Here is a 57671-nt window from a genome sequence, read left to right on the forward strand (position 1 = left end):
CCGCCGCACTCTGGGTGATGTCGGAGCCGATCGTACGGCTGGTCTATGAGCGCGGCGCGTTCGCCGCCAACGGCTCGACGCCGACGGTGGCGGCGATCCTGGCGATCTTCGGCCTCGGCCTCCCGGCCTTCGTGCTGATCAAGGCATTCACGCCGGGCTATTTCGCCCGAGAGGACACGCGTACTCCGATGATCTTTGCCGCCATCTCGGTGGCGGTGAACGTCACCACGGCGCTGACGCTGTTTCCACGGATGGGCGCGCCCGGCATCGCGGTGGCCTCGGCCGTCGCCGGCTGGGTCAACGCGGTGATGCTGCTCGGCGTCCTGATCCGGCGCGGCCACTGGGGCCGCGACGTGCCGCTGATGAAGCGCATTCCACGTCTGGTGCTGTCGGCTATCGTGATGGGGGCAGCGCTCTATTTTGCCGAGCATTGGTTCGCCGTCAGGCTCGGGCCCGGCTCGCCGCTGGTGGTCAAGGCGACGACGCTGCTGTCGCTGGTCGCGGGTGGGGCGCTGCTGTACTTCATCACGGCGTTTGCCACCGGGGGCGCCGATTTCGGCATGATCCGTCGCAACGTCAAGCGGGGATCTGGCAAGTCGGCGCCACCGATCGCAAAGACCGAACTTGACGAGTAGCGCACGACACGCTCGCAGCGCCGTCTTGATCGCAGCGCCGTCTTCGTCCATAAGCGCGCCCGTCGCAAGACTTTCGCCGCGCGCGGTTTCCAGCCGCGTGATTGGCTCCGAAAAGTCTGCAACTTTTCGGAATCACGCTTATACGGCCCTCCACAAGCCATGAGGACAATCATGACCGCCTTCAAGCCACTCGTCTTTTCCGGTGTCCAGCCGACCGGCAATCTGCACCTCGGCAATTATCTCGGCGCCATCAAGAAATTCGTTGCCCTGCAGGACACCTCCGATTGCATCTATTGCGTCGTCGACCTGCATTCGCTGACAGCCCAACTCGTCTATGAAGACCTGGCCGACCAGACGCGGTCTATCACCGCTGCGTTCCTGGCCTCGGGCATCGATCCGAAGAAGCACATCGTCTTCAACCAGTCGCGGGTCATGCAGCACGCGGAGCTTGCCTGGATCTTCAATTGCGTGGCGCGCATCGGCTGGATGAACCGCATGACGCAGTTCAAGGACAAGGCCGGCAAGGACCGCGAGAATGCCTCGCTCGGCCTGCTCGCCTATCCCTCGCTGATGGCTGCCGACATCCTGCTCTACCGTGCCACCCACGTCCCTGTCGGTGAGGACCAGAAACAGCATCTGGAGCTCACCCGCGACATCGCGCAGAAATTCAACAACGACTTCTCCGACCGTATCGCAGCGCTCGGCGTCGGCGTCGAGATGCAGGTCGGCGAAGAGACCGTGAACGGCTATTTCCCGCTGACCGAGCCGGTCATCGGCGGGCCGGCGGCGCGCATCATGTCGCTGCGCGACGGCTCCAAGAAGATGTCCAAATCGGACCCGTCTGATCTGTCGCGCATCAACCTGACCGACGACGCCGATGACATCTCGAAGAAGATCCGCAAGGCCAAGACCGATCCGGAAGCGTTGCCGAGCGAGCTGGATGGCCTGGCCGGCCGGCCCGAGGCAGAAAACCTGGTCGGCATCTATGCGGGTCTCGCCGAGATGTCGAAGGCGGATGTGCTCAAGCAATTCGCCGGCCAGCAGTTTTCCGTGTTCAAGCCGGCCTTGGCCGATCTTGCTGTGGAAAAACTGGCGCCGATCGCCAGCGAGATGCGCCGCATTTCGGATGACCGCGCCTATGTCGACGCGGTGCTTAAGGACGGCGGCGAGCGCGCCGGCGTGCTGGCCGAAGCGACGATGAAGACGGTGCGCGACATTATCGGCCTGCTGCAGGGCTGATCGCGACATCGGGTGCACTGGCACAAGGCCGGCGGCTTGCCGCCGGTCCGCCGCAGTGGCAGATTGCGCCGCAAGACACCGAGTAGATAGACATGGTCTCCAAACGCCTCAGCCGCGAAGCCGGCCATCGCAGGAAATTCCTGACGATCATCGACGACACGCCGGAATGCGAGCGTGCCGTCGCCTATGCCTCGAAACGGGCGCAGAGCACCAGCGGCACGCTGGTGCTGCTCTATGTCATCGTGCCGGACGACTTCCAGCATTGGCTGGGTGTCGAGAAGATCATGCGCGAGGAAGCCAACGCCACGGCGCGCGCCGCACTCGACAGCTATGCCAACAAGGTGCGCCAGAAGCTCGGCATCGAGCCCGAGATGGTGGTCCGCGAAGGCAAGCCGACGGAAGAGATTCACAAATTGATCGAGGAAGACCAGGACATCGCCATCCTGGTGCTGGCCGCCGGTGCGGGCAAGGAAGGCCCGGGACCGCTGGTCGGCGCCGTGGCCGGCAAGGGTGCCGCCTTCCCGATCCCGGTGACTGTCGTGCCGCAGAACCTTTCGGACGAGGAAATAGACAGCCTGGCCTGAGGTGTGCTGATTTTCAGGTGATGCCGGCCTGACCTGAAAATCTCAACACACCGTCGGGCGCGTCCCAGGGGCGCGCAAAAAACATTCCGCCAGCCAGCCATTCCGGCGATGCGTTTCGCTTGAATGTCCAGCCAATTGAGCCTATTTAGAATTGTTCCAAACTAGATGCCCAAACGGGCACGGAGACGGCCATGTTCATCCAGACCGAATCGACGCCAAACCCGGCGACGCTGAAATTCCTGCCCGGCAAGGAAGTGCTTGTGGAAGGCACCGCCGATTTCCGCGATGCCGACAGCGCCGCCGTCGCCTCGCCGCTGGCCGGCCGGCTGTTCGAAATTCCTGGCGTCACCGGCGTTTTCTTCGGCTATGACTTCATCACCGTGACCAAGGATGGCCCCGACTGGCAGCATTTGAAGCCGGCGATCCTCGGCGCCATCATGGAGCATTTCATGTCCGGCGCGCCCGTCATGGCCAAGGCCGGCCCGGCCGCCGAGACCAGCCAGACCGGTGAGTTCTACGACAAGGCCGACGAGGAGCTGGTCATCACCATCAAGGAGCTGCTCGACACGCGGGTGCGCCCGGCGGTCGCCCAGGATGGCGGCGACATCACCTTCCGCGGCTTCGAGAATGGCACGGTGTTCCTGCACATGAAGGGTGCCTGCGCCGGCTGCCCGTCATCGACGGCGACGCTGAAGCACGGCATCCAGAACCTTCTGCGCCATTTCGTGCCGGAAGTGCAGCAGGTCGAGCAGGTCTCCTGACGCCCGTTTTGACAATTCTACCCTGCTGACCGTCTGGTCCGATTTCTTCGCTTCCGGCGCATCGGTCAGAAGGAATTCCAAAATGATCTACGAACTTCGGGTTTACCGGGCTTTGCCGGGACGCTTGCCGGCGCTTCTTGATCGCTTCGACAAGATCACGCTCAAATTATGGGAAAAGCACGGTATCCGCCAAGCGGGTTTCTTTACCACGCTGATCGGAGCTTCGAACAACGAACTGACCTACATGCTGGCATGGGAATCGCTGGCCGAACGCGAAGAGCGTTGGACGGCGTTCGTGAAGGACCCTGCCTGGACGCAGGCGCGGGAAGATTCCGAGCGTGATGGCCAGATCACCGAGACAATCATCAACCAAATTTTGGTTCCCACCGCGTTCTCGGCGGTGTCCTGACCGCCGAGCAGGCGTCGCATCGCGCAAACAACAAAAAACCGGGCCGAATTGCCCGGTTTTCTGCTTGGGACGTCCGTTGTTGCCTAGACGGTCCGCGTACGAAAACTGCCTCTAGAGAACGATGACCTTGGCGCCGACCGAGGCGCGGTCATAGAGGTCGATGATATCCTGATTCATCAGCCGGATGCAGCCAGACGACATCGCCTTGCCGATCGAATTCCATTCCGGGCTGCCATGCAGGCGATAGCCTGAATCACCGCCCTTGTTGAACAGGTACATGGCGCGCGCGCCGAGCGGGTTCTTCAGGCCCGGCTCCATGCCGCCGGCAAACTTTTCCAATTCCGGCTGGCGCTGGATCATCTGCCTCGGCGGCGTCCAGGTCGGCCATTCGCGCTTGAGCGCAATGTGGGCGGTGCCATGCCACTCGAAGCCCTCGCGGCCGACGCCGATGCCGTAGCGAATGGCCCTTCCGTCGCCCTCGATGAAATAAAGGAACTTGTTCTGCGTATCGACGATGATCGTGCCCGGCTTTTCCGGGCTATCGTAGTTCACTTCCTGCCGATGGTACTTCATCGGCACTTTCTCGATCGGGATGCGCGGCAGCTGATAACCGGCGTCGGTGACCGCGCCGTAGTCGTTGGAGAATATCTGCGAGCCGATGGTGCTGCAACCGGCGATAGCAGTGGAGAGCGCCAGTGCGGCGATGATTGCAAACGACTTCATGCGCATCAGGTGATCCGGTGCCCCGCCCAAACTCGGCGGCACGAGTCGGCCGCTCTCTCATCATCATTCATGCTGGCATTTGCTTTGCTTGCCAAGCGCGCGATGCCTATATGCCTGCCTTGACGTACCGGTAAGCGTATCACTATGGCATTTTGGCAACAGGACTCACAGGATTGTGAAGCAAATTCAAGGGGCCTGCTCCATGGGTTCCTGGAAATCGAGGAGAACCGTCATGAATGTCGGTGACGCCGCCCACCGCTCCGGCCTGCCGGCCAAGACCATCCGTTACTATGAAGAGATCGGCCTGATCGCCCCGGCACGCGCCGCCAATGGCTACCGCGATTATTCCGGAGACGACATCCATCGGCTGGCCTTCCTGCGCCGCGCGCGCAATCTCGGCTTTTCCATCGACGATTGCCGCCAGCTGATGGCGCTTTACCAGGATCGCAGCCGCGCCAGCCAAAACGTGCGCGAAATCGCCGCCGCCCATGTCACGGCGATCGAGGAGAAAGTGCGCGAGTTGCAGTCGATGCGCTCGACGCTGCAGAAACTGATTCATGCCTGTCACGGCGACGAAAGGCCGGATTGTCCGATCCTTGATGACATGGCGGGCGCGGCATTGCCCAGCGACAAGGGCGCCTCTGCGCCTGCATAATGACCGTATGTCGACGACGCCCGAAGCCTGGTCGACTCCTGCCGGGAGGACATCCGCAATGGTCTCGATGACCGTCGAACTGCGCAATGTGGAGGACACGCGAGCCGCCATGGGCTGGGCCGGCGGCCACACGATCATCGTCGACCGGCCCGAAGGCAAGGCCGGCGGCATGGGCCTGGGCTTCAATGGCGGCCAGTTGCTTGCCCTGGCGATCGGCGGCTGCTTCTGCAACGATCTTCGCTACGTCGCCGAGGAAATGGGCGTAACGCTCGACAAGATCGCCGTGACCGTGACGCTGAACCTCGAAGGCAAGCCTTTGCTCGCGACCTCGTCAACCATGGCGGTTTCATGCACGACGCTGGACGGCTCCGACCCGGCGGAGATCATCACAAGGGCCGCGGCGATTTCCACGGTCAGCAACTCCCTGCGCCAGGGCGTGCCGGTGAGCATTGAAACGGCCGCAACGACGGCCGGCTTGTCGGAGGAATGATCCCCGGGAACAGGCGCATTGGCCGCGTGGATTGTCAGAGATCGCCAAAAAAGGCCCGCCGCCGGCACGGCAGAGCGATTGACCCAATTTTCTTCGGCATCTGGGCGCGTCAATCAGCCGCTCTATGTCTTCCCTTGTCGCAATGATCAACGATGGAGGTTGGCATGGATCGGCGATTGTTTCTGACTGGAATGCTTGGGCTGGCAGGGGCTGCGACCGTCGTCGCAATCGCGCGTCCTGCCACCGCCTTGGCCGGCATCCCGAATACGGGGCCCGGCATTCTCGACGAGCTCGACAAACCGTCCGACGATATTCTCGACCCGGATGGTCCCAGTGTCCAGGATGGCGTCGAGTTGGTGCGGCACCGCAGATGGCACCGCCGCCGTCGCCGACGCGGGTGGAGGCGGGTCTGCCGTCGCTATTGGCGCAATGGCTATTGGCGCCGCAGATGTTTCCGCAGATCCTTCTGGATCCACTTCTGACGAGACCAGCAACGCGAAGGTCCCGGCGCCCGCCGGGGCCTTCGCTATCGCTGCGGGGAATCCAATCGGCAAAAAAGGCCCGCCGCCCCTCGGCAGCGGGCAGGTCCTGGAGTGCCGGGGGATCAACCCGGCATGGGATCAACGAGCGGGGCACCGGTTGGTTGCAGGGATCGGCCCGGTAGCCTTCCTTTGGGTGGACCGCCACCGGGCCTGACCGGAGCGGGGTGTATTGGGGGAGCCCCGGCTGCTTCCAAAATATCACTTTTCTCTTATATTCGCTTTAGCTAATTTACATAAAGCCATGCATCACCCGCAGATGGGGTGCGCACTTCACGAAAGTGTCGAAGTGACGTCTCCCTGCTTATGCCATTCGGCATTCGCGGAACTAAAGCGGTTGCATCTGACTTTGGTTGGTGACGCGCAAAGATTTTTTCGCTGCTATCTTAAAGTTACCAAATGGAAATTGACCGGCGCAGCATATCAAGTCGATTTGCGCTGACGATCTCTTTGTTTTTCCAGGAACTGCTTGGCGTGCTCCGCCCAATCAGCCGTGGTGACTTTATGCTCCTGAACGGACTTTCTGAAAGCCTTGCGCAGAGCATCAAGGTCAAAGGCCCACAGTTGTTCACCATCAGTGCTGTTCAATTTTGTGCCGCCCGTCCCCATGAGAACGATGGTGTGCACCACAAGCTCAATCTTTCAAGGATCAATGCCTGACTTCTTTTGGGTATATCCGGGTATATCGAATATACAATCGCCTGCATAAAACAGGTTCAAACCGTGAACAGAATCTGGCATGGTGCCTGGCATGCCGATCATCTCGCCCATCCCCATCAACCCTCTCATCGACGGTCGCCAGTCCGAACGCGCCATGCTGGTGCGACGCGGTGTGCAGCGGCTGCTCATGGATATGGGCGCGCATGTCTTGCCCGAACTGTCGCTGGCCACCGGCCGCCGTGCCGACCTCGTCGCTTTGACCCGGCAGGGCGATATCTGGATCATCGAGATCAAATCCTCGATCGAGGATTTCAGGGTCGACCGCAAATGGCCCGACTACCGGCTGCATTCCGACCGCTTCTTCTTCGCCACCCATCCCGGCGTCCCCTCGGAGATCTTCCCGCAGGAATGCGGCTTCATCCTTTCCGACGGCTATGGCGCCGAGATCCTGCGCGATGCGCCCGAGCACCGCATGGCAGCGGCAACGCGCAAGGCGCTGATGCTGCGGATCGCGCGGGCCGGCGCTTCGCGGCTGCTGGCGGCGGAGCTTGCCGGCGTGTCGGTGCCGGCGCTGGAGGGTGAGAGCGAGTAGCGGCGTCCTTCACTCTATGACCGGCTCTCCTCTTCGCCGTCCTCCACGCCACCCCTAGCGGACGCCATGAGCAGCACGGCAGCGCCCAGGATGGCGGCGATGAAGGAGCCGGCGAGGATGCCGACCTTGACCGCGTCCTGCAGCGCCACGTCGCCGGCGAAGGCGAGCAGGCCGATGAACAGGCTCATGGTGAAGCCGATGCCGCACAGCAGCGATATGCCGATCATGTGCGTCCAGCCGGCATTGGCGGGCAGGTCGGCAAGACCGAGCCTGATGGCAAGTGCCGAGGAGCCGAACACGCCGACCAGCTTGCCGACAACCAGGCCGGCGGCGACACCCAGCGTCAACGGCTCGATCAGCGCGCCAAAGGTCAGGCCGGCGAGCGAAACGCCGGCATTGGCAAAGCCGAAGATCGGGATGACGACGAAAGCCACAATCTTGTGCAGGCCGTGCTCGAGCCGGTGCAGCGGCGAATGGTCCAGATCGTGACCGATCCCGGCGGAGCGCTCAAGCGGGATGGTCAGCGCCAGCGCCACGCCGGCAAGCGTTGCATGGACGCCAGATTTCAGCACCAGAACCCACAGGACGACGCCCAGAACGAGATAGGGCACAAGCGTCATCACCCGCATGCGGTTGAGCACGACAAGCGCGGCAATGATTGCGAAGGCGGCACCCAGATAAGCCAGCGACAAGCCGCTGGTGTAGAAGATGGCGATGATGATGACGGCACCGAGGTCGTCGATGATGGCCAATGCTGTGAGGAACACCTTCAGCGAAGCCGGCACGCGGCTGCCGAGCAGCGACAGCACGCCGAGCGCAAAAGCTATGTCGGTGGCGGTCGGGATCGCCCAGCCGGACAGGGCGGCCGCATTGTTGCGGTTGACGGCGACATAGACGAGTGCCGGAACCAGCATGCCGCCGGCGGCGGCGATGCCGGGCAGCACGCGCCGAGGCCAGGTGGAGAGCTGGCCGTCCAGCATCTCGCGCTTGATCTCCAGCCCGACGAGCAGGAAGAACACCGCCATCAGCCCGTCATTGACCCAGTGCGAGACGCTGAGCGGGCCGAGATAGGCGTGGAGCACGGAGAAATAGGTTTCGGCGAGCGGCGAGTTGGCGACGATCAACGCAAGTGCCGCCGCCGCCATCAGGATGATGCCGCCGGCCGCTTCGCTATCGAGAAATTCGCGGAAGACGGAAATCGGCCGCTGCTTCAGATTCTGCATGTCGCCTCCGTCATGCCGCCTGTTTCGGCGGGTTTCAATCGGCAAGATGGCAAACGGTGGCCTTAACGCGGCGCGCGCTTTGCCAGTATGCGCTGCAAGGTGCGACGGTGCATGTTGAGCCGGCGCGCTGTCTCGGAGACGTTGCGCTCGCACATCTCATAGACGCGCTGGATATGCTCCCATCGGACGCGGTCGGCCGACATCGGGTTTTCCGGCGGCGCCGCGCGCTCGCCGGCGGTGCGGGTGAGTGCGGCGAAGATATCATCGGCGTCGGCGGGCTTGGAGAGATAATCGACCGCACCGAGCTTCACCGCGGTCACCGCGGTGGCGATGTTGCCATAGCCGGTCAGGATGATGGTGCGGGAATCCTCGCGCTTTTCGCGGATGGCCGCGACCACGTCGAGGCCGTTGCCGTCGCCGAGCCGCATGTCGACCACGGCGTAGGCGGGTGGATTGGCGCGCGCCTTGGCAACCGCCTCCTCGACGCTCTCGGCCGTCTCGACCACGAAGCCCCTGGCTTCCATAGCGCGGGCCAGACGCGTAAGGAACGGCTTGTCGTCATCGACGACAAGCAGCGAGGTGTCCTCGCCTTCAACCATTGCGCCAATATTCTCGTCGCCTGTCATAGTCTCAAAATTCCTGCTGCCTTAATTTTACGCAAATATAGTTCCTGAGCCTCCTTGTCCAATTTTTAGAGGTCCTTCAAGGCTCTCAGGCAGTGTCGAACATGCTGGCCGAAGTGATTTCCGGATTGAGGAACACACCACGCGGCCACGATATCTGGACCATGGCGCCCTCGCCCAGGCCACTCGAATTGCGGAAATCGAGCACGGCACCAGAGCGTTCGAGCAGGGTCTTGGCGATGAACAGGCCGAGGCCCAGACCACCGCCGGTTTCATTGCCCTGACGCGTCGACATATAGGGCTCGCCGATGCGGTCGATGATCTCGGCCGGAAAACCGGGGCCGTCATCGACGATCGAGAAGGTGACGGTGGCCTCGTCCCAGCTCCAGCGCACGGTGACGCTTTTGCGGGCGAAATCGACCGCGTTCTCGACCAGGTTGCCGAGGCCGTAGATGACGCCCGGATTGCGCTGCCCGACCGGCTCGGGGCCGATGCGTTCGCCGGGCCGAAGCTTGATCGAGATGCCGAAGTCCCGGTGCGGCGCGGTGACCTCCTCGACCAGCGATGTCAATGGCAGCCGCGAAAGATGCGCCTCACCCTCCGAGGACAGGCTGGTCAGCCGCTTGAGAATCTCGCGGCAACGCTCGCTCTGCGAACGCAACAGCGTCACGTCTTCCCCATATTTCGGATCCTTGCCGAGCGCCTTTTCCATCTCCTTGGCGACAAGCGCGATGGTGGCGAGCGGCGTGCCGAGCTCGTGCGCGGCCGCGGCGGCCAGCCCGTCGAGCGCCGAAAGGTGTTGCTCGCGCTGCAGCACCAGCTCTGTTGCGGCGAGCGCATTGGCCAGAAGCCGGGCTTCGGCTGCCACCCGGAAAGCATATATGGCGGTGAAGGCGATCGAGGACAGCACCGCCATCCACATGCCGGCGACATAGAGAAAAGGCATCGCCAGCGGCGCATCCTCATGCCAGGGCAGCGGCAGATGGACAAAGACCAGAAAGGTCGCCGCCGACATGACCAGCCCGCCGAGGATGGCGGTCAGGCGCAGGGGCAGCGATGTCGCCGAAATGACGACAGGCACGGTCATCAGCAGCGAGAACGGATTGGTGAGGCCGCCGGTCATGTAGAGCAGGCCGGCAAGCTGCAGGCTGTCGAAGATGAGGATGCCGAAGGCCGCAAGCGGCGTGAGCCGGTGCGCCGCCGGAAAGCGAAAGGCGAGAAACAGATTCATCCAGGCCGAACAGGCGATCAGGGCAAAGCAGAGGCTGACCGGCAGCGGAAACTTCAGCCCATAGGCGACGACGAGCACCGCCAGGCTCTGACCGACAATGGCAAGCCATCGCAACCGGATTAGCGTGTTGAGGCGCAGTCTCTGGCTCTGCTGGAAATCGGGCGAACGCAAAACGTTGATCATGGCCATGAATTACAGCCGCGAAGCTCCAAAGGCTAGGTCCCGCGCGGCTTGGCCCTGGCGGTGGCGGCGGCGAGCAGCGGGTTTTCCGGCCAGACATGCTTGGGATAGCGGCCGCGCATGTCGGCGCGCACGTCGGCCCAGGAGCCGCGCCAGAAGCCGGGCAGGTCGCGCGTCGTCTGGATCGGCCGGTGCGCCGGCGACAGGAGTTCGAGCGTCAGCGGCACAGTGCCATTGGCGATGGCGGGATGCCGGTCGAGCCCGAACAGTTCCTGCACGCGAACCGCCAGCACCGGCCATTCGCTGTCATAGCGGATAGGCACATGGCTGCCGGACGGAGCGTCGAAATGGGTTGGCGCCAGCATATCGATCCTGCGCTGCAGATCATGCGGCACGAGGCTGGCCAGTCCGGCCGAGACAACACCTGCATCGATGGCGGCAAACGATGCCGCGCCGGCGAGGTAAGGCAGCAGCCAGTCGTCGAGGCGCTCGACGAGGGCGTCATCCGCCATATCGGGCCATGGCGCGCCCAGGCCGCGATGCAGCCAGCCAAGCCGCTGGCGCAGCGTTTGCGCCTCCTTGCTCCAGGTCAGCAGCGACAGCCCGTGCTGGCGCACGGCATCGAGGACGGCGCGGTCGGCGTCGGCCCCCGTTGGCGGCGGCAGCATGCGCTCGGCGAGCGTGATGGCGCCAAGGCGCACGGTTTCACGCACACGCACGGCGCGCTTGTCCCGATCGAAGCTCGTTTCACGGCGCGCCTCGATCCTGTCCGCCAACGCGACACGGACATCGTCCTCGCCGATCGCCGCTGCCGCCGTGATGCGCGCATTCTGTGCCTTGCCCTGCAGGTCGGCGACGACCAGAAACGGCTCGCCCGCCAGCGGGTCGGCGGCGTCGAGCATGGCGCCGGAGCCGTTGGCCAGCACGAAACGGCCGCGCTCGCCGCGCGCCTTCGCCACCCGATCCGGCCAGGCGTGCACGAGCAGGAGACCGGCGGCCGCAGCTTCGCTGCCCTTCGCCCCGCCAGCCTGCCTTGCCAGCCTTTCGGCGAGCTGCTTGGCGACGATAGCGCGCGGAGATCTTTCCCCGCGAAAGCGCATCAGCCGCCGCTCCAGATCGGCGCCGTCGCCGCCGAGGCCGCGTTCGGTAAGCAGCACGGCAAGCATCGCCGCCTCGAAGGCATGACCGCTCCGGGATGCCTCGGCAACCATATGCGCCAACCGCACCGGCAGAGCGAGCTTGCGCATCGCTGCACCCGCCTCCGTCAGGCGCCCCGTGTGGTCGATGGCATCCAGCGCGCGCAGTAGCCCCCTTGCCTCATTGAGGGCCGGAACAGGCGGCGGATCGAGAAAAGCGAGCGCTGACGGATCGGCAACGCCGAAGGCAGCACAATCGAGCAGCAGTCCGGACAGATCGGCCTCAAGGATTTCCGGCGGCGTGAAAGCAGGAAGTGCAGCCGTTTGCTCGGCCCGCCACAGCCGGATGGCGACGCCTGGCTGCGTGCGCCCGGCACGGCCGGCGCGCTGGTCGGCGGAAGCCTTGCTGACACGCACGGTCTCCAGTCGGGTCAAGCCACTGGCCGGCTCATAGCGCGGCAGCCGCGACAGGCCGGAATCGATGACGACGCGCACGCTGTCGATGGTGATCGAGGTTTCGGCTATCGAGGTGGCCAGCACCACCTTGCGGCGGCCCGATGTTGCCGGCTTGATCGCCGCGTCCTGCGCCTTGCCGTCCAGCATGCCGTAGAGCGGGACGATGTCGGTATCGGTGCCGACCTTGCCGGCCAGCCGTTCGGCGGTGCGCTCGATCTCGCGCTGGCCGGGCAGGAAGGCAAGGACGCTGCCGCTCTCGTCGGCAAGGGCGGCGCGGATCGCCTTGGCCATCGCGTCCTCGATGGCGATGCCGGCCGGCCGTTCGTCATAACGGATATCGACGGGAAAGGCGCGACCCTCGCTTTCGACGACCGGCGCGCCCGACATGAGTTTGGCGACGCGCGCGCCGTCGAGCGTCGCCGACATCACAGTCAAGCGCAGATCCGGCCTGAGCGCCCCCTGCACGTCGAGCGCCAGAGCGAGACCGAAATCGCCGTCGAGCGAACGCTCGTGGAATTCGTCGAAAATGACAGCCGAAACACCGGGCAGTTCGGGATCGTCGAGGATCATGCGCGCCAGCACGCCTTCGGTGACGACCACGATCCTGGTCTTTGCCGAAATGCGGTTTTCCATGCGCATGGCGTAGCCGACGGTGGCGCCGGGTTCCTCACCAAGCAACTCAGCCATCCGGCGAGCGGCGGCGCGAGCGGCGAGGCGGCGCGGTTCAAGCAGGATGATCTTGCCGGCGCCGAGCCAAGGCGCGTCAAGCAGCGCCAGCGGCACCAGCGTGGTCTTGCCAGCGCCGGGCGGCGCCACCAGCACGGCGCTGTTGCCATCGCCAAGCGCTTCCCTCAGCGCCGGCAGCACGACGGACACAGGAAGCTCCGGCAGGGGTTTTGTGGTCATGGCGCCCGCATATCAGCGGTTACGGCCAGGGCGCAACCAGAGTCGGTTCAAAGCCGGGTACGCGAAAACGGGTTCCAGCGCACGGTCCCCAGCCGCGCTTCCTCACGCACCATGGTCAACAGGCCGGCGCCGCCAACGACCGCCAGGCCAACCAGCGACAGCCCGTCCGGATATTCCTGGAAAAACAACGCGCCGAGGATCACCGCCCAGGCGATCTGCGAATAATGCGTCGGCGCGACCCGGTTGGCAGGCGCGTATTTCATGGCCAGCAGTTGAAGGAATTGTCCACCTGCTGTGAAGGCACCGGCCGCCACCAACCACAGCAACTGCTTGCCGTCGGGAACGGTGAACGAGGTGGCGGCGGCACCGATGCCGTTGAACAGCAGGCCGTAGCCGACCAGCACGCCGAGCATGGTGGTGCGCTTTTCCTGCTGCGCCAGCGAGCGCATCAGGATGACGCTGGTGGCGGCGAGGAAAGCAACACCGAAGGCGGCAAGGTGGCCGAGATTGAGCTCGCGAAAGCCCGGCCGCACCACCAGCATGACACCGGCGAAACCGGCGACCACCGCCAGCCAGCGCCAGGGGCCGACCTTCTCCTTGAGGATCACCGTGGAGAGAATGGTGACGCAGAGCGGCGCCAGGAATATCAACGCATAGGACTCGGCCAGCGGAATGGTGGTGAAGGCGTAGACACTGAGCACGCCGGAAGCGATGCCCGCCCAGGCACGCGCCTGCACCGCCCATGGCCTTCTGGTGCGCCAGAAATCGCGCCAGCGTTCGCCCGCGGGCCGCGTGAAGAACAGGAAGAAGCCCGCGAACAAGGTTATGAAAAAGCCGATCTCGAAGATCGTGAGCTGACCGCCCAGGCTTTTGACAACGGCATCGCTACCCGAATAGCTTGCGTAGGCGATCAGGGCGAGCAGGATTCCGTTCGTCACGTTGTTCCAATTCCGGGGAGAGAGTCGTTTGAAAATCCTGGCGCTCGGTGCGCATCCGGACGACATCGAGATCTTCATGTTCGGTACGATGGCCGCCTATGCCGCGCAAGGCGCAGAACTCACTTTTGCCATGGCCACGGATGGTGCCAGGGGCGGCTCGAGCGATCCCGCTGTTCTCGCTCGTGTCCGTCGCGACGAAGCAACGGCCGCGGCCGCGCTGGTAGGCGCAGTGCCACGCTTCCTCGACTTCCCGGACGGCGAGCTGGTGGCCGATGCAGCGCTGATTGGAGCTCTGAAAGCACTGATCGGTCAAATCGGCCCGGATCTGGTGATCACGCATGCGCCCAACGATTATCATGCAGACCATCGCGCGCTGTCGGACGGCGTTCGTATCGCGGCGTCTTTCGCCGTCCCAGTGCTGCATGCCGACACGATGGGCGGCACCGGTTTTTCGCCGACGCACTATGTCGACATTTCCGCCCATGCCGACGTCAAGGCCGAGGCGATCCGCATGCATCAATCGCAGGATCCCGACCGCTTCGTCGACATTGCGCGGACACAGAACGCCTTTCGCGCCGGCCAGTGCAACGGCGCGCAAGGCTCATCGGCCGAAGCCTTCCGTTTCGAACCGTCGTTCCCGTTCGCCGATATCCGCGCGCTGCTGCCGCCGGCGCCGGCGATCCGCAAGGTGATGGTGAGCACCAGAAGGGTCGATTGAAGCCGAGGTTGCCCCACGTCCCGGTCAGAATCGGCCTGAACAGCTTCGGTAAGCCGGCCAGCGACCCGCGCTTTTCCCAACGTTTTCAGCCATCGCCATAAGCATGCTGCGGCGCAGCAACGAATTCGCTTGCCTTGTTTAGTAAAAATTGCATCACTAAACAAATTACTAAACATCTGCAGTGTAACCGCGCAGCCATGTTTGGGCCCCTGAGGAGAGGGGTTGAGGGCTTTTTGAAACCGTCATCCGGGCGCGTTTCGCAAATGGGAGGAAGTCATGAAATCGAGCTTGAAACTGGCGTTGGGACTGACCTCGGCAATCACAGCGTCGACAGCCGTCGCGAACGTCGCGCACGCTGAAGACCTGACCCTGTGCTGGGCCGCCTGGGACCCGGCCAACGCGCTTGTCGAACTGTCCAAGGATTTTACCAAGGAAACCGGTATCGGCATGAAATTCGAGTTCGTGCCGTGGAGCAACTATGCCGACCGTTTCCTCAACGAGCTCAACTCGCACGGCAAATTGTGCGACCTGATCATCGGCGACAGCCAGTGGATCGGCGGCGCTGCCGAGAACGGCCATTACGTCAAGCTGAACGACTTCTTCGACAAGGAGAAGATCAGCATGGACGATTTCGTGCCGGCAACCGTCGTCGGCTATTCGGAATGGCCGAAGAACACGCCGAACTACTGGGCGCTGCCGGCCATGGGCGACGTCGTCGGCTGGACCTACCGCAAGGACTGGTTCTCCAAGCCGGAGCTGCAGAAGGAATTCAAGGAGAAGTACGGTTGGGACCTCGGCCCGCCAACCACTTTCGACCAGTTGAAGCAGGTCGCCGAGTTCTTCCAGAAGCGCGAGATCGACGGCAAGACCGTCTATGGCGCCTCGATCTACACCGAGCGCGGCTCCGAAGGCATCACCATGGGCGCCATGGACGTGCTCTACAGCTATGGCTTCCAATACGAAAACCCCAAGAAGCCCTACGAGATGGAAGGCTTCGTCAACTCCGACAAGTCGGTGAAGGGGCTGGAATTCTACAAGGCGCTCTATGATTGCTGCACGCCGCCCGGTGCCTCGAACAGCTACATGGGCGAAGGCGTCGATGCCTTCAAATCCGGCCAGGTGGCGATGCACATGAACTTCGCCTTCACATGGCCGGGCCTGCAGAAGGACGAGAATGTCGGCGGCGACAAGATCGGTTACTTCGTCAACCCGAAGGGTCCCGACGGCGAGCAGTTCGCCCAGCTCGGCGGCCAGGGTATCTCCGTGGTGTCCTATTCCGACAAGCAGGAGGCGGCGCTGAAATACATCAAGTGGTTCGCCAACAAGGACGTGCAGGCCAAATGGTGGTCGCTCGGCGGCTATTCCTGCCTCAACGCGGTGGTCAAGGATCCGAAATTCCCGGCCAGCCAGCCCTACGCGCAGACCTTCCTCGACTCGATGGCCATCGTGAAGGACTTCTGGGCCGAGCCGAGCTACGCCCCGCTGCTGCAGGCCTCGCAGAAGCGCTTCCACGACTATGTCGTCGCCGGCCAGGGTTCGGCCAAGGATGCGCTCGACGGCCTGGTCAAGGACTGGACCCAGGTCTTCCAGGACGATGGCAAGATGTAACCAGCTCCTCCCGAGCTAAGCCAAGCATCCCGTGCCGCCCCTTGGCACGGGATGCAGTTCAGATAAATTCCATGACAGAGACGACCAAGTGACCGAAGCAGGACTCACCATGCTCAATCGGACCGCGGAGAACGTTGCCCGGGCGACCCCGGAACCGTTGGCCCGCAAGGTCCGGGGCATCAGCGACAAGGGCCTCGCCTGGCTGTTCATCTCGCCGACGATCCTGTTGCTGCTGGCCATCAACATCTTCCCGCTGTTCTGGGCGATCTATCTGTCGTTCACCAACTACCGGGCCAACCGCCCGAACGAGGTGGTGAAAAATCTCGGCCTTGCCAACTACCAGCGCATCCTCGGCGACAAGGATATCTGGATCGCCATGCAGACGACCGCGCATTTCGTGTTCTGGACAATCCTTTTGCAGACGCTGATCGGCTTCACGCTGGCCTGGCTGATCGACAGGAAGTTCCGAGGCCACGCCTTCTGGACGACGCTGATCCTGGTGCCGATGATGCTGTCGCCGGCGGTGGTCGGCAATTTCTGGCGCTTCCTCTATGAGCCGCAGATCGGCCTGTTCGCCTATGCGATCTCCTTCGTCACGAGGATTCCGCCGACCGATATCCAGATGCTCTCCAACGTGTCGCTGGCGCCCTGGTCGATCATCATCGTCGATACCTGGATGTGGACGCCCTACGTGATGCTGATCTGCCTCGCGGGCCTCCGCTCCATCCCCGAATACATCTACGAGGCGGCCGAGGTCGACCGCGCCTCGAACTGGCGGCAGTTCTGGTCGATCACGCTGCCGATGGCGCTGCCCTTCATCATGCTGGCGGTGCTGTTTCGCGGCATCGAGAACTTCAAGATGTTCGACATGGTCAATCTGTTGACCGGCGGCGGGCCGGGCTCGACGACCGAGGTCGCCTCGATAACGCTGAAGCGGCAGGCTTTCGAAAGCTGGCGCACCGGTTATTCCTCGGCCTTCGCCATCATCCTTTTCGTGGCGGTGTTCGGCCTGGCCAACATCTACGTCAAGGCGCTCAACAAGGTGAAGCAGAGATGAGCCTGACCACAGCCCATTCGGTCGTCGCACCGAGCAGCAACTCGAAACGGATCGCCGGCACGATCATCGTGCTTTACGCACTGATCTCGATCGTGCCGCTGCTGTGGATCTTCGCCACCAGCTTCAAGACGCCGCCGGATTCGATTGCCTATCCGCCCAAGATCCTGTTCCAGCCCAGTCTTGAGGGCTACTGCAATTTGTTCACGACGCGGACCCGGCAGACGCCGGAATACATCAACTCGCTGGGTCCGGCGACGGGCTTCTGCGACGAGACCACGCGCAAGCGCAACATGGTGATCGCCGGTCCGTCCAACTTCCTGCCGCGCTTCGTCAATTCGCTGATCATCGCCTTCGGTTCGACCTTCTGCGCCGTGTTCTTAGGCACGCTGTCGGCCTACGGCTTCTCACGCTTCAAGGTGCCGCTCGCCGACGACCTCCTGTTCTTCATCCTGTCGACGCGCTTCATGCCGCCGATCGCCGTCGCCATTCCGATCTATCTGATGTACCGCGAGCTTGGCCTGTCGGACACCGCGCTCGGCATGATCCTGCTCTACACGGCGGTCAATGTGTCGCTGGCTGTCTGGCTGCTGAAGGGCTTCATCGACGAGATCCCGCGCGAATATGAAGAAGCGGCAATGATCGACGGCTACACGCGGCTGCAGGCCTTCTGGCGCACCGTGCTGCCGCAGGCGACGACCGGCATAGCCGCGACCGCCATCTTCTGCCTGATCTTCGCCTGGAACGAGTATGCGTTCGCAGCTCTCCTGACCTCCGGCACGGCGCAGACCGCGCCGCCCTTCATCCCGACCATCATCGGCGAAGGCGGCCAGGACTGGCCGGCGGTCGCGGCCGGCACGACGATCTTCCTGGTGCCGATCCTGGTTTTCACCATCCTGCTTCGCAAGCAATTGCTGCGCGGCATCACCTTCGGCGCGGTGCGCAAATGAGCTTGACCAAGCCTGGGAACCGCAAATCGCGCTGGCCGGCCTGGGCACGGCGCGGGCTGATGGAAAACATCGCGACAGCGCTGATCGCCATCGGCTTCCTGATGCTGTTCCAGCCCTTCGCGCTGTCGCTCTACACCTACTCCTTCATCACCATGCTCGCTGGCACCGTGATGTTCATCATCGTCTCCAAGTTCCCGGAATAATCATGGCCGAAATCCGTGTCCAGCACCTGAGAAAGGCTTTCGGCGATTTCGTCGCCGTGCAGGATTCCAACTTCGTCGTCGAGGATGGCGAGTTCTTCGTCATGCTCGGCCCGTCCGGCTGCGGCAAGACGACGACCTTGCGCATGATCGCGGGGCTTGAGCTGCCGACCGGCGGCCAGATCCTGCTCGGCGGCGACAACGTTACCATGCTGCGGGCCCGCGAGCGCGACATCGCCTTCGTCTTCCAGCTGTTCGCGCTCTACCCGCACATGAATGTGCGCAAGAACATCGGCTTCCCGCTGCTGGCGCAAGGCATGCCTTCGGCCGAAATCCGCACGCGGGTCGAGGAAACGGCGAAGCTGCTGCGCATCGACCATCTGCTCAACAAATCCGTCTCCGGACTTGCCGGCGGCGACCGCCAGCGCGTCGCGCTCGGCCGCGCCATCGTGCGGCGGCCAAAATGCTTCCTGATGGATGAGCCGCTGGGAACCCTTGACACCGAATTCCGCGATTTGATGGTCCACGAGCTGCGCGAACTGCACAACCGCATCCATGCCACGACGGTCTATGTCACGCACGACCAGATGGAAGCGATGTCGATGGCCGACAAGATCGCGGTGATGAACCATGGCGTCATCGAGCAGTTCGGAAGCCCGCGCGAAATCTATGACCGCCCGGCGACCATGTTCGTCGCCGACTTCATCGGCTCGCCACCGATGAACTTTTTGGGATTTGGCGGCGGGCTCGCCAAGGGCGCCAGGGAGATCATCGTGCAAGGCGCGAAGGTCGCGGTGCCGGAGGTGCGCGAGGACATCGCACCTGGCGACATGGCGCTCGGCATCCGCCCTGAACACATCCGCTTCGACGACGCCTCAAAATTGCGCGGCGCCATCTACGGCACCGAATATCTCGGCACCACGCAGATCGTCGCGGTGGAGACGGCGGATGGCATCATCAAGGCACGCGTACCGGCCGAAATCAGGCTCGCCACCGGCGACCATGTCGGCCTGACGCTGAGCAGCGCGCGGCTGTCGCTGTTCGAGAAGGGATCGGGCCGCGCGGTGAGAACCGCGATCCACGATGTCGCCTCGGAACGGAGGGCCCAGCATGGCTGAGGTGCACATCAAGAACGTGACCAAGAGTTTCGGCGACCATGTCGCCGTCGACGGCCTCGACCTGCACATAGCAGATGGTGAATTCGTCGTGCTGCTCGGGCCAACCGGGGCCGGCAAGACGACGACGCTGCGGCTCATCGCCGGGTTGGAACGGCCGGACAGCGGCACGATCGAGATCGGTGGACACAATGCCACGACGCTGTCGCCGGCCGAGCGCGACACCGCCTTCGTCTTCCAGCAATATTCGCTCTATCCGCATCTGTCGGTGTTCGACAATCTCGCCTTTCCGCTGCGCTCGCCGGCGCGGAAAATGCCGGAAGACCAGATCCGCCGCCGGGTCGAGGAGGTGGCGAAGATGGTACGCATCCATCACAAGCTCGCCAACCGCTCGACCAAGCTTTCGGGCGGCGAAATGCAGCGCGTCGCCATCGGCCGCGCGCTGGTGCGCAAGCCTTCGATCTATCTGATGGACGAGCCGCTGTCATCGCTCGACGCCAAGCTGCGGGCGGATCTGCGGCTCGAGCTGAAGCGCATCCAGACCGAGCTCGGCGCCACCATGCTCTACGTCACCCACGACCAGATCGAGGCGATGACGATGGCAGACCGCATCGGCATCCTCACCGAGGGCGTGCTGGTGCAGATCGGCTCGCCGCGCACCATCTATTCAGAGCCGGCAAACCTGCATGTCGCGGCGAGGCTCGGCCAGCCGGCGATCAATCTTCTGCCGACCGAGCTGCTGCCTGACGGCGGCGCACCGGCCGGCACCAAGACGATCGGCGCGCGCACCGAGCATCTGACGATCGCGAAGGCCGCGAATGGCCATGCTGACGGCGTTGTCGACTGGGTCGAGCATCTCGGTGACCAGAACCATTTGCATGTGACGGTAGGCACCAAGAAACTGGTGACGCTGACCGATCCCGACACGGATCTGGCGCAGGGCGACAAAGTGGTGATCCGCTACCGGGCGCCGCTGTATTTCGGCGCCGATGGACAGCGATTGATGTGAGCGGTTTTCGGTGATTCAGCACCGGTTTTGATTTTTCGAGTACGGGACGAATTCGATGAAGCACTTTTTCAACCGCAGGGAAACGATCGTCACCGAGGCGCTCGACGGCCTGTTAAGGACCACCGGATCAATCGATCTCGCGCGCCTCGACGGCTATCCCGAGATCAAGGTCGTCCTGCGCGCCGACTGGCACAAGACGAAAGTCAGTGTCGTCTCCGGCGGCGGGGCCGGGCACGAGCCTTCACATGCCGGCTTCGTCGGCAGGGGCATGCTGACGGCGGCGGTTTCGGGCGAGATCTTTGCCTCGCCAAGCGTCGAAGCGGTGCTGGCGGCCATTCGCGCGGTCACCGGCCCGGCCGGCTGCCTGCTGATCGTCAAGAACTACACCGGCGACCGTCTCAATTTCGGCCTGGCGGCAGAGAAGGCGCGCGCCGAAGGGTTTCGTGTCGAGATGGTCATTGTCGCCGACGATATCGCTTTGCCTGACATCACCCAGCCGCGCGGCGTTGCCGGCACCTTGTTCGTGCACAAGATATCAGGCCACCTGTCGGAAGCCGGCCACGATCTGGCTGAAATCGCGGCAGCGGCGCGGGCGGCGGCCAAGGACATCGTTTCGCTCGGCATGTCGCTGTCGTCCTGCTCGATCCCGGGCCAGCCGCACGAAGACAGATTTGGCGAGAACGATGGCGAACTCGGCCTTGGCATTCACGGCGAGCCGGGCGTCGAGCGGATTGCGGTGCAGAGCGCCGACAGGCTGGTTGCGATCATGGCGGAGCGCCTCGCGGCACGGCTTGATCCCAAGGCCACCTACGCCTTGCTGATCAACAATCTCGGTTCGGTGCCGCCGCTCGAAATGTCCGTTATCGCCAATGCGGTGCTTGCCTCGCCGTTGGCCAAAACCATCAAGCTGACGGTCGGCCCCGGTCCGCTGATGACGGCGCTCAACATGAACGGCTTCTCGCTGTCGCTGATCCGGCTGGATGCGGCGCGCGAAACCGCCTTGCAGGCGCCGGTCGGCGCGCATGCTTGGATACCGGCAAAGCCCGTTGTGCCGCCTGCCGTCGTGCCTATGGCGAAAGCAGCCGGACAGAGCGTGGCACGCAAGCCCAGCCAGAATGCGCGGACCCGGTCTCTTCTCGTTACCACCTGCGAAAGGCTGATCGCGCTCGAAGCGACTTTGAACGGACTGGACGCCAAAACAGGCGACGGCGACACCGGTTCGACGGTGGCGACCGGCGCGCGCAGTGTTCTCGAGCGGCTCGACACGCTGCCGCTTGCCGAGCCTGCAGCCACCCTTGGCGCGATAGGCGACATTCTGAGCGCGTCGATGGGCGGCTCCAGCGGCGTGCTCCTGTCGATCTTCTTCACGGCGGCGGCGCAGGCTCTGGGCGGCGGCGCGAGCCTGCCCAGAGCGCTGCTTGCCGGCCTTGAACGGATGACCTTTTACGGCGGCGCCAGAATTGGCGATAGAACCATGGTCGATGCGCTTGAGCCGGCGCTCAAAGCGCTCGACGCGAACGGCCTTGAGGAGGCGGCAACAGCAGCCCGCCATGGTGCCGAGGCCACGGCCGCCATGGACAAGGCAAAAGCCGGGCGGTCGGCCTATGTCGGCAGCAAGCTGCGAGGTGTGGTCGACCCCGGCGCTCACGCGGTGGCCGAAGTCTTCGCGGCGGCCGCGGCATTGCATGAAGCGGCCTGACGTATGCTCCAGTTGTCGAATGACCGTTCTTTCGATACTGCCGGCAAGATGGAAACCGGGAATGCGGGTGACATGGCGGCGTTGAACCTTGCCCGGCTGATCGCGGCCGCCGCGGATACGATCGCCGCGAACGCCGAGGAATTGACGGCGCTCGACCAGGCGATCGGCGACGGCGACCACGGGCTGAACATGAAGCGCGGCTTCGAGGCCGTGCGCGCCGAAGTCGAAGCATTTTCGGCCAAACCGCTGCCCGATGCCCTGAAGGCGATCGGCACCAAGCTGGTGATGACGGTCGGCGGCGCCTCCGGCCCGCTGTTCGGCACCCTGTTCCTGGCACTCGGCAAGGAGATTTCGGCGAAACCCGATCGCGCCAATCTGACGGCGGCGTTCGGCAAGGCGATCGAAGCTGTGGCAGCACGCGGCAAATCGCAGATCGGACAAAAAACCATGCTCGACGTGCTGCAGCCGGTGCATGACGCGCTGCTGCAGGGAAAGACAGCTCTTGAAATCGCCGATATCGCCGACGCCGCGGCCGACGCGACCGTGCCTATGAAAGCCTTGCGTGGCCGCGCCTCGTTCCTGGGCGACCGATCGATCGGTCATATGGACGCCGGCGCGCGCTCAACCGCGCTGCTGGTGCGCACAGTGGCGCACAGCCTCGGGGAAAGCGCATGAGCAATGTCGGCATCGTCATCGTCTCGCATTCGCCGCTGGTTGCCGAGGGCACGGCCGACATGGTGCGGCAGATGGTGGGCGACGAAGTGCCGCTTGCATGGTGCGGCGGAAACGGCCATGGCGGGCTCGGCACCAATGTCGAGGCGATCATGGGCGCCATCGACAAGGCCTGGTCGGAAGCCGGTGTCGCCATCCTGGTCGATCTCGGCGGCGCCGAGACCAACTCGGAAATGGCGGTGGAGATGATCGGCGAGCCACGGTCGCACAAGATCATCGTCTGCAACGCGCCGATCGTCGAAGGCGCGGTGATGGCAGCGACCGAGGCCTCCGGCGGCGCCTCGCTGCGGGAAGTGGTGGCGACGGCACATGAATTGTCGCCGTCGTGAACGAACGGGAATTTTGAAAGACATGTCCGCATCCGCCGAAGCGACCGTTGTGATCACCCACGAGGTGGGTCTGCACGCGCGTCCTTCGGTGAAGTTCACCAAGCTGGCCAAGAGTTTTGCCGCCGAGGTGGAGATCGCGCTCGCCGCCAACGGGCCATGGTTCGACGCCAAGAGCATCGTCAAGGTGATGGCGGCCAAGGCGCCGAAGGGCACCGTGCTGCACATCAGGGCCAGCGGTGACGGCGCCAATGATGCCGTCGACGCGTTGGTCGAACTGGTGCGGCGCGATTTCGACGAAGGCGCGGACCATGTCCGAACCGCTTAGACTGCAAGGCATTTCGGCCTCGGCCGGCTATGCCGAGGGGCCACTGTTCGACCTCGACCAGACTGTCGTATCCTATGTCGGCAAAGAAACAGCCGACGACGAGAAGGCCGCGCTCGAAGCCGCAATCGCCGTCGCGACAAGCCGTCTCACGGCATTGAGCGAGATGGCCGAGGGCGATGCCGCCGACATTCTCGAGTTTCAGATCGCCATGCTGCAAGACGATGCGCTGAGCAGCCCGGCCTTTGCCGCGATCCGCACCGGCCTGCCAGCCGACAAAGCCTGGCGGCAAGCGCTTGATACCGAGATTGCCGGCTACGACGCTTCAGACCAGGATTATTTCCGCGCACGGGCCGCCGACATACGCGATATCAGGGACCAGGTGCTGCGGGCGCTGTCCGAGGATGGCGACGTCCAGGCGCCAACCGGCGCCATCCTCTACGGCTGGGATATCGCGCCGACGCGTTTTCTCGAAACCGACTGGAGCAGCGGCGGCGGCATCGCACTGAAGGCGGGCAGCACCGCCAGCCACGTCGCCATGCTGGCGCGTTCACGCGGCGTGCCGATGGTTGTCGGGTTGGGCACTTCGCTGGCTCGTCTAACCGGCACAGCGCTGCTCGACGCCGAACATGGCGGCATTGTGTTGTCACCCTCCAAGACTGAAATCGCTGCTTTTCGCCAATCGTCCTCATCATTCCGGGCGCGCAGCGACCGGGCCGGGACGTTCCTGGCGCGACCGGCGGTGACCAAGGCCGGCACGGCGGTGCGCGTGCAGGTCAACATCGCCGACCCGTCCGATGTCGACCTCATCGACATTACGACCTGCGACGGAGTCGGGTTGATGCGCACCGAATTCCTGTTCGGCAAGACGCTGCCGGATGAGGAGACGCAGTATCGCGCCTATCGCAAGGTGCTGGAGTGGGCCGGTGAAAAACCGGTGACGATCCGCACCGTTGACGCCGGCGGCGACAAGCCGGTGCCCGGCTTTACGATCGAGGAGAGCAATCCGTTTCTCGGCCTGCGCGGGATCAGGCTGTCGCTGGCAAGACCCGAGGTGTTTCGTGTACAGATCCGGGCGCTGCTGCGCGCCGCTGTCCATGGCAGCCTGAAAGTGATGTTCCCTATGATCGCCATTGTGGAGGAATACCGACAGGCAGCGGCGATGTTCGCCGAAGAGCAGACTGCACTTGCCGCACGCGGCGTCGCACACAACATGCCGCCGCTCGGCATCATGGTCGAAGTGCCGTCGGTGGCGATCGTACCGGAAGCCTTTACCGATGCCGCCTTCTTCTCGATCGGCTCCAATGATCTCACCCAGTATGTCATGGCGGCCGCCCGCGACAACGCTGCCGTGGCGCATCTCAATTCGGTCCGTCATCCGGCCGTGCTGCGGCTGATCGCTGCCGTGACCGCGTTTGGCCAGCGGGAAGAGATCCCGGTCAGCCTGTGCGGCGATGCAGCCGGCGATCCAGCCTCGATCCCGTCACTGATCGAGGCCGGCCTGCGCGATCTTTCCGTCGCGCCGGCGCAACTCGCCATGGCCAAGGCGGCCATCGCGGACGTTTCTGTCTAGGCGCGGCCGGCATGGTCGACAGGACACCCGAACCCGGTTCCGAAGAGGCGATCCGCGCCTACAAGACGATCCTGTCGCAGGTTATCGACCAGCGCCCGTCCGGTATGCGCCAGCGCCTGGCCGATGCGCTCGGCAAGCACCGCAGCTTCGTCACGCAGATTTCCAGTCCTGCCTATTCGATCCCGATTCCGTCAAAACATTTGCCGGCTATATTTTCCGTCTGCCATTTCAGCCCGGCCGAGCGCGACCAGTTTCTCGCCGCCTATCACCAGGCGCATCCAGGCAAGATGTCGATCGCATCAGGCATGCGCAAGACGCGGCATGTCTCGCTGATCGTGCCGGATTTCGGCGACGACAAGCAGAACGCCGCGCTCGATAAGGCGGTGAACGATTTTATCCAAAAGATCACCAGCATCACCGGCAAGAGTGGCTGATCACTTGCTATCTGGCCTATTTCGGGAGGAGACGGCCGTGAAGAAGTTTATCAATTCGGTGGACACGGTGCTGACCGAAAGCCTCGACGGCTTCGTCGCCGCCCATGCCGACATCCTCGTGCTCGGCGACGAGCACAAATTCATCCGCCGAAAGACCTTGCGGCCGGGCAAGGTGGCGCTGATCTCCGGCGGCGGTTCCGGTCACGAGCCGCTGCATAGCGGCTTTGTCGGTCACGGCATGCTGGACGCCGCCTGCCCCGGCCAGGTATTCACCTCGCCGACACCGGACCAGATGCTGGCGGCGGCAGAGGCCGTCGACACCGGCGCCGGCTGCCTGTTCATCGTCAAGAACTATGAGGGCGACGTCATGAATTTCGAGATGGCGGCCGAAATGTCGGAAGGCGTCCAGCAGATCGTGACCAATGACGATGTCGCGGTCGAGAATTCTTCCTATACGACGGGCCGGCGTGGCGTCGCCGGCACGCTGGTGGTGGAGAAGATCGTCGGCGCGGCGGCCGAACACGGCCTGGCTCTGGCGTCGCTGAAGGCGCTTGGCGACCGCGTCAACGCTGCTACCCGCTCGATGGGCGTGGCGCTGACCAGTTGCACCGTGCCGGCGGCGGGCAAGCCGACTTTCGATATCGGCGACGGCGAGATGGAGTTCGGCGTCGGCATCCATGGCGAGCCCGGCCGCCGGCGCGATGCGCTGAAAAGCGCCGATGCGATCGCGCAGGAGATTTGCGCCGCGATCCTCGGCGATCTCGGCGACAAAGCGAAAGGCCCGGCGCTGCTGTTCGTCAACGGCTTCGGCGGCACGCCGCTGATGGAACTCTATCTGATGTACAACAGCGCACGGCTAATCTTCGAGAAGCATGGCGTGACGGTGACCCGTTCGCTGGTCGGCTCCTACGTCACCTCGCTCGATATGGCCGGCTGCTCGATCACGCTGACCATGCTCGACGACGAGACGACCGCATTCTGGGACGCGCCGGTACACACTGCGGCGCTGCGCTGGGGCATGTAAAAGCTGGCTTACATTAGGCTTTTCTGCAACCATTCCTGACTTGCTCGCAATGCTAGCTGGGTTGATGCTGCCACCGCTTACTTCCGCCGAAGAAAGACTCTTGCTGCGCTTCGCTGACCCCGAGGCGGCGGCAGGCGGCGAAGATTTGTCGGCAAAGACGCTGACGGCGCTGCTCGACAATGCCGAGTTTCACGGCGTGCTGCCGATCATGTTGCGCAAGCTCAGCGGGGACGCGCGGCTGCCAGCGGATGCCGACCTGCACGGCAAGCTGGAGGATCTGCGCCAGAAGGCAACGATCGCCACCGGCCAGTCGATGCTGTTGAAGTATCATGGGGACCGCATCATGAAGGGACTGGCGGCGGACAATATTCCGGCGCGGATCGTCAAGGGACCCGTCTTCGCGCGAAAGCTCTACCGCAACGTCGCCGACAGGCCCTTCACCGACATCGACATCCTGGTCGAACCCGCCAATCTGGCCAGGGCAAACCAGGTGATCGCGGCATGCGGCTTCGAGCTTGGCAGCAACGAGGCCGAATCCTACGAATTGCAGGAATTCAAATGGCTGGAAAAAGAGAATTCCAGCCTGCTGGTCGAACTGCATGGCGACCTCGTGCATGACACCGGCATGCGGCGGCGCCTGTCGCTGGGTTTCCCTGAATTGCGCGCCATCGACGGCGAAGCCACGGACACGCCGGCGGCTCTTCTAACGATCGCCATCGTGCACGCCGCGGGCGGCCACAAATTCCACCGATTGCAGCTTTGCGTGGACGTGCTGCAAGGGGTGCGGGCGCTGCAATCACCCGAAGCGGAAGCACGCCTGTTCGACGCTGCCCGTATGACCGGCATCGAACTGGAGTTGGCAATCGTGCTCAATGTGACCGGCCAGCTGTTCGACGAGAGCCGCGCGCTCGAACTCGCCGGCCGCATCAAGCCCGATCTCTCCATACGGCTGGCCAGGCGGCTGATCACAACGAATACGCTGCTTGGCGTCAATTCCAGGGACAGACTGGGCTCGCGCCTGCGCCGCGACGCCTTCCGGTGGATCCAGAGATTGGCCAAGGCCAGGCCGCAAGTAGCCTGACTTGACGTCAATCCAGGGTGCCGCGGATCAGCGCCGCCGCGTCAGCGGGGCGCGCGCCTACTTCGAGCTGGAAGGTCGGCACCGCATTGACCAGCCCGGCGATGGTCGCCAACCTGCGCTTCTGCATCGGCAGCAGCCCGGTCATGCCGGTGCGGACATTGTCGACTGCCAGTGTCACCATCGCGTCGGTCCTGGCCATGGCGACGAGCCGGGTCTGGCCGTCGGCGGAACGCGCCAGGTGCAGAAGCGCCGCCACCGGCCGGGCGGATGCGTTTTCCACCCGGATGATAGCCCCCAACCGTTCTAACGAGACCGGCTGTTCGCCGTTGCGATCCCAGGTCTGGCCAAGGCATGGCGCCACCTGCGGGATCATTTCGGCAGTCTTCTGGTGGATTTTGACGGCGCGCGGCAAGCCCCATGCCACGACCTTGCCCGAAGCGACATTCAGGATCATGGCGTCGTCGGAGCAGAGGCCAAAGCCCTGTGTTGCCAGCGCCAGCGACGTCGTGGTCTTGCCGGTGCCGCTCGGGGCGTGGATCAGCACCACCGCATCGCGGTCAGGCAAGGTCAGCCCGGCCGTATGCAGCATATGCTGGCCACCGGCGTCGAGCGCGGCATCCAGAACCAACATCGACGGCGTCCAGGCGGCTTTCGTACCGGTGCTAATCCGGAGTTCGGCCCAACCTTCCCCACCATTGATCGCAACGATTTGGCGCCCGGGAAAGATCAGATGGACAATGCCGCCATCCTCGATCATCCGGCAGGGACCATCCTCCGGCACCTCGCCATCGAAGACCAGGGATCCATTGGGTGTCTCGTCCAGCGTGTCTGTTTCGGTGATCTCAAGACGAAAGTCCGGCGCGACGGGTTCCCCTATGCGCAGGCTGCCCAGCATCCGGTCGAAATCCTGCCACAGCTCGGAGCGCTCGGCCGATATGCCAAGGATCAGGCCGTTGAGGCCATAGCAGGCTGAAGGTCTGGTCAAGCGGGACGCGCCTTTACGGCATCGGCATGATGACGATAGATCTCGACCATGCCGGGAAGCTTGTCGCTGACCACCGGCTTGCCGTCGAGGCAGACCCAGCAATGCGCCGATAGACGCTGCGCTTGCATCGACTGCGGTTCGACGCCGAAGCGCAGGTCCGGATCGAAGCCGGCTAGTCGCAGGAAACGATGACCGAGCAGACCTTCCCTCAAGCACCTGCGGTCACGCATCAGCCAGGGATGGCGGACCGTGCGGTTGACGCTCGCGACGATGTAGGCGGACGGCAGACCGCGATAGGGCGTCGACGAGGCGAGCGGCGCCCATCTGAGCACCTCCTCGAAGCTCCGGTTGGTGACAAGGACCGGCATCAGCCGCGCGCTCGCCCAGAGATGGCAGCGAAAAAGAGCGCGCAGGAGCGGGCCGTCAGCCATCAAGCACCTGGCGCGGCGAGGATACCTTCCGAGATCAGATCCGTGGCCAGTGCCGCCATGTCCTGATCGAGCGTCCCCTTGTCGACCTCGAACTCCTCGCAAAGCAGGTCGACGATCTGGTCGAGGTTGCGCGCGCCGTCCACCTTGTCGAGAAAGGCTTCGGTCGTGCCGTTGCATGTATAGAGCTGGCCGCTGCGCGCCAAAAGCACGACTGCGCCATCGCCCACATGCTGCACCGAGGCATCCTCGGCCAGCCGCAGAACGGTTCCAGAGACTATTTCCACCACGCCCCCTCCAAGCCATGCTCATCCCGGAAATCAGATAGCGCGGAGGTGGAGCGCTGTCTATCAGCCGATCACGGGAGCCCGGTGCACGGACCAACGGCCTTGCTGACAGATTTTCCGCGCCAGTCGCGTTAGAACCTGCTCGGTTGCGTCTTCCCGGCCGCATTCGGCCCAGAAATAGTCATCGATGAAACGTGACAAACAGCGGGCTGCCGGCAGCGGACGTTGCATTTCTTCCCCTAAGTAAGGTAAAACCTGCCTGGGTATTGGGGAGATAGCGTATGCGTTACAATTGGGAGCGAGCTCCGACGAGCTTCGAACGTCACAGAAAAGCGCTGGCGACAGCCATTTTGATCGCTGGCGGCATTGGCCTCATGCTTGTGGCCCTGCCGATCTAGAAACAACCTTGAGACAGAGCGGCTGCCGGCGCTTGGGCGTGACCTCTCAGCGTGGCTGCCCGGTCACTGCGAGGAAGCGGCGATCGCGCCCCTCGAAACCCTGGCTGAAACGCTGCACCAGCACAACGATCACCGCCGGCTTGCCGGCCGGGGTAAGTTCGTAGGATTCCGACAGGCTGTAGGAGGTCGGGCAGTTTCTTGAGCCCGGCACGGTCTTGTCCTCGTGCAGGATCTTGAACGGCTTGCCGTCCTGCCCTTGCAGCGTCAGCCGGAAGCCGAGTGCCTTGCCAGATGTGTCGCGCTGCTCCGTCGTTGCGAAACTCGCCGAACAATCGCTCGTGCTGGCTGCCAGGATCTCGTCGAGCTGGATGGTCGAAACGCCCGTTTCGCCATGGAGCGGCGACAGCCATTTCTGCGACACCTGTTCGAGGCGGGAGATGTCGTTGTAGGCAACCATTTCACCCGGAAAGGTGAATTTGTCGGACGCTGTCTGCTCGGCTGGGGATGTGATTGCATAATGGGCGAGAATGGGCGCCGCCTGAGCGGCGGCCTGCGCCCTCGCCTGCTCCAGCGTCAGTGTCGCCTCCTCCGTCTCATCGACGACGAGGATCGGCTTACCGCCAACGAACTGATCCGTACGGGTATCGATGATGTCGATCTCAGACCAGCCGGAGTCCGAGGCGCCGGCGTCGAGCGTTCCATATTGCTCGAAGGCGAAATAAGCGCCATCCGGCGAAAAGCCGATGATGTGCCGTGCCGCGGCATCGCCGGCTTCAGCGGTTCCGGTGGACATAGCAAGTACGGCGCCCATGACCGACGATAGCGAAAAGCGCCCGATGATCCGAACAGCAGCAGACATCACCACCCCAGTCCCGTCTCGCAGTTCATAGCTGCTTGCCCCCAAGCGCCAGGTCGATGCCGTCGTCACAATGGCGTGGATTTGCGGCCAAGGGTAGAGCGCGCTATCTGGAAGGAAGAAAAACATTTCCCGGGGAGGTATGGATGGCTTCACGCTATCACGAGGTCTATGAAGGCTGGAAACGCGATCCGGAACAATTCTGGGCGGATGCGGCCGGCGCCATCGACTGGTATTCGCCCTGGGACAAGGTGTTCGACGCCAATGCCGGTGTCTATGGCCGCTGGTTCACCGGCGCCACCTGCAACACCTGCTACAATGCCATCGACCGCCACGTCGCCGGCGGCCGCGCCGACCAGATCGCGCTGATCCATGACAGTGCGATTGCCGGAACCGTGAAAAAGTTCACTTATGCCGAGCTGAAGCGCGAGGTCGTCGCGCTGACCTCGGTGCTGAAGAACCGCGGCATCGGCAAGGGTGACCGCGTCATCATCTACATGCCGATGGTGGCCGAGGCGGCCATCGCCATGCTCGCCTGCGCCCGCATCGGCGCGGTGCATTCGGTGGTCTTCGGTGGCTTCGCCTCGCATGAGCTTGCCACCCGCATCGACGATGCCAGGCCGAAGCTGATCATTTCGGCATCCTGTGGCCTGGAGCCAGGCCGCGTCGTTGCCTACAAGCCGTTGCTCGACAAGGCGATCGAGATCTCCCGCCACAAGCCGGACGCCTGCCTGATCCTGCAGCGCGACCAGTTGCGATGCGAGTTGAAGGAGCATTTCGACATCGACTACGCCGATGCGGTCGCCCGCGAACGGGCAGCGGGCGCCAATGTCGACTGCGTGCCGGTGCTTGCCACCGATCCGCTCTACATCATCTACACATCGGGCACGACCGGGCAGCCCAAGGGCATCGTGCGCGACAATGGCGGCCATATGGTCGCACTGAAATGGACGATGGAAAACGAGTTCGGCGTCAAGCCGGGCGAGGTGTTCTGGGCGGCATCCGATGTCGGCTGGGTGGTCGGCCATTCCTACATCGTCTACGGACCGCTGCTGCATGGCTGCACCAGCATCCTGTTCGAGGGCAAGCCTGTCGGCACGCCCGATGCCGGCACCTACTGGCGGGTGATAGCGGAGCATGGCGTGGTCGCGCTGTTCACCGCGCCGACCGCATTCCGCGCCATCAAGGGGCAGGACCCGAAGGGCGAGTTCATTGCCAAACACGACCTCTCGAAGTTCCGCACGCTGTTTCTTGCCGGCGAGCGCGCCGACCCGGAAACCATCAAATGGGCGGAGCAGAAGCTGAATGTGCCTGTGGTCGACCATTGGTGGCAGACAGAGACCGGCTCGCCGATGACGATCAATCCCGCCGGCCTTGGCCTGCTGCCGGTGAAATACGGCTCGCCCGGCGTGCCGATGCCCGGCTACGACATCCGCGTTCTCGACGATGCTGGCCATGAGGTGCAGCGCGGCACGCTGGGCAATGTGGTGATCAAACTGCCGCTGCCGGCCGGCTGCCTGCCAACGCTGTGGAATGCCGATCAACGGTTCCGCCAGGCCTATCTCGACCAGTTCCCCGGCTTCTACAAGACGGCGGATGCCGGCATGGTCGACGAGGACGGCTATCTCTACGTCATGGCCCGCACCGATGACATCATCAATGTCGCCGGCCACCGGCTGTCGACCGGCGCCATGGAAGAGGTGCTTTCGGCCCATCCCGATGTCGCCGAATGCGCGGTCATCGGCATTGCCGACGCCATGAAGGGCCAGGTTCCGCTGGGCTTCGTGGTGCTGAATGCGGGTGTGACCCGCGATATCGGCTCCATCGAGAACGAGGTGGTCGGCCTGGTGCGCGAACGCATCGGCCCGGTCGCCGCCTTCAAGACGGTGGTGACGATCAAGCGCCTGCCCAAGACGCGATCGGGCAAGATCCTGCGCGGCACCATGCAGAAGATCGCCGACAAGGAGGAATGGGCCATGCCGGCAACCATCGACGATCCGGTCATCCTCGACGAGATCACTGCGGCGCTGAAGGAACGTGGGATCGGCCTTTGAGCCACTGAAGGTGGGCCGCGGACGACCTTTTCGATCGGCAAGCAATACTTTTATTGTGCGACGCAGCAATGCACCCTAAAGTCGTTCGCGGGGGGCCATCGACAAAGGTCGCATGGCTCAGCAGAAGATTACATTTGGCGGCGTCGACATCCTGCGCTTTCTCGCCGCCGTCATGGTCATGGTCTACCACTATGGCTTCTGGGTGTGGGCGTATCCTGACGGTGTTTCGGCGCGCGCCACGGGCGGCGTTCCCCCGCAGCCGGCAATAGGCGCCTGGGTCGAATCCGGCTGGGTCGGCGTCCAGATCTTCTTCGTCATCAGCGGCTTCGTCATCGCCTTCAGCGCCGAAAGGTCGACACCCCTGCGGTTTTTCGAAGCCAGGGTGAAACGGCTGGCGCCGGCCGTGTGGATCTGTGCGCCGGTCACTGCGGCGGTGCTTTTGATCGTCGGCCTCAGCTGGCCGACCGATGCCGTCGTCAGGCTCGTCCGCACCGGCCTGTTCGCCCCTTACGCGCCATGGGTGGACAGCGTCTACTGGACGCTCGGCATCGAGATCGCCTTCTATGCCGTCGTCTGGACCTTGCTGCGGCTCGGCCGCTTCCATCTAATGGAAATTGTGGCGCTCGCCATCGGCCTGGTCAGCGCGCTGTTCTGGTGCCTCTACTACCCGCTCGACTGGGCCGACCTTGCCGAAACACGCACGCTCGACCTGCTTCTGGTGCATCACGGCGTGTTCTTCGCCACCGGCGTCATGCTGTGGCTGATGCGCTTCAAGGCGGTGACAGCCGCCCGCCTAGCCTTCTGCGCCCTGTTCCTGGCCGGTGGTGTGCTGCAGATCGCCAGTTCGGTCGACGTTCATATCCTGAAGGTCGGGCGTGATATGCCCTTCGCCCCGCCGATCCTCATCTTCCTCATAGGCATCGCGCTGATGGCGTGGTCGCTGCGGCTCGACCTCTCCTGGAGCGGCTGGCGCCGGATCGGGCTGATGACCTATCCGCTCTACCTGCTGCACGATGTCGTCGGCGCGGCCCTGCTCGGCATCCTGGTCCGCGCCGGTCTGCCGCATCTGTTCTCGATGGCGGTCGTCGGCGCGACGATGATCGCGGCAAGCTGGCTAGTGGCGACCGAGGCCGAACCACGCATCCGGCTGCTGCTCGACCATACCGTTTTCCGTTATCGGCTCAAGGCAGCCTGACGACGGTCCGGCAGACCGGCCCGGCCGCCGACCTAAAGCATGTCGCGCTTGAGCGGATTCAGGCCCACTCCAGGCCTTTGTTCCACGGATCGCTCTCCCAAAACGGAGCTCACTTCCGAGCGACATGCATTGGCGGTGCCGACCCGGCGCAGCTACATTTTCCACGATTGCGGAATTCTTCGTTTCGGGCATGATAACAGGCACTTATGCCTTCGGCATGAGAGCTTGCCTCGAGACGCCCGGCACGTGACCCTGTTCCAGCGAAAACCCCGCATCGCGGCGCGTCCGCGCCTCGATATCGACATGCAGGACGCCGTCGTCTATGCGATCGGCGACGTGCATGGCTGCTACAAGGAACTCCGCGCGCTGGAGCAGAAGATCCTGCTCGATTCGCTGCGCTTCCAGAGCCGCAAGATCATCGTCATGCTTGGCGACTACATCGACCGGGGGTTTCAGTCGGCGCGGGTGCTCGATCACCTCCTGGCGCCGCCGCCGAAAGGATTTCAGCGCATTTGTCTTGCGGGCAACCACGAAGTGGCAATGCTGAACTATCTCGACGGAAATCTGTCCCGCGAACCCTGGCTGGCGACGGGCGGCCTGCAAACCCTGTTTTCCTATGGCATCGATCCGGCGCGCCTCACCAGCCTCTACGGGAGCAGCGCGCAGATCGACCGGCGCATAAGGGAGATCATTCCGGACGATCACGTCAGCTTCCTGCGCGGGCTGCCGATCATGGTCCGTTCGCGGAAGTTCGTGTTTGTACACGCCGGCATCAGGCCCGGCGTCGACCTTGCGGCGCAAACCGACCATGACCTGATCAACATCCGTTCGGACTTCTTCGAGGCAACGCACCTGCTCGACCGCTGGGTGGTGCACGGGCATACGCCGGTGGATGTCCCGAAGCTCGAAGGGCGCCGGCTCGGCATCGACACGGCCGCCTTCCAGAGCGGACGCCTGACCGCCGTCAGGATCGCCGACAAGCAAGGCAGGCTGATCTTCTCCTGACGCGCAACGATATTCAGGTGTGCTGGCCTGAAGATCGATACACTTCAGAGTGGACCCACTCGCGCAACGGTCGACGTCAGACCGGCGCCTTGCCGCGCACTTCCGACTTTTCCAGATAGTAGCTCGAATATTTATCGAAGAATTTTTCCGAACCGCCGAACGAGCCGTATTTGGCCAGTTTCTTCAAATCGACCTTGTTCAGCACCGCGCCGACGATCTTGTTGGCGACATAGGGTTCGGATTCCAGCATCGACCTGACCATCGCGCGCGGGGTGCGCCCCCACTCGGTGACCAGTACAAAACCGTCGACCAATGGCGCGAAGGCCTTGGCGTCGACCACCGGTCCGAGCGGCGGCAGATCGACGACGATGTATTCGAACGTCTCCTTGGCGTTCTCGATGAAGCGCCGCATGCCGGCCGAGGAGAGAAGTTCGCTGGTATGCGAGAAGTGACCGCGCAGCACCGCCGGGATGATCGCCAGCTTCGTCTGCCTGTCGATCTTGCCGACGGACTGCCAGGTCTGGCCGCCGACCACCGCTTCCATCAAGCCCTGCTCGGTTTCCATGCCAAGGCCTCGGCTGAGGCCGGGATTGCGCAAGTCGCCGTCGATCAGCAGCGTCTTGGAGCCATTGGCGGCAAGCAAGCCGGCGAGATTTGCCGCGACCGTCGACTTGCCCTCGCCGGGAAGCACCGAGATGATGCCGATGACGCGGCTGCCTTGCCCTTCCATCACGACGTCGAAGGCGATCTTGGCGCTGCGCAGCGTTTCGGAGAACATCGAGGCTGGAGAATCGATGCTGACCCGCATGCGCGCCCGCTTTTCGGCTGAAGACAGCGATTGGGTGGTCTTGGCGTCCACCTGGGTCTCGCCCGGCTTTTCTTCCTTGCCGAGCTTGCCGCCGATCGTCGGCAGGTAGCCGAGGAATTTGAGGTTGACGCGGTCGCGCACGTCCTCGCCGGTCCTGAAGAAGCGTTCGTTGAACTCGTTCAGGCCACCAAAGCCGGCGCCCATCAGCAGGCCAAGCACCAGCGAAAGTCCGAGCACGACGATGGTGCGCGGGCTTGAGGCCGTCATCGGCATCGACGCGTCGGAGATGATGCGGATCTTGCCGACCGGGAAGGATTGCTGCTGCGCGGCTTCCTCGTAACGACCCAGGAATGTCTGATAGAGCGTGGTGAGCGCCGTCGCCTGCTGATCGAGTTCACGCAGCTTGACTTGCGTCTGGTTGTCGACGGAGCTCTTGCCTTGCGCGGCCGCGACGTTGGCCCTGAGCGCGGTCTCGCGTGCCTGCGCCACCTCATATTCGTTGCGATAGCTTTCGGTCAGCTGCTTCAGCTCGCCGAAAATCTGCGTCGATATGTCGGCCTTCTCCTTGGAGAGAGCCACCGCCTGCGGGTGCTCGGGGCCGAAATTCGCCTCAACGTCCTGCAGCCGCTTGGCCACCGTGAGGTAGCGGGTCTTGAGCGCCGATATGACCGAGCTGCTTGGCTGGTCGCTCGATATGGCGGCATCCTTGAAAGCGTTTTCGGAGCCGCTGTCGACGATGGCCTTGTACTGCTGGTAGCGGGCGCTGGCTCGTGCGGTGTCGGCCTGCGCCACGATAAGCTGGGCGTTGAGGTCGGAAAGCTGCTTGTCGCTCATCAGCTGGCCATCGCTGTTGGCGGCCAGCCCATGTTCGGCCCTGAATTTCTCAACTGCGAGCGAAGCTGCCTGCGAGCTCTGGCGCAACTCCGTCAACCGGCCCTGCAGCCAGACCGCAGCCCGCTCGGTGGCATCGAAGCTGGCATCGAGCTGATCGGCGAGATAGGCATCGGCATAGGCCTTGGTGATGGCGTTTGCCAAGGCCGGATCCGTCGCCTGATAGCCGAGCGCGATGACGTAGCTTCGGCCGACGCGTTCCGCCCGGATCTCGTTCTGCAGCTTGAGGATCGCGTAGTCGCGGCGCGACGTGGCGATCAGCGCATCGCGGGCGGCCGGGTCGAGCTTGCTGAAGTCAGCGCCACCCGGCATGGAAGAGCTGGGGCGGACATACTGGATCAGGCCGCGGATGAGGCCTATGCCTTGGGCAAGCGCCGACTGGGGCGGATTCATGAACGTGTCGTTCTGGTCGAGCTTCAGCTTGTCGACGACCACGGCGGCAAGCCGCGTCGAGGTCAGGATCTCGATCTGGCTCAGGATGGCGGAATCGGTCTGCATGGTTGTCGACGTCGCCGAAATGTCGTCGACGATCTTGTTCAAGCCCTCGTCAATCAGCACGCTGGCGATCGACTGATATTTGGGCGGCGTTGTCTGCAAATAGAGCAGGCCCAGGAAGAGACCGATGACGGCACACACGGCAACCACCTTGGCCTGCCGTGCGGCCATGCCAAGCAGCCGCTCGATATCGATGAAGTCTTCGCCGTCTCCTGCGTCCGAATTCGGCAATGGCATCCTCTTGTCGAGAGGAAAGTTGGCATAATTCATCTTCGGTCCAATTCTAGAGCCGGTCCTATTCCGATTGATCGCAATTGGCTCTATCTTACTGTTTCAACATGATCTTTTCCGGAAACCGGGACCCACTTTCAGGGATCATGCCTTGGCTTGCAGGCGCCTCGAAGATCGGGAGCATCGCCAGAGCAATGCAAGCGTCGTGCCAGACGGAGAGAACCTGCCGGCCCCTCTTCGCCAGCCATCTGACGATACTCCCGAAAGATGGGCATTATGCGGCTTCTTCCTGGCGTTCATGCGACCGGACGAACTCCTGAAGCATCTCGAAAACCGGACCCTTCATGTCGTCGCGCGCCAGCGCGAAGGCGATGTTGGCCTGGATGAACCCTTCCTTGGAACCACAGTCGAACATGCGGCCGAGAAAAGGCTGGGCGAAGAACGGCTGATCCTTCGACAGACGAACCATGGCATCCGTCAGTTGAATCTCGTTGCCGGCGCCGCGCTGCTGATTGCCCAGGAGCGCGAAAATCTCCGGCTGCAGGATGTAGCGGCCGTTGATGTAGAAATTCGAAGGCGCATTGGCCGGCGCCGGCTTCTCGACCATGGCCGTCACCTCGAAACCGCCGCCGATCTCGGCGCCACGGCCAACGATGCCATATTTGTTGGTCTCGCTGGGTTCGCAACGCTCGACGGCGATTACGTTGCCGCCCGTGCGCTCATAAAGCTCGACGGTTTCGGCGAGGCATCCGCGACCGCCGAAGGACACCATGTCCGGCAGCAGCAAGGCGAAGGGCTCGTTGCCGATAACCTCGCGCGCGCACCAGACGGCATGGCCGAGGCCTTGCGGGGATTGCTGGCGGATGAAGCTGGTGGCGCCGGCCACAGGCAGCATGCTTTCGAGCGCCTCCAGCTGGGTCTTCTTGCCGGTCTGCTCCAGGGTGCCGATCAATTCCGGATGCAGGTCGAAATAGTCCTCGATCACCGCCTTGTTGCGACCGGTCACGAAGACGATGTGCTCGATGCCCGCCTCGAAGGCCTCGTCCACCGCATATTGGACGACAGGCCTGTCGACGACGGGAAGCATTTCCTTCGGCATCGACTTGGTCGCCGGCAGGAACCGCGTTCCAAGCCCCGCCACCGGTATCACGGCCTTCCTGATTTTCTTCATCGCAAATTCCTTCTGAGGAGATCGACTTCAATCCGTTCACAGGCCACGAAAATTCCCTCCATGTGCCTGCATCTTCACCTCCCCGCCCCGACGGCAAATTGTGCCGCCATTCTTCGCAACCGCACGGCGATCGGCATGCCCATATGCCTGACCGCCGCCGGGTCGCTGAGCGCAGTCCGGATCGCCTTGAGCGGGGACCGCGCCTTGATGTGCTGTACCAGTGACAGAAACGATGCCGCCTTGCGCAGGCTGCGGCCACGCCGCGCGAACGCGGCCTGCGCGGCCTCATCCATCCGATGGGTTTGAGCGAACACGGCATCCGCCCTGCGCATGGCTTCGACGTGGTGAAGCTCGAGCACGCGCGAAATGGAGACGCTGCGAATATGGTAGGCATAGCCGATATCGGGCTCGACGACGCATTTTCCGCCCTTGGCCAGGGCGGCGGCAAAGAGGATGTAGTCTTCGCCGATCCTCAGCTTCTCGTCATAGCGAAGCCGGTTTTCGTTCAGGAACTCGCGCTGGAAGATCGGCTTGAGGTAGCCGAGGTTGAACTTGGATTCGAAGACGACGTTGCCGGCGATGTAGGTGGCCAGCGAAATCTCGCGCAAGCCTTCCAGATATTGCCGCGGAAACATCGCGTCCTCGATAACGCCGTCCTCGCGAACGACCTGCAGATTGTCGACGGCGATCTGGGCATCCGCGCTTTCGGCACGCGCGATCATCTTGGCGAGCCGGCCGGGAAAGACCGCATCGTCGGAATCGAGAACCGCGATCCATCTGCCGCGGGCGGCATCGAGGCCGGCATTCCTGGCGCCGCCCGGGCCGCGATTGCTTGGCAGGGCGATGACACGGACGATATCCCCGGGATAGGCCCGCGCAACATCGAGCGTCGCATCGCGCGACTTGTCGTCGACGACGATGATTTCGACGCTGACACCCTTCTGGGCGATGGCGCTGGCGATCGCCCGATCAAGGGTCGTCTCGGCATTGTAGGCGGCAATAACGAAGGAAACATCGGGGATAGAGCTGACGTCAGGCTGCACGCTTGCCTCCCTCCTGTGGCGACGGCTGGCCATAGAGGCGGATTTCGCGGATGCCGACGAGGCCGCTGACGACACCAAGATGCATAATGCCGCGCAGCACGCTGCGGTTCCTGCGTACCGGACTGACGACGACCGGAAGTGCCGAGGCGAAGCAATAGATGGCCTTTGCCGAGGCCAGGCCGACCTGCTTGGCCAGGCCGATTCCGCTGGCGCTGCTGCCCAGGAGATGGCCATGCGTCTGGCCGACGCGGAAGCGGCGGCGGCCGAGCCAATCGAATGCCGCCCTGGAGCGCGGCACCACCTCCTCGACCCACGCCTCGGGCGAGAAGGCGATGCGGCCGCCTGCCTTGTGCATCTGGTCGAAGAATTCGGTGTCCTCGCCGCCGGTCTGGCCACGCGCCAGGCTGAAGCGGCGGCCGCGCAGGCTGTCCGAGCCCATCCGCAGCAGAACGTTGCAGGTGTAGCCGGTCTGGATCTCGCCGCGCACCCAGACGGGCAAGGTCGAATGGAAATCGCCGCGCCGCATCCAGTCCGGCGCGTCCGGGCGATAGCGCGCCCTGACCGGGCCGAGCACGGCGGCGGCACCGCTTTGCTGCGCCATCGCGACCAGTTCGGCAAGCCATGGCGTCGTGGCCGTCTCGTCGTCATCGATGAAGGCGACGAAATCCGCGGTGCTCGCATCGAGGCAGGCGTTGCGGGCGATCGAGATGTTGCGCGCCGGGGCGTGCTGATAGTGGATCGGCACCGTCAATTCCCGCGACAGCGCCGCCACCAGGTCACGGGCCGATGGGGTGTCGTCATTGTCGGCGACGACGATGCGGACATCGAATCCCACCGGCATCTCCATGGCGTCGAGCGAGCGCAGCGTGTCCGCCAGTTCCGGCCGGCGGAACGTGCAGACGCCGATGTCGATGCTGCGGTTCTTTGCCGACACCGCCATCAGGCCACTCCTCGTCGCGAGCCGAGGCCGAGAAGCTGCAGCCAGAAGCCGACCGACCAGCCAAGATGCATGACCATGGCCGAGACACCGGCCAGCGCAACGTCGGCCTTGCGCTGGCGGATAGCCGTCACCAGCCCGTAGCCCAGGCACACCGACGCCCACAGCAGCAGCGGCACCGCCGCCAGCCAGTGCACGAAGGAGAAGGCCGCCAGCAGCACCACCGGAAACACCAGCAGCGGCACCATCTGCCTCACCTTCGGGATGACGCGATGCTTCAGTACATTCTTGGCACGCCCGCGACCGTAGCCGAGATACTGGAAATAGAGGCCTGAGAGCGAGGCACGCGGGTAGTAGACCATCTGCGTCTTGCCGCTCATCCAGATCTTGTAGCCGGCCTTGCGCAGGCGATAATCGAGCTCGGCGTCCTCGTTGTGGCTGAACGTTTCGTCATAGCCGCCGACGGCACCGAACGCCGATATCCGCATCAGTGCATGATGGCCGTGATCGATCCACTGTCCCTGCGAAAGATGCCTATGCTTCGAGCCGCCGGTGCCGAGCTTGGAGTTCTGCGCCGCGGCCGCCGCCTTCTGCACGGCACCGCTGCCGCTGGTGAGCATCGAAACGACAACCGAATCCGCCGATGTAGCCAGGGCTTCCTCGACCAGCCGGTCGCAATAATCGTCGGGATAACCGCCATGCGCATCGATGCGGATGAGATAGTCGGCACCATCGCCGAAGGTACCGACGGCGAGATTGATCGCCGCGCTCTGGATACGCCGCTTGTTGTGGAGCAGGATAACCCGTGGGTCCCTGGCAATGACGTCGTCTACGATGGAAAGCGTGCCGTCGGTGCTGCCGCCGTCGACGACGATGATCCGGGCGCCAAGCCTGGCGGCCGCGGGCCGCAATTGATCGAGCAGCGCACCGATATGGGCGGCTTCGTTCAGGCATGGGATAACGATCAGGCTGGATGAGGGTTTTTCCGTCTGCGTCATCAACCTCTGTCCATCTTGCCTCTGTCCATTCCCTGCCATCCTATGCCAATGCCTCGGCGGCAAACGAACCGGGCACGGCCGTCAGGCTGCGCAGCCGCTCGACAAGCGCACGGCAATCGCTGCGATCGTAGCTCCAGGTTCTCGGGTTGCGCGCCAGAACACGCCCCTTCAGCCTGGCGAAGCGATGCTCCTCCATCTTGCCTAGCGCGGCTTCGAGCGCTTCGGGCGACGCTTGCGGCAACAGCACGCCGATATCCTGCTGCTTGAGGAATCGCCCGGTCTCGGTGTTGCCCATCGAGATCGGCACCGCGCCGAAACGGCAACCCTCATAGAGCCGGTTGGGCAGAAGCCATTCGGAGTTCTGCCCCGCTTCGAAGAAATCGATCGCCCAGGAAAAATGGACATCGTTGTAGATCGCCGCCATGTCTTCCGGATTGCGGTAGGGCCCGAGAAACGATAGCCATGGCTCGGCTTCGACAAAGCCGTGAAAGTCAGGGAATTCCGACAAAGCCGGACGGCCGCGCAGCACGATCTCGAAGCGGCCCTCCATGCGGCGGGAGAAATCAGCCAGCAGCTCGAGCGAGCGGCGGCAGCGCAGCGCGCCGAACCAGCCGATCCGCCATGGCGGGCCGACCGGGCTCTCATCGGCCTCGGCAGCGCCGGGCACAATCGTCGCGGCCTCGAAATATTTGTTTTCGACCAGCTCGATGGGTGCCGCGACCTGGCCGAACGGCTTGAAATAATTGGCGATGAAGGCAGGCGAACTGGTCACCAGCAGCTTCACATCCCTGGCCAGAAATCGTTCGGTGGCACGCAGCGCCTTGCCCAGGACATCGTTGCGCAGCACAAGCCGATGAATGTCGAGGCACTCGTATACGATCGGAACCGATGCACCGAAGGCTGACCTGGCGCGGCGGGCAAGCGCCAGCATTTCCAGGTTGCGCGCGACGATGACATCCGGCTTTGGCATTCCGCCCAGCTTCGAGCCTATCGAAACGGCTGCTTTGGCTACGGCCGCGAGGCGTTGGCCGAATCGCCCGTCACGCGTCCCGCCGAGGTCGATCGGGCGCAGTCCCTCGATATCCGCAATCGGATTCGCGGTGCGACGGAATCCGGCCAAGGTGACCTGGGCCCCACCTGCCCTGAGCATCGTGATCCGCCGGCGCACCGCCGGGTCGGAAACGTCGTGCACTAGGTACAAGACATGCAGCATAAAAACTCGACCGCTGTTGGCCCACCCGAGGGAATGCTAGTACAGGTCTTGCTGCATCGCAACATTTTTGGTGCGGCGGTCCACGTTTTCTGTTGCACTGCAAAATTATTGCCGTAGTTTGTGGTCGGCGGCGGTCGTGGATTTTCGGGCTCGAAAATCCACGTAAAAAATCAGGAATCCTGAATTTGGAAGCCAATGCATTCGATCCGCCAGAAGGCTCCTTGCGCAAATCGGTTGGGCGCGGCGCGGTTGTCACGGCCATGGCGCAATCGGTGCGGGTCGCGACACAGATTCTGTCGGTTATCGTCCTGTCGCGGTTGTTGTCGCCACAGGATTTCGGTGTCGTGGCGATGTGCGCGCCGGTGCTTGCCTTTATCGCACTGTTCCAGGATTTCGGCCTGACCCAGGCAACGATCCAGAAATCAGGCATCCGGCATGAGGAGGTGAACTACCTCTTCTGGATCAATGTCGCCGTCAGCGCGATCCTGGCTTGCGTGCTTGCGGGTGCGGCGCCGCTGGTTGCTGCCTTCTACGGCGAGTCGCGCGTGACAGGTCTGGTGGCTGCGTTCGGGCTGCAGATCATGGCCTATGGGCTTGGCGCCCAGCATCTGGCGCTCTTGACGCGCCGTATGCAGTTCGGCCGGCTGGCCGTCATCGACGTCGCCAGCGCAATCGCCGGGCTTGCCGTGTCGATCGCCTGGACCTTCATCGATCGCTCCTATTGGGCCCTGTTTGCCGGCACGCTGACCGGTGCCGTGCTGCCGACGCTCTGCTACTGGGCGAGTTCGCGCTGGCGTCCGGGCCTGCCGCGCAAGGTCGCCGGCATCGGCGAGCTGATCAATTTCGGCGCCGGCATCACCGGCTTCAACTTCGCCAATTTCTTTGCCCGCAACCTCGACAACGTGCTGATCGGCAAATATTGGGGCGAGGCGCAGCTCGGCCTCTATGACCGCGCCTACAAGCTGCTTCTGTTTCCGCTGAGCCAGATCACCAACCCCTTGTCGAAGGTGATGGTTCCAGCACTTTCCAGGCTGAAGGACGAACCGGATCGCTACCGCAGCGCCTATCTGCGCGTCATGCCGCTGATCCTGCTGGTGGCGCTTCCCGGTGTCGCCTTCGCCACCGCGATGTCGGATGTGCTGATCCCCTTCGTGCTCGGCGAGCAATGGCGCGCAAGCGCCTCGATTTTCCTGGCGCTCGGCTTTGCCGGGCTGCTGCAGCCGCTCAACAATCCGGCGGGGTGGCTTTTCGTCAGCCAGGGCCGCTCCGGCGATTTCATGCGCTGGGGCATCATAACGGCCGTGACGTCGGTGCTGGCTTTCATGCTCGGCCTGCCCTATGGCGCGCTGGGCGTGGCGATCGCCTATGCGATCAGCGAATATCTGCGGACGCCGTTCCTATGGCTCTATGTCGGCAAGAGCGGACCGCTGCAGGCGCATCATGTGCTGCGCGCGGCAACGCCGTTCGTGCTTGGCGCCCATCTGGCGCTGGCCGCGATCTGGTTCGTCAAGCCAGCGCTGCCGCAGCAGCATGTCGTCGCCCTGGCCAGCAGCGCCGTGCTCGCCTACCTCATCACGATCATCATCGGACTGGCATTCGCCTCCGGCCGCGAAGCCTTGCGCGAGGCGCTCAAGATGCTGCCGGCAAGGCTGCCTGCGGCAGCGCCGCGCGAAGCGCAATAATTTGGGCGTCTTCGACTGCTACGGACATCTCCTCCAGGACCAGGTCTGAACCATGCACTACCGATCGATCTCCGATATGAACGACGCCATCGTCAGGGGCCTGCACCGGCTGCCGCGCGACATCGACCTGGTCGTCGGTGTGCCGAGAAGCGGCGTTTTGGCAGCGACGCTGGTCAGCCTTGCCGCGAACATCCCGATGACCGATCTCGACAGCTTCCTGGCTGGGCGAATCTACACATCAGGCGTCACCAAGCGCCGGGCCGCTCTCGACCGCAAGGTTTCCGAGATGCGCAAGGTGCTGGTGATCGACGACAGCGTCGCCGGCGGCAACGCCATGCGCGACGCACGCGCCCGCATCCAGGCTGCGGGCATCGAGGCGGACTTCACCTTTGCCGCCGTGTTCGGCCTTGAGCCCCTGCACCAGGAAACCGACCTCGTCTTCGAGGTCGTGCCGCATCCGCGCATGTTCCAGTGGAACTTCATGCATCACAAATTCCTGGCGCAATGCTGCGTCGACATTGACGGCGTGCTGTGCCTCGACCCGACAGAGGCGGAAAACGACGACGGCCCGGCCTATGAGAAATTCCTCAGCGAAGCGCGGCCGCTCCATGTCGCGACCCACAGGATCGGCTGGCTGGTCACCAGCCGGCTGGAGAAATACCGCGCGCTCACCGAGGCATGGCTCGCCAAGCATGAGATCAAATACGACCAGCTGATCATGCTCGATCTGCCGAGCAAGGCGGAACGGCAACGACTCGGCGCGCATGGCAGTTTCAAGGCCGATTTCTACCGCAAGTCCGATGCTATCCTGTTCATCGAGAGCGAGCACGAACAGGCGCTGAAGATCACCGAACTGTCAGGCAAGCCGGTGCTGTGCGTCGAAACGCATATGGTCAGCTTCCCCGACGCGCTGTCGCTGCCGGCACTTGGCCAGGCGGCCCGCAACCTGCCGGCAAGGCTGCGGCAGATCAAGTCGCAAGAGGGCCGCAAGAGCGCCGCCAAGACCATTGCCCGCGCACTGCTTGGCGCCCGCGGCTACGAGACGCTGAAAAGCCGGGTCAAGCGTCCGGCCTGACCTGCTCAGGCGCGTCGTCAGGCCGCCTGTCGCGCGCGCTGCTGCATGGCCCTGTCCAGTATCGAGAAGAAGGTGATGAACTGGCGATCAGGATCGAGTTCCGGACGCCCGGCGAAGCTGCGAGCGAGACTGGAAAGCCGGTCATATTCCTGGTTGTCGTTCCACAGCCGCCTGACGGCCGCGACCCAATCGGCCAGCGGAGCATCGTAATCCAGCACCACGCCACCGGAGCCGACAGCCTCGGGCAGACCGCCGCGCCGCGAACCGATAACGGGGATTCCGCTGCAATGGGCCTCCGAAGCGACGCGGCCCCACGCCTCCTCCCACTTGCTGGGAGCAAGCAGGATCTTCGTGCGGCCATAGACCGTCTTCATGTCGCTGGTGCGGCTCTCCAGGACGACATTGCCCAAGGGAGCGATCGTCTGTTCGATCCGCGCCCGGTGATCGTCGTCGAGCTTCCAGCTTTCGACGAACAGGAAGGGAATTTCGCGGCAGGCGCCGGCAATCCGCACCGCGAGCTCAAATCCCTTTTCCTCATAGGGGTTGATCAGCGTGACGAACTGGCCCGTCGTCGGCGTCGAGTAATGCGCCGGGTTGATGGTTGGCGGGATCACCGCTGCCTCGATGCCGAATTCTTTTTTGTAGGTTCGCGCGGTGAAATCCGAATTGGCAATGTAAAGCGCCGAATGCAATTCGCGCAGATCGCCGCCCAGTTCATGGAACTCGACATTGCGGAGATAAACGACCAGAGGCACGCCCTCCGCCTGCAGCGCCTTGCCGATCGGAACCGATTTGTGACACTGGACCACGGCGACATCGGGCTTCAGCCTGTCGACGGCATAACCCGCCGCTTCCCAGGGAAACCAGGCCCGCACCACCGGATAGCCGGGATAGCTGTCGACAACCGCCGGCTGCCGCAACAGCTTCATCTTGGCGCGTGCCTTGAAGCCGAAGACACCGTCACCGAACAGGGCGGCGAGCACAGCCGCTTCATGACCGTGCTCGATCAACTGTTCGGCCAGATGATGCGTGCTCGACTGAACGCCGCCACTGAACTCGGGCGGGTAGCCGTTGCCGCCTGCAAAGAGAACTTTCATGATCGGGCTCCTTGTCGCATCTCGTATTCCTTGCTCGGAGACAACAGGCAAAGGCCGCCGCCTCGCTTTCGACGTCAGGCAAGTTTCGGCGGCTCCAGATTGGCGAAGGGATTGGTACAGGATTGCCAGCCGGTAAACCGGATCGGGTCGTTGGGCGAACTGCGCCAGGCGTAGTCCGTCAGCATATGGAATTCGGCGACGACCCAGCGGTCGAAATGCAGCAGATCTTCCCGCTTTCGCCGGGGCAGCAAGCGACGCGCGGCGCCCAGCTTGAGCTCCTCCACCAGGGTGACGGCGTCACTCAGTTTTTCGCTTGGGAAATTCCATGGATTCCTGTCGCGGAACGCCAGCACGAACTGCTGCAGATGCTCGATGCGGATGTTCAACTTGCCAAGATATTTTTCCAGCGTGACGCGCACCAGATCCTCGTCCGAGAAGGAGGAAACGGTGGCGTAGGCGACCCCCGTCGAAACCACTCCGCCAGCCAAGACGGCCAGGGCCGAGCGTCTGGAAATCTCGATCATGCGATACCTCCTTTCACGCGATCCGGCTCGCCGCCCGCAAGGACAGCGCTGCCGCGGTCAGGCTCGGGTTGGCGCAGGAGCAGCTCGGATAGGTGCTGGTGCCGACGACGACCAGGTTTCTGAGCTGATGGTGGATCATGCCGCTGTCGACCACAGAATCGGCCGGGCCGGTCCCCATCCTCAGCGTGCCCTGGACGTGCGATTCGGTCGGCCGAATGCCGCGGTCGAAGAGCTTTTCGACCGGCAGCGGCGCCAGAAGGTCAGGCAATTTCTCCAGAGCGCGCGCCATGCCCTTCACCGCGTAGTCCGATGGCGCCTTGAAGCTGACGAAGGCATTGTCATCCGCGTCAAGCGTGACGTAGTTCTCGGGGTCGAGCAGGTTCTCGGTGACCACGACCAACGGCAGCGCCTGGCGTAGCCGCCCCTTTTCGGCACGCATTCCGTGCTGCCAGCGGTTCTCGAAATAGACCAGTGCCGCCGCATGCTCCGATCGGTGAGGACCATCATAGAGGCCGAAATTCAGGCCGGTTGTGATGGTGCTGCCGTCGAAATTGTCGACACCGTCGAGATAGACCTCGAAATTCCAGCCGTAGGATTCATGCAGGCCGCTGCCGACAAATTCGCCGCCCAGGCCGGATCGCAGCATGATCGCCGCACTCTGGATGGCATTGGCGCCGAGAATGAAGAGATCGCCGCTGACCTGGTATTCCTTGCCGTCATGGCTGAACGTGACCGAACGGACAGCACCGCCGACGTGATCGAGCCGGCGCACTTCCGCACCGAGGCAGACCGAGATGTCGGGATGCTCGAAGACGTGCATCAACCCGTTGTTGACGGTGAATTTGGCGTCGACCGGGCACAGCCAGCAACGCAGATTGGCACAGCACGAGCTGCGCTGCGCGGTCGGCACGCGAGCCCGCGCGGTTGGCATGACGAAGTGCTGGTCGGGCTGCGCCGCCTTCATCATCCTGTCCGGTGTCGACATGCGATGCGGCGGTTGCGGAAACGGCTTCGAGCGGGGCAGCATCGCCGCCATGTCGGGGTCGCCGGAGATCGACATGATGTCTTCCGCGTCGCAGTAGAACGGCTCGACGTCGTCATAACTGATCGGCCAGTCATTGCCGATGCCGTAGGTGCTTTTCAGCCGGAAATCATTGGGATGAAATCTTGGCGTCTGCGCGAACCAGCAGTTCGTCCCGCCACCCAGTCCGATCGTGTAGTTCCACGGCTTGTCGGAATTGGTCTTGTAGGTCGTCTCGTCTTCGATGTCGGTGTTGACGTTCTGTTCGAGCTGCCATTCATGGGTGTTGTGGCGTCCCCACTCCAGCACCAGAATGCGCGCCTTTCGGCGCCTGGCGAACTCATGCAGGAAGAAGGCCGAACCGAAGCCGGAACCGATCGCGACGAGATCGAAATGATTCTTGGTGATTTGCTCCGGCTTTACGTCCAGCACCATCAGCTACAACTCCACACAGAAATACGCGCTCAACCCCAGCGCCCGCAGGCCGTGTGCGGACCGGTCTTGCATCCGGCTGCCAGGGCCCGGTCTCATGCCGCCATTCTGCCGATCGAGTGATATTCGATGCCGTGGCGGGCGATGACCTTGGGGTCATAGAGGTTGCGGCCGTCGAAGATGACCGGCGTGGTCAGCGCGTCCTTCACCGCGTCGAAGGACGGCGCGCGAAAGCTCTTCCATTCTGTGGCGATCAGCAGCGCATCGGCGCCGCGAAGCGCTGCCTCCTTGGTGCCGCACAGAAGCAGGTCGTCGCGCAGCCCGTAGATGGCCTGGCATTCCTGCATCGCCTCGGGATCATAGGCCTGCACATTGGCGCCGGCCTTCCAGAGCGCCTCCATCAGGACGCGCGCCGGCGCCTCACGCATGTCGTCGGTGTTGGGCTTGAAGGCCAGACCCCAGAGCGCAAAGGTCCTGCCTTTGAGGTTGCCCTTGAAATAGCGGTCCACCTTGTCGAAGAGAACCGATTTCTGTGCGTTGTTGCGCTCCTCAACGGCGCGCAGCAGCTTGGCGTCGAACTTGACGCCTTCGGCGGTCTTGATCAGCGCCCGCACATCCTTCGGGAAGCACGAGCCGCCATAGCCGAGGCCCGGATAGATGAAATGGTAGCCGATGCGCGGATCGCTGCCGATGCCCTTGCGGACCTCCTCGATGTCGGCGCCGAGTTGTTCGGCCAGATTGGCCATCTCGTTCATGAAGCTGATCTTGGTCGCCAGCATGCAGTTGGCGGCATATTTGGTGAATTCTGCGCTGCGCACGTCCATCACGATCATCTTCTCATGGTTGCGATTGAACGGCGCGTAGAGTTCGCGCATCACAGCCTCGGTGTCCTCGCTGTCGGTGCCGACGATGATGCGGTCCGGCTTCATGCAGTCGGCAACCGCGGACCCTTCCTTGAGGAATTCCGGATTTGAAGCGACATCGAAAGCCAGGTCCTCGCGGCCTCTTTTCTTCAGCGTGTCGGCGATCCTGGCCTTCACCTTTTCGCAGGTGCCGACCGGCACAGTCGACTTGCCGACGACGATCTTGGGTTTGTCCATTTCGCGGCCGATGGTCTCGGCGACTGCCAGCACATATTTGAGGTCGGCCGAGCCGTCCTCGCCCGGCGGCGTGCCAACCGCGATCATCTGGATCTCGCCGTGCCTGACAGCGGCGGCGGCATCCGTTGTGAACTTGATGCGGCCGGCGGCATGGTTCTCCTTGACGAGGTTTTCCAAACCGGGTTCGAAAATGGGAACCAGGCCCTGGTTGAGCCGCTCGACCTTGGCGGCGTCGATGTCGACGCACACCACCTGGTGCCCGACTTCGGCAAGCACCGCCGCCTGCACGAGGCCGACATAGCCAATTCCAAACACCGTCAAATTCATTCGGTTTCATTCCCATGCAAGGCAGCGGACCGTTTTCGGCCCCGCCGGTTCAAATCGACTTTCCCAACTACTTTACACTGCATGCCAGCGATTCCGGAAATTGACAGGGTTCGCCGAGCGCCGTGAAGGCGACCCGCTCGACCTGCAGGGAAAGCTTGCGGCCCGGATCCGCGAACGCTCCCATCCAGCCCTTCATCGTATCGCTGCCCCAAAAGCTGAAGAATATCTTCTGTGCATGGCTGGGCAGCTTCGCCGGGTCGGTAATCGTGTTCACCAGTTGGCCGTTGACGTACCATCGCAAGCTGTCCTTCTGCCAGACGAAGGCGTAGTCGTTGAAGGCCTTCTCCGTGCCGCCCGGTACGTCGACCAGTTTCTCGTTCTTGCCCTTGCCCGCGATATAGGCGTTGACCTGCACCTTGGAGGTGTCCTTGGTCAGGACCTCGAAGTCGATCTCGTCCCAGGGCTGCTTGTCGCTTGGACCGATATAGGTGAAGAACGCGGCGTTGAGGCCGGAGCCGGTATCGGTCTTCAGCCGTGCCTCATAGGTGCCATAGCCGAAGCGCTGCTTGGTCTGGATCTCGCCGCAGACGTAGTCGCGATCCTTCAGCGTCTGCTTTTCGAAGCCGAGCGACAGCACACCATTCGACAGTTCGACCATATTTTTCGACCAGGTGCAATTCTGATGGCTGCCGTTGTTCCAGCCGTCGGAAACATACCAGCGCGTGCGGTCGAAGCTTTTGAAATCATCGACAAAGGACGGCGATGTCGGAATGTCCTGGGCATGGGAAGGGGTTGCCAGGAAACCGCCAAGAGCAGCCAGCAGCAACGCACCGAGCGACCCCAGCCGCCGGGCGGCTTGTCCGGTCCGATATGCGAGAGGCGGTGCGTCAATTGCCGTCGTAGGTTTCGGATTCCAATTCATACCAAACTCACCTTTGCGCTGTGTGTCCCCAACCCAAAGTCGACGTTCGAACCGCTCCTGCACGGGCCAACCTTGACCTTCCTTGTGACCCTCTCGATTGCTTCTGCTTCCCGCCTTGCATCAAATCTGTTGCAACAGTTCCGAGCCTTCACGTTCAACCTCTGCCGGCGCCTGCCGGCCAGGCGAATTCCGCCGCGGCGGCCGAGGAGGCATCCTCGTCAAAGACCGTATCCAGCGAATGACGGAGCTCTTTCATCATGCCGTCCTGGCGCGACAGCGCCGCGATGCGGCGCTCGCAATTCAGGATCGACTGTGTCAGTGCGCTGACTTCCGAAGACCGCTTGTCGGAAGCAGAGCCGTTTTCCATCGCTTCGACCAGAAAGGCGGCGTTGGTCGACGTCGTCCGGTAGCGATTCTCAAGCCCGGTTCTCTCGGCCTCGATCTCGGCCGCAATCTGCTCGAACAGCTTTGCCAGACGATCAAGACGTGAAACATCGGCCTGACGGTCGCGGGCCGGATCCCTTGATCTGAAACCGAATATCGAGGCCATGAACTCAGGTTCCCGTCATCGCCGGCTTGTGGGCCGGGCTTCTGGCCGATCCCCGCAGCCGGGGCTCAAAAACTCGTGTTGCGTTGTCGTGCTCCTTTTGAGGGAGAGACATCAGACCAATCCGATCGGGGGCCAAGTTCGGCTGGTCGTCCACTATGCTGCACCGCAACATAGACTGCCATCGTCGGAGCCGCGAGGCAACCACCCAATTCGTAAACTCATAAATCCGACCGAAATGGTTTGCGTGATGACATGCCGCGAGTGGACAAATCGCTGCATCGGGACCGCTCTCAGCGTTCCTTGCCCGTGCTGGTTCCGGCCATCAGAAAGCGCAGCGGCGGCACAGGCTTTTGGCTGGACACAAGGCCCACACGACGAAACAGCGCCTCGAGCTTGTCGGAAGCCACGCCCTGGACGATGGGGACGAGGTTGGACAGGCTGGCGAAGGCGTAAGCCGCAGCCGAGCCCAGCCCCCGCTCGGCCTTGACGTCAAGGAAATTACGCAGCCGATATTTGTCGCGCACGTGCCGTTCATGCCGCCGCAGCACCGCCTTCGAGCCTTCCGGCAGGCTGTCGATCGCCAGCAGCGCCAGATCCGCATCGGCCAAACGCTTCAGGTCCTGGGTCTTGTGGCGGCCGCTCAGGGAATCGGCGCGGACGATGGCGCCGTAGCCGCAGGAGCGAATGACCTTGAACCGCGCTCCGCATGCGACCGCGCGGGCGTAGAGTTCATAGTCCTCGCCCAGCCGCAGGCTCTCGTCGTAGCTCAACCTATGGCGGTCGAGGAAGGCACGGCTGATCACCGGCTTCAAAAAGCCCAATTCGCCCCTCTGCACGCGGCGCCTGGAGATGTTGCCTTCGACGAAACGCTCGAAATCGAGGAATTCCGGATCGGCGGCAAATTGCGGCGCGACGATTTTCGTCGCGTCGCCCGTCGCATCATCCCTGATCAGCATGATGTTGTCGGCGGCGAAATCCCAATCGGCGCCGGCAAACAGGTTGCGAAACCGGCCTTCGAGGAAGAAATCGTCGGCATCGAGAATGCTGATGAACGGCGATTTCGAGCCGGCGATGGCTGCGTTGCGGGCAAAGGAGGGGCCGCGATTGACATCGAGGCGCATCACGGAGAGCCGCCCGCTGCCATCATCGGCGGATCGTGCGACACCGGCGGTGTCGTCGGTGGAGGCATCGTCGACGACCACGACCTCCGCCACTTCCGGTTCGCGCAATGCGGATGCGATGGCGACGGCGATTGTCGCTGCGGCGTTTTTTGCCGCGATGATCACGCAGACCTCGGATTTCGTCATCGACATGGATTTGCCTCTCGTACAGGTAATATCGATTTGCCCTCGCCCCGTACTCGTTCGATGCACTACAGAATTGCCATCAGCATCCAACTTACCTTCAGCGACTCGCCGGCCGCTCGAAGATGCGGCGGCTGATATCGGCGGACGCCGCCCAGCCTGCTTCGGCCAGATAGCGGACCGGAGCGCGGCCGCACAGTTCCCAAAGCACCGTTCGCCGCTGCGGCCACCGCAGCGACGGCAGCCACGGCGCGATGACCATGCCGAGCAGATCCTCATTGCCGATGCGCGGCAGGATCCTGGTCGCGCGCTGCGACAGCAGCGTGCCGGCACCGCCGAGTAGCACGTCGGCGGCGCGCAGGCCAAGCAGCAGCGTGTCGTCCAGACCTTGCGCGGTAGCGGCATCGAGCAAACGCTGCTGATCCGCCTCGTCGAGGCGGCCGGCGCTGGCGCCGATATCACAGACGTATCCGGCGCAGGGTTCCCGGTTGAAAAGCGCCTTGGCGACGCTGATGCAGGACAAAAGCAATGTATCGGCCACCGAGGTGAACGGCACCGTCGCACCGGCGATTTCGACCTGTCGCTTGCGCCGCAGGAACCCGTCCGCGTCGCGCGGGCTTGGCGAGCCGGGCTGCTGGAGGCGGTAGTGGAGATCGACGGTGGACGACCTCGGCCCGTCGTCCCGGGTCATGTGCTGTTCGCCGAGGAAGCGGACCCACCAGACGGAGCTCGACTTGCCTGATACCTCATAGCCGATCTTGCGAAGCGCATCACGCGCCCTGAAAAATCCGAGCGGCGAAACCAGGATGTCGACATCGCCCGAGGGCTTCATAAAATGGTCGTCGTAGAGAAGTTGCTGCTGGAACGGACCCTTCAGAAAAACGAAATCGATCTCGCTGGCGCGCAGCACGTCCTGGATCGCCATCGAATCCATGATGCAGGACGCGTTCATCGAAACCGTTTTCCTGCGGTAGGTGTCGAGCCATTGGAAAAGCTTAGTTGGCCTCTGAAGCGCGGTTGCGCGCGAAAGCGCCTTGAGGACAAAGACGGCGACCTTGTTCAGCCTGGCAATCTCGGCAATTTTTTCACCGTCAAGATGGCGCATCGAAACGTCGCCCGCGCCCGGGCCGGCGAAAAACAATCGCAGGCAAGCCTGCACATAGGCCACCTCGCCGGCACAGCCGGCGGCGCGCAATCGTTCGTATGAGCCATCCGGCAAGGCCATTTAGCGCACAGTCTCCCAAGAAAGCGTTTCGCGCCGACACTTATGCTGCAAGTGCGAAGCAAGCATCACCAAAAACCTCGATGCCGTAAAGCCTTTCCTTCTGCAGTGCGAATTTTTGCCACCAAAGCGTCTATCGAGGTGGCATCGGAAAGCAGTGAAAACCGCGGTTGAAATGTCCCTTGCCACGTCGGCTTAGGCAATCTCCGGACGATTTCTCAAATGGAAATTCTTTTCATTAGAGAGGCCTAAATATAGGCACAACGCAAACGGCTTATGCAAGCAAAATCAAATGCTTAAAGAATCAGCACAGGCGCGATCGTCGTGCACAAGGAATCGGCTAAAAAATGACAAGTTTTAGGCATGCCGCTCATGTGACGACGCCAGCAACCGTAATTGATTAACAGAAAGTAAAACAGTCTTGACTCATAAATGCTGCCGTGCAGCTATTGCATTGCAGCATAAAAGTGCTGACGGCACTCGACAGGCCGTTTCCAGTCCTAAATCGGAGAGTAAAATGGAACAGAATGTTGAAAAGCATGAATATGAAACGCCAAGCCTGACGGTCCATGGTTCGATTGAGACCATCACCCAGGGCGGCGGCGGCAGCACGGCGATCGACGCATCGTTCCCCGCGCATACGCCGATTGGCGACCTGACGTTCTCCTGAGACTTACAGCCGATTCCAGAGTGACATGTTGGGACTCTGGATTCAAAAGCAGACGTAAGAGGGGTCGGGGGGCCAGCCTCCCGATTTCTCCTGCGCCACTTGGAGATGTCGCAGCGTTTTGTCAGCGAGGTTTGGGGATGAACGGGGAGCTATCCGACCGTGATCTGGGCGACCACGATAGCGTGTGCGCGACCAAGGATGCCGTGGCTTGCGAGTTCGGCGATGGCTTGGCGCTGCTCAATCTCAAATCCAATGTCTACTACAGCCTGAATGGCGTCGGCGCCTTCATCTGGGATTTGATCCAGGAACCCCGGTCGATCGGCGACATCCGCAGCGCCGTGCTTGCGCGCTACAATGTCGACCCGGCGCGCTGCCAGGCCGATGTCGACGCATTGCTGAAGGGCCTGGCCGATAATGGGCTTGCGAGACGGCATCATGAGGCACTTGTCTAAGCCGGTCCAGCACAAGTCCCTGGTTTCACGGGCCCTGGTTTCACGGGCCCTGGTTTCACGGGCCCTGGTTTCGCGGGCCTTGTCTTCGCGGGCCACGGCTTTACGGCAGGAACCGGCGAGAGAAACAAACGTCAAGCAGACGAAGCGCGGGGGAAGCCGGCGCGGGCTGGTCAGGATTTTCTCCCTGACTGGCTCGGAAATGATCTTCCTTGGCCATTGCCTGCTGGTGGTGGCGACAGTTCGGCTGGGGCTGACGCTGTTGTCCTACAATCGTGTACGCAGCCTGGTGACGCGCCTCGACGCGCGGCAGTGCGCCTCAATGGGCGAACTGCGGCGCGTCGCCTGGGGCGTTGCCGCCGCGGCCCGTTTCGTCCCTTACGCCACGTGCCTGACCCAGGCGCTCTCCGGCCAGTATATTCTCGCCCGCCAAGGCAATGAATCGACGATACGCATCGGCATCGAACGTGGCACAGGCGAGCAGTTGAAAGCACATGCCTGGCTGGTCAGCGACAACCATATCGTGCTTGGCGGATCGATCGACGGCTTCGCCCATCTCGTCGACCACGGCAGCCGATGAGCGGCGTCGCCGGAATCCTGTTGCGCGGAGCAAACGCACCGGCGGTCGCGGCGGCCGACATTCAGCAAATGCTGGCGCGCATGCGCCATCGTGGTCCTGACGGCAGTTCTTGGTGGCTGGACACCAGCATCGCCCTTGGCCACGCCTGGCTCAACACATCGGATGAAGTCGGTCCGGGCCCTTTGACGATGGCTGGGGGCCGGCTCGCCATCACCGCCGATTGCCGGCTGGACAACCGTGACGAGTTGCTGGCCAGGCTCGGTATCCGCGACCAGTCGGTAGCCGACGCGATCGTGCTGATGCGGGCCTATCTGCGCTGGGGCGAAGCCTGCCCGGAGCATCTGCAAGGCGATTTCGCCTTCGCCATCTGGGATGACGAGCGGCAATCGCTGTTTTGCGCGCGCGATCATTTTGGCGTCAAGCCGTTCTACTACCACGCGGCGGACCGGCGTTTTGCCTTTGCGTCGGAGATCGGTCCGATCCTGGGCGTCGAGGGTATCCGCGCACGTGTCAGCGAGCGCCAGATCTCCGGCTTCCTGGCCGGGCTTCCCGACGACCCGCAGTCGACCCCCTACAGCGATATATTCAGCCTGCCGGCCCGCCACAGCCTAACCGTCACCGCGCAACAAGTGATGCTGCGCCGATACTGGCAGATCGAGCCGTCGGCGCGGCCCTTGCGGTCGGATGCATCGGAGGAATTCGCCCATCTGTTCTCGCAATCGGTGCGCAACCGCATGCGTGGGACCTCGGCGGTCGGGGCAATGCTGAGCGGCGGCCTCGATTCCTCGTCTATCGCCTGTGTCGCCAGCCTGCAGAATGCCGCCGCGCGCAAGCCGAGGCTGCCAACGTTCTCGCTGATTTTCGAGAAGGGCTCGCCGATGGACGAGCGGCCCTTCATCGATGCCGTTCTCGACCAGCAGAAGGTCGACGCGACGCTGATCCCGGTCGGCAACTATGCCCCATTTGCCGAATTCGAGCGCGTGCTGGAAGAACAGGAAGGAACGTTCCTGGCGCCGGGCCTGACGCTCACCCGCGGCATCTACCGGACTGCCGGCGCCAAGAGCATCAAGGTGCTGCTGGACGGCCATGGTGGCGACGAGGTCGTTTCACAAGGCCACGGCCACCTGCACGAGCTTGCGAATGGCGGCCGATGGATGGATCTGTGGCGCGAGGTCCGCAGCGCATCCAACACCTATGGCGACAGCACGCTTGGCCTTTATCTCCAGTTCCTGACCCTCTACGGGCCGGCCTGGCGCATCGCCAGGCTGAGGCATATGGCCAACCGTGCCCTGAACAAGATCCGCAAGCCCGCGCAAGTGTCGCGCGCACGAAGCTGGCGCGACCTGATCAATCCGGACCTGGCCAAGCGCACCGAGCTTGTCGACCGGTTTCACCGGGCCGGCTACATGCCGCCCGGCGTCCAGGCCAGCGACGCCTTGAGCCATCGTTGGATCCTGTCGAACGGCTATGTCCCGCATGCTTTCGAGGTTCTCGACAAAGCCGCCGCCAATTTCGGGGTCGAGCCGCGCTACCCCTTCTGGGACAAGCCGCTGGTCGAGTTCTGCCTGGCGCTGCCGGGCGAGGAGAAGCTGAGCCACGGTTTTGGCCGCTATGTGCTGCGCCGCGCCATGCAAGGCGTATTGCCGGAGGCGGTGCAGTGGCGGCGCGACAAGATCGACTTCACTGCCAATCTCGTCAACGGCATGCTGCGCAACCATCGCGACCTCCTGGAACAGCTGCTGGTCTCGGATGCGAAACGCATCGCCCCTTACGTCAATCTGCCGCAAGTGAGTGCCGCCTATGCGCGGCTGCTGCGCCAGCCCGATCAGGCAGCCCCCCTGGATGTCCAGTATGTCTGGCGCTCGGCCTCGCTGTCGCTCTGGCTGCGGCAGC

57 protein-coding genes (1 of these 57 running past the window's edge) are annotated in these 57671 nt (G+C 63.1%); 33 read left to right on the forward strand and 24 right to left on the reverse strand.

Going from position 1 to position 57671, the window contains the following annotated elements; translation table 11 throughout:
• The 5 genes from EN955_RS01580 to EN955_RS01600 all read left to right on the forward strand — a co-directional run.
• Positions 1–635, forward strand: a 635-nt coding sequence (locus tag EN955_RS01580) for a lipid II flippase MurJ (RefSeq protein ID WP_206523746.1), incomplete at its 5' end; no start/stop codon positions are given.
• 171 nt (positions 636–806) lie between these two features.
• Entirely contained in the window at positions 807–1874 is a 1068-nt protein-coding gene (gene trpS, locus EN955_RS01585) for a tryptophan--tRNA ligase (RefSeq protein ID WP_013528062.1), read from the forward strand.
• A 92-nt stretch (positions 1875–1966) separates the two neighbouring features.
• On the forward strand, positions 1967–2458 hold the full coding sequence (locus EN955_RS01590; RefSeq protein ID WP_013528063.1) for a universal stress protein: 492 nt from the start codon (positions 1967–1969) through the stop codon (positions 2456–2458).
• A gap of 191 nt (positions 2459–2649) precedes the next feature.
• Positions 2650–3219, forward strand: coding sequence for a NifU family protein (locus EN955_RS01595; RefSeq protein ID WP_013528064.1), 570 nt, complete (start codon positions 2650–2652; stop codon positions 3217–3219).
• Positions 3220–3301: 82 nt separating this feature from the next.
• A complete protein-coding gene (locus EN955_RS01600) occupies positions 3302–3628 on the forward strand; it encodes an NIPSNAP family protein (protein ID WP_013528065.1) in 327 nt (108 codons plus the stop codon).
• Positions 3629–3739: 111 nt separating this feature from the next.
• Here EN955_RS01600 and EN955_RS01605 read toward each other — a convergent pair whose 3' ends face one another.
• On the reverse strand, positions 3740–4357 hold the full coding sequence (locus EN955_RS01605; protein ID WP_013528066.1) for a L,D-transpeptidase: 618 nt from the start codon (positions 4355–4357) through the stop codon (positions 3740–3742).
• A gap of 226 nt (positions 4358–4583) precedes the next feature.
• On the opposite strand from EN955_RS01605, the gene cueR reads away from it, so the two are divergent.
• From cueR to EN955_RS01630, 4 genes are all read left to right on the forward strand, one after another.
• Entirely contained in the window at positions 4584–5006 is a 423-nt protein-coding gene (cueR, locus tag EN955_RS01610; protein ID WP_024501803.1) for a Cu(I)-responsive transcriptional regulator, read from the forward strand.
• Positions 5007–5064: 58 nt separating this feature from the next.
• Complete coding sequence (locus tag EN955_RS01615) at positions 5065–5496, forward strand: OsmC family protein (RefSeq protein WP_024501804.1); 432 nt, start codon at positions 5065–5067, stop codon at positions 5494–5496.
• A gap of 938 nt (positions 5497–6434) precedes the next feature.
• Entirely contained in the window at positions 6435–6695 is a 261-nt protein-coding gene (locus tag EN955_RS01625) for a hypothetical protein (RefSeq protein ID WP_127219059.1), read from the forward strand.
• A 91-nt stretch (positions 6696–6786) separates the two neighbouring features.
• Positions 6787–7287, forward strand: coding sequence for an MmcB family DNA repair protein (locus EN955_RS01630; protein WP_050580417.1), 501 nt, complete (start codon positions 6787–6789; stop codon positions 7285–7287).
• Positions 7288–7301: 14 nt separating this feature from the next.
• Here EN955_RS01630 and nhaA read toward each other — a convergent pair whose 3' ends face one another.
• From nhaA to EN955_RS01655, 5 genes are all read right to left on the reverse strand, one after another.
• Positions 7302–8510, reverse strand: coding sequence for a Na+/H+ antiporter NhaA (nhaA, locus tag EN955_RS01635; protein WP_024501808.1), 1209 nt, complete (start codon positions 8508–8510; stop codon positions 7302–7304).
• A gap of 62 nt (positions 8511–8572) precedes the next feature.
• Positions 8573–9136 (reverse strand): ActR/PrrA/RegA family redox response regulator transcription factor, encoded by a 564-nt coding sequence (locus tag EN955_RS01640; RefSeq protein WP_013528072.1) that lies wholly within the window; start codon positions 9134–9136, stop codon positions 8573–8575.
• A gap of 85 nt (positions 9137–9221) precedes the next feature.
• Positions 9222–10553, reverse strand: coding sequence for an ActS/PrrB/RegB family redox-sensitive histidine kinase (locus EN955_RS01645; protein WP_013528073.1), 1332 nt, complete (start codon positions 10551–10553; stop codon positions 9222–9224).
• Between the two features lie 26 nt (positions 10554–10579).
• Entirely contained in the window at positions 10580–13042 is a 2463-nt protein-coding gene (gene hrpB / locus EN955_RS01650; RefSeq protein WP_024501810.1) for an ATP-dependent helicase HrpB, read from the reverse strand.
• Positions 13043–13089: 47 nt separating this feature from the next.
• On the reverse strand, positions 13090–13980 hold the full coding sequence (locus EN955_RS01655; RefSeq protein WP_013528075.1) for a DMT family transporter: 891 nt from the start codon (positions 13978–13980) through the stop codon (positions 13090–13092).
• Between the two features lie 28 nt (positions 13981–14008).
• On the opposite strand from EN955_RS01655, the gene EN955_RS01660 reads away from it, so the two are divergent.
• The 15 genes from EN955_RS01660 (at position 14009) to EN955_RS01730 (ending at position 27828) form a co-directional block, all read left to right on the forward strand.
• Positions 14009–14698: a PIG-L deacetylase family protein gene (locus tag EN955_RS01660; RefSeq protein WP_024501811.1), complete on the forward strand. Its 690-nt coding sequence runs from the start codon at positions 14009–14011 to the stop codon at positions 14696–14698.
• A 276-nt stretch (positions 14699–14974) separates the two neighbouring features.
• On the forward strand, positions 14975–16306 hold the full coding sequence (locus EN955_RS01665; protein WP_024501812.1) for an ABC transporter substrate-binding protein: 1332 nt from the start codon (positions 14975–14977) through the stop codon (positions 16304–16306).
• Positions 16307–16415: 109 nt separating this feature from the next.
• A complete protein-coding gene (locus EN955_RS01670) occupies positions 16416–17363 on the forward strand; it encodes a sugar ABC transporter permease (protein WP_013528078.1) in 948 nt (315 codons plus the stop codon).
• The gene (locus EN955_RS01675) at positions 17360–18310 is read left to right on the forward strand and encodes a carbohydrate ABC transporter permease (protein ID WP_013528079.1); all 951 of its coding nucleotides are present in this window, start codon (positions 17360–17362) and stop codon (positions 18308–18310) included. The genes EN955_RS01670 and EN955_RS01675 overlap by 4 nt, the downstream gene beginning before the upstream one ends.
• Positions 18307–18513 carry a hypothetical protein gene (locus tag EN955_RS01680; RefSeq protein ID WP_013528080.1) on the forward strand — a complete coding sequence of 69 codons (207 nt, stop codon included), beginning with the start codon at positions 18307–18309 and terminating at the stop codon, positions 18511–18513. Before EN955_RS01675 ends, EN955_RS01680 begins: the two co-directional genes overlap by 4 nt.
• 2 nt (positions 18514–18515) lie before the next feature.
• Positions 18516–19628 (forward strand): ABC transporter ATP-binding protein, encoded by a 1113-nt coding sequence (locus EN955_RS01685; RefSeq protein ID WP_024501813.1) that lies wholly within the window; start codon positions 18516–18518, stop codon positions 19626–19628.
• Positions 19621–20634 (forward strand): ABC transporter ATP-binding protein, encoded by a 1014-nt coding sequence (locus EN955_RS01690; RefSeq protein WP_024501814.1) that lies wholly within the window; start codon positions 19621–19623, stop codon positions 20632–20634. The genes EN955_RS01685 and EN955_RS01690 overlap by 8 nt, the downstream gene beginning before the upstream one ends.
• Before the next feature lie 55 nt (positions 20635–20689).
• On the forward strand, positions 20690–22333 hold the full coding sequence (locus EN955_RS01695; RefSeq protein ID WP_024501815.1) for a dihydroxyacetone kinase subunit DhaK: 1644 nt from the start codon (positions 20690–20692) through the stop codon (positions 22331–22333).
• 72 nt (positions 22334–22405) lie between these two features.
• Positions 22406–23008 carry a dihydroxyacetone kinase subunit DhaL gene (gene dhaL / locus EN955_RS01700; protein ID WP_024501816.1) on the forward strand — a complete coding sequence of 201 codons (603 nt, stop codon included), beginning with the start codon at positions 22406–22408 and terminating at the stop codon, positions 23006–23008.
• Positions 23005–23394 (forward strand): dihydroxyacetone kinase phosphoryl donor subunit DhaM, encoded by a 390-nt coding sequence (gene dhaM / locus EN955_RS01705; RefSeq protein WP_013528085.1) that lies wholly within the window; start codon positions 23005–23007, stop codon positions 23392–23394. Before dhaL ends, dhaM begins: the two co-directional genes overlap by 4 nt.
• Before the next feature lie 22 nt (positions 23395–23416).
• Positions 23417–23719, forward strand: a complete 303-nt coding sequence (locus EN955_RS01710) for an HPr family phosphocarrier protein (protein ID WP_013528086.1) — start codon at positions 23417–23419, stop codon at positions 23717–23719.
• The gene (ptsP, locus tag EN955_RS01715) at positions 23703–25289 is read left to right on the forward strand and encodes a phosphoenolpyruvate--protein phosphotransferase (protein WP_024501817.1); all 1587 of its coding nucleotides are present in this window, start codon (positions 23703–23705) and stop codon (positions 25287–25289) included. The genes EN955_RS01710 and ptsP overlap by 17 nt, the downstream gene beginning before the upstream one ends.
• An 11-nt stretch (positions 25290–25300) precedes the next feature.
• On the forward strand, positions 25301–25723 hold the full coding sequence (locus tag EN955_RS01720; RefSeq protein WP_013528088.1) for a hypothetical protein: 423 nt from the start codon (positions 25301–25303) through the stop codon (positions 25721–25723).
• Between the two features lie 37 nt (positions 25724–25760).
• Positions 25761–26747, forward strand: coding sequence for a dihydroxyacetone kinase subunit DhaK (gene dhaK / locus EN955_RS01725; protein ID WP_024501818.1), 987 nt, complete (start codon positions 25761–25763; stop codon positions 26745–26747).
• 100 nt (positions 26748–26847) lie between these two features.
• Positions 26848–27828, forward strand: coding sequence for a nucleotidyltransferase family protein (locus EN955_RS01730; RefSeq protein ID WP_224618437.1), 981 nt, complete (start codon positions 26848–26850; stop codon positions 27826–27828).
• 7 nt (positions 27829–27835) lie between these two features.
• Here EN955_RS01730 and EN955_RS01735 read toward each other — a convergent pair whose 3' ends face one another.
• The 4 genes from EN955_RS01735 to EN955_RS01750 all read right to left on the reverse strand — a co-directional run bounded on the left by EN955_RS01735 (position 27836) and on the right by EN955_RS01750 (position 30785).
• Positions 27836–28813 carry a serine kinase gene (locus tag EN955_RS01735; protein ID WP_024501820.1) on the reverse strand — a complete coding sequence of 326 codons (978 nt, stop codon included), beginning with the start codon at positions 28811–28813 and terminating at the stop codon, positions 27836–27838.
• Complete coding sequence (locus EN955_RS01740; RefSeq protein ID WP_024501821.1) at positions 28810–29244, reverse strand: lasso peptide biosynthesis B2 protein; 435 nt, start codon at positions 29242–29244, stop codon at positions 28810–28812. Before EN955_RS01740 ends, EN955_RS01735 begins: the two co-directional genes overlap by 4 nt.
• Positions 29244–29531: a PqqD family protein gene (locus tag EN955_RS01745; RefSeq protein ID WP_032898709.1), complete on the reverse strand. Its 288-nt coding sequence runs from the start codon at positions 29529–29531 to the stop codon at positions 29244–29246. The genes EN955_RS01740 and EN955_RS01745 overlap by 1 nt, the downstream gene beginning before the upstream one ends.
• A gap of 441 nt (positions 29532–29972) precedes the next feature.
• Positions 29973–30785, reverse strand: coding sequence for a DUF2259 domain-containing protein (locus tag EN955_RS01750; protein WP_024501822.1), 813 nt, complete (start codon positions 30783–30785; stop codon positions 29973–29975).
• Between the two features lie 143 nt (positions 30786–30928).
• Here EN955_RS01750 and EN955_RS01755 point away from each other — a divergent pair, with 143 nt between their 5' ends.
• From EN955_RS01755 to EN955_RS01765, 3 genes are all read left to right on the forward strand, one after another.
• Positions 30929–32836 (forward strand): propionyl-CoA synthetase, encoded by a 1908-nt coding sequence (locus EN955_RS01755; RefSeq protein WP_024501823.1) that lies wholly within the window; start codon positions 30929–30931, stop codon positions 32834–32836.
• A 112-nt stretch (positions 32837–32948) separates the two neighbouring features.
• Positions 32949–34031, forward strand: a complete 1083-nt coding sequence (locus tag EN955_RS01760) for an acyltransferase (protein ID WP_024501824.1) — start codon at positions 32949–32951, stop codon at positions 34029–34031.
• Between the two features lie 246 nt (positions 34032–34277).
• On the forward strand, positions 34278–35036 hold the full coding sequence (locus EN955_RS01765; protein ID WP_013528097.1) for a metallophosphoesterase family protein: 759 nt from the start codon (positions 34278–34280) through the stop codon (positions 35034–35036).
• A 76-nt stretch (positions 35037–35112) separates the two neighbouring features.
• Here the strand turns inward: EN955_RS01765 and EN955_RS01770 are convergent, their stop codons facing one another.
• The 6 genes from EN955_RS01770 to EN955_RS01795 all read right to left on the reverse strand — a co-directional run bounded on the left by EN955_RS01770 (position 35113) and on the right by EN955_RS01795 (position 42823).
• Positions 35113–37500 (reverse strand): polysaccharide biosynthesis tyrosine autokinase, encoded by a 2388-nt coding sequence (locus EN955_RS01770; protein WP_024501825.1) that lies wholly within the window; start codon positions 37498–37500, stop codon positions 35113–35115.
• Between the two features lie 235 nt (positions 37501–37735).
• Positions 37736–38632, reverse strand: coding sequence for a UTP--glucose-1-phosphate uridylyltransferase (locus EN955_RS01775; protein ID WP_013528099.1), 897 nt, complete (start codon positions 38630–38632; stop codon positions 37736–37738).
• A 74-nt stretch (positions 38633–38706) separates the two neighbouring features.
• Entirely contained in the window at positions 38707–39675 is a 969-nt protein-coding gene (locus EN955_RS01780) for a glycosyltransferase family 2 protein (protein WP_024501826.1), read from the reverse strand.
• Entirely contained in the window at positions 39665–40615 is a 951-nt protein-coding gene (locus EN955_RS01785; RefSeq protein ID WP_024501827.1) for a glycosyltransferase family 2 protein, read from the reverse strand. The genes EN955_RS01780 and EN955_RS01785 overlap by 11 nt, the downstream gene beginning before the upstream one ends.
• The gene (locus EN955_RS01790) at positions 40615–41610 is read right to left on the reverse strand and encodes a glycosyltransferase family 2 protein (protein ID WP_024501828.1); all 996 of its coding nucleotides are present in this window, start codon (positions 41608–41610) and stop codon (positions 40615–40617) included. Before EN955_RS01790 ends, EN955_RS01785 begins: the two co-directional genes overlap by 1 nt.
• Before the next feature lie 40 nt (positions 41611–41650).
• The gene (locus EN955_RS01795; protein WP_024501829.1) at positions 41651–42823 is read right to left on the reverse strand and encodes a glycosyltransferase; all 1173 of its coding nucleotides are present in this window, start codon (positions 42821–42823) and stop codon (positions 41651–41653) included.
• A gap of 185 nt (positions 42824–43008) precedes the next feature.
• Here EN955_RS01795 and EN955_RS01800 point away from each other — a divergent pair, with 185 nt between their 5' ends.
• Positions 43009–44505 (forward strand): lipopolysaccharide biosynthesis protein, encoded by a 1497-nt coding sequence (locus EN955_RS01800; RefSeq protein WP_024501830.1) that lies wholly within the window; start codon positions 43009–43011, stop codon positions 44503–44505.
• A 52-nt stretch (positions 44506–44557) separates the two neighbouring features.
• Positions 44558–45580: a phosphoribosyltransferase family protein gene (locus EN955_RS01805; protein ID WP_013528105.1), complete on the forward strand. Its 1023-nt coding sequence runs from the start codon at positions 44558–44560 to the stop codon at positions 45578–45580.
• Between the two features lie 17 nt (positions 45581–45597).
• Here the strand turns inward: EN955_RS01805 and EN955_RS01810 are convergent, their stop codons facing one another.
• From EN955_RS01810 to EN955_RS01845, 8 genes are all read right to left on the reverse strand, one after another.
• The gene (locus EN955_RS01810) at positions 45598–46677 is read right to left on the reverse strand and encodes a glycosyltransferase (protein WP_024501831.1); all 1080 of its coding nucleotides are present in this window, start codon (positions 46675–46677) and stop codon (positions 45598–45600) included.
• A 74-nt stretch (positions 46678–46751) separates the two neighbouring features.
• On the reverse strand, positions 46752–47201 hold the full coding sequence (locus EN955_RS01815) for a hypothetical protein (protein ID WP_013528107.1): 450 nt from the start codon (positions 47199–47201) through the stop codon (positions 46752–46754).
• 13 nt (positions 47202–47214) lie between these two features.
• A complete protein-coding gene (locus EN955_RS01820) occupies positions 47215–48657 on the reverse strand; it encodes a GMC family oxidoreductase (protein ID WP_013528108.1) in 1443 nt (480 codons plus the stop codon).
• Positions 48658–48749: 92 nt separating this feature from the next.
• Positions 48750–50081 carry a UDP-glucose/GDP-mannose dehydrogenase family protein gene (locus EN955_RS01825; protein WP_013528109.1) on the reverse strand — a complete coding sequence of 444 codons (1332 nt, stop codon included), beginning with the start codon at positions 50079–50081 and terminating at the stop codon, positions 48750–48752.
• Positions 50082–50148: 67 nt separating this feature from the next.
• Positions 50149–51003 carry a family 16 glycosylhydrolase gene (locus EN955_RS01830; protein ID WP_024501832.1) on the reverse strand — a complete coding sequence of 285 codons (855 nt, stop codon included), beginning with the start codon at positions 51001–51003 and terminating at the stop codon, positions 50149–50151.
• 154 nt (positions 51004–51157) lie between these two features.
• On the reverse strand, positions 51158–51553 hold the full coding sequence (locus tag EN955_RS01835) for a hypothetical protein (RefSeq protein WP_024501833.1): 396 nt from the start codon (positions 51551–51553) through the stop codon (positions 51158–51160).
• Positions 51554–51843: 290 nt separating this feature from the next.
• Positions 51844–52866, reverse strand: coding sequence for a glycosyltransferase (locus EN955_RS01840; protein ID WP_024501834.1), 1023 nt, complete (start codon positions 52864–52866; stop codon positions 51844–51846).
• Positions 52867–52957: 91 nt separating this feature from the next.
• A complete protein-coding gene (locus tag EN955_RS01845; RefSeq protein WP_024501835.1) occupies positions 52958–54082 on the reverse strand; it encodes a nucleotidyltransferase family protein in 1125 nt (374 codons plus the stop codon).
• 514 nt (positions 54083–54596) lie between these two features.
• Here EN955_RS01845 and EN955_RS01850 point away from each other — a divergent pair.
• The 4 genes from EN955_RS01850 to EN955_RS01865 form a co-directional block, all read left to right on the forward strand.
• Positions 54597–54749: a lasso peptide gene (locus EN955_RS01850; protein ID WP_010913078.1), complete on the forward strand. Its 153-nt coding sequence runs from the start codon at positions 54597–54599 to the stop codon at positions 54747–54749.
• A gap of 137 nt (positions 54750–54886) precedes the next feature.
• Positions 54887–55201 (forward strand): PqqD family protein, encoded by a 315-nt coding sequence (locus EN955_RS01855; protein ID WP_013528114.1) that lies wholly within the window; start codon positions 54887–54889, stop codon positions 55199–55201.
• Positions 55202–55400: 199 nt separating this feature from the next.
• A complete protein-coding gene (locus EN955_RS35230; RefSeq protein WP_024501836.1) occupies positions 55401–55778 on the forward strand; it encodes a lasso peptide biosynthesis B2 protein in 378 nt (125 codons plus the stop codon).
• Positions 55775–57671, forward strand: partial view of a lasso peptide isopeptide bond-forming cyclase gene (locus tag EN955_RS01865; RefSeq protein WP_024501837.1) — the 5' portion only. It continues 26 nt past the right edge of the window; the window shows 1897 of its 1923 coding nt (coding positions 1–1897); its start codon is at positions 55775–55777; its stop codon lies beyond the right edge, outside the window. The genes EN955_RS35230 and EN955_RS01865 overlap by 4 nt, the downstream gene beginning before the upstream one ends.

It is taken from the genome of Mesorhizobium sp. M7A.F.Ca.CA.001.04.2.1 (assembly GCF_003998485.1).
Lineage (GTDB): Bacteria > Pseudomonadota > Alphaproteobacteria > Rhizobiales > Rhizobiaceae > Mesorhizobium > Mesorhizobium ciceri.

Coding starts and splice junctions, on each gene's coding strand:
- EN955_RS01750 (WP_024501822.1), bottom strand. CDS start 30,785: ATGTCTGCTGCTGTTCGGATCATCGGGCGCTTTTCGCTATCGTCGGTC.
- dhaL (WP_024501816.1), top strand. CDS start 22,406: ATGGCGGCGTTGAACCTTGCCCGGCTGATCGCGGCCGCCGCGGATACG.
- EN955_RS01785 (WP_024501827.1), bottom strand. CDS start 40,615: ATGGCGGTGTCGGCAAAGAACCGCAGCATCGACATCGGCGTCTGCACG.
- EN955_RS01675 (WP_013528079.1), top strand. CDS start 17,360: ATGAGCCTGACCACAGCCCATTCGGTCGTCGCACCGAGCAGCAACTCG.
- dhaM (WP_013528085.1), top strand. CDS start 23,005: ATGAGCAATGTCGGCATCGTCATCGTCTCGCATTCGCCGCTGGTTGCC.
- EN955_RS01825 (WP_013528109.1), bottom strand. CDS start 50,081: ATGAATTTGACGGTGTTTGGAATTGGCTATGTCGGCCTCGTGCAGGCG.
- EN955_RS01820 (WP_013528108.1), bottom strand. CDS start 48,657: ATGGTGCTGGACGTAAAGCCGGAGCAAATCACCAAGAATCATTTCGAT.
- EN955_RS01795 (WP_024501829.1), bottom strand. CDS start 42,823: ATGCTGCATGTCTTGTACCTAGTGCACGACGTTTCCGACCCGGCGGTG.
- EN955_RS01810 (WP_024501831.1), bottom strand. CDS start 46,677: ATGAAAGTTCTCTTTGCAGGCGGCAACGGCTACCCGCCCGAGTTCAGT.
- EN955_RS01680 (WP_013528080.1), top strand. CDS start 18,307: ATGAGCTTGACCAAGCCTGGGAACCGCAAATCGCGCTGGCCGGCCTGG.
- EN955_RS01720 (WP_013528088.1), top strand. CDS start 25,301: ATGGTCGACAGGACACCCGAACCCGGTTCCGAAGAGGCGATCCGCGCC.
- EN955_RS01840 (WP_024501834.1), bottom strand. CDS start 52,866: ATGTCGATGACGAAATCCGAGGTCTGCGTGATCATCGCGGCAAAAAAC.
- EN955_RS01690 (WP_024501814.1), top strand. CDS start 19,621: ATGGCTGAGGTGCACATCAAGAACGTGACCAAGAGTTTCGGCGACCAT.
- EN955_RS01685 (WP_024501813.1), top strand. CDS start 18,516: ATGGCCGAAATCCGTGTCCAGCACCTGAGAAAGGCTTTCGGCGATTTC.
- EN955_RS01605 (WP_013528066.1), bottom strand. CDS start 4,357: ATGCGCATGAAGTCGTTTGCAATCATCGCCGCACTGGCGCTCTCCACT.
- EN955_RS01815 (WP_013528107.1), bottom strand. CDS start 47,201: ATGATCGAGATTTCCAGACGCTCGGCCCTGGCCGTCTTGGCTGGCGGA.
- EN955_RS35230 (WP_024501836.1), top strand. CDS start 55,401: ATGATCTTCCTTGGCCATTGCCTGCTGGTGGTGGCGACAGTTCGGCTG.
- EN955_RS01755 (WP_024501823.1), top strand. CDS start 30,929: ATGGCTTCACGCTATCACGAGGTCTATGAAGGCTGGAAACGCGATCCG.
- EN955_RS01670 (WP_013528078.1), top strand. CDS start 16,416: ATGCTCAATCGGACCGCGGAGAACGTTGCCCGGGCGACCCCGGAACCG.
- EN955_RS01615 (WP_024501804.1), top strand. CDS start 5,065: ATGGTCTCGATGACCGTCGAACTGCGCAATGTGGAGGACACGCGAGCC.
- EN955_RS01805 (WP_013528105.1), top strand. CDS start 44,558: ATGCACTACCGATCGATCTCCGATATGAACGACGCCATCGTCAGGGGC.
- ptsP (WP_024501817.1), top strand. CDS start 23,703: ATGTCCGAACCGCTTAGACTGCAAGGCATTTCGGCCTCGGCCGGCTAT.
- EN955_RS01740 (WP_024501821.1), bottom strand. CDS start 29,244: ATGGCTGACGGCCCGCTCCTGCGCGCTCTTTTTCGCTGCCATCTCTGG.
- cueR (WP_024501803.1), top strand. CDS start 4,584: ATGAATGTCGGTGACGCCGCCCACCGCTCCGGCCTGCCGGCCAAGACC.
- EN955_RS01775 (WP_013528099.1), bottom strand. CDS start 38,632: ATGAAGAAAATCAGGAAGGCCGTGATACCGGTGGCGGGGCTTGGAACG.
- EN955_RS01790 (WP_024501828.1), bottom strand. CDS start 41,610: ATGACGCAGACGGAAAAACCCTCATCCAGCCTGATCGTTATCCCATGC.
- trpS (WP_013528062.1), top strand. CDS start 807: ATGACCGCCTTCAAGCCACTCGTCTTTTCCGGTGTCCAGCCGACCGGC.
- EN955_RS01835 (WP_024501833.1), bottom strand. CDS start 51,553: ATGGCCTCGATATTCGGTTTCAGATCAAGGGATCCGGCCCGCGACCGT.
- EN955_RS01830 (WP_024501832.1), bottom strand. CDS start 51,003: ATGAATTGGAATCCGAAACCTACGACGGCAATTGACGCACCGCCTCTC.
- EN955_RS01770 (WP_024501825.1), bottom strand. CDS start 37,500: ATGAATTATGCCAACTTTCCTCTCGACAAGAGGATGCCATTGCCGAAT.
- EN955_RS01600 (WP_013528065.1), top strand. CDS start 3,302: ATGATCTACGAACTTCGGGTTTACCGGGCTTTGCCGGGACGCTTGCCG.
- EN955_RS01645 (WP_013528073.1), bottom strand. CDS start 10,553: ATGGCCATGATCAACGTTTTGCGTTCGCCCGATTTCCAGCAGAGCCAG.
- nhaA (WP_024501808.1), bottom strand. CDS start 8,510: ATGCAGAATCTGAAGCAGCGGCCGATTTCCGTCTTCCGCGAATTTCTC.
- EN955_RS01710 (WP_013528086.1), top strand. CDS start 23,417: ATGTCCGCATCCGCCGAAGCGACCGTTGTGATCACCCACGAGGTGGGT.
- EN955_RS01590 (WP_013528063.1), top strand. CDS start 1,967: ATGGTCTCCAAACGCCTCAGCCGCGAAGCCGGCCATCGCAGGAAATTC.
- EN955_RS01630 (WP_050580417.1), top strand. CDS start 6,787: ATGCCGATCATCTCGCCCATCCCCATCAACCCTCTCATCGACGGTCGC.
- EN955_RS01625 (WP_127219059.1), top strand. CDS start 6,435: ATGGAAATTGACCGGCGCAGCATATCAAGTCGATTTGCGCTGACGATC.
- EN955_RS01855 (WP_013528114.1), top strand. CDS start 54,887: ATGAACGGGGAGCTATCCGACCGTGATCTGGGCGACCACGATAGCGTG.
- hrpB (WP_024501810.1), bottom strand. CDS start 13,042: ATGACCACAAAACCCCTGCCGGAGCTTCCTGTGTCCGTCGTGCTGCCG.
- EN955_RS01640 (WP_013528072.1), bottom strand. CDS start 9,136: ATGACAGGCGACGAGAATATTGGCGCAATGGTTGAAGGCGAGGACACC.
- EN955_RS01695 (WP_024501815.1), top strand. CDS start 20,690: ATGAAGCACTTTTTCAACCGCAGGGAAACGATCGTCACCGAGGCGCTC.
- EN955_RS01845 (WP_024501835.1), bottom strand. CDS start 54,082: ATGGCCTTGCCGGATGGCTCATACGAACGATTGCGCGCCGCCGGCTGT.
- EN955_RS01665 (WP_024501812.1), top strand. CDS start 14,975: ATGAAATCGAGCTTGAAACTGGCGTTGGGACTGACCTCGGCAATCACA.
- EN955_RS01595 (WP_013528064.1), top strand. CDS start 2,650: ATGTTCATCCAGACCGAATCGACGCCAAACCCGGCGACGCTGAAATTC.
- EN955_RS01850 (WP_010913078.1), top strand. CDS start 54,597: ATGGAACAGAATGTTGAAAAGCATGAATATGAAACGCCAAGCCTGACG.
- EN955_RS01760 (WP_024501824.1), top strand. CDS start 32,949: ATGGCTCAGCAGAAGATTACATTTGGCGGCGTCGACATCCTGCGCTTT.